Below are 57671 nucleotides of genomic sequence, written 5' to 3'. Positions count from 1 at the left end.
AGTCACAGCACTTAAAGCTCGACCTTGGTCGTCCGTTACATTTAAGAAGCTATACAGAAACCGTACAGCATTCCCTCCTTCATTCTTCAGGCTCACATTCAGCAACAAAGAACCTCCTTGCTGACGCGCTGAGCCTATCTCCAGCTTCACGCCCTTATCCTGACTGGTAATCGGGAAATTTTGCTGTTTACTGTCCTGCTCAGAGGTTTCCTCAGGAGTGTTAGGCTTGCTGTCGCTTGTGGTTTCCGCTTCCTTCTGTTCAGGCTTAATAACAGGTTTAGCCTTGCCGCTCATTTGTGCTTTGACACTTGCCAGGATATCAACCTCGCGCAAAATTGCTACTCCTTCTTTACCAGGAGTTGCCCGCTTAGTCCCAGCTAATTTATTGGTAGGGCGCACATCCGGCTGCGTTACTCCTTTAAGGGCTTCATGACCTACAGTAAACCCCCACATCGCACTTACAAAGCCAGCGCCTAACATCATAGCAAGCAAAATTAACGTAAGTGCGACAGTTGAATTTAGTTTCATTGGTTGCTCAAGCTACAAAAATTGCCGCGACACCGATCAACTGCTATACATAGCTTACGACTGACAGCAGTGGAACCTATGATAGCGAATTGGTTAATGTCACGCTGCTAATTTATCTCTATTTTAGAAAACAGCGCTTATAATTTATTATCAGGAATCATACTACGCATCCGCTTTCGAGTGGACTTAGCGTGCATAATTGTATAAAATAACAATCCAGCCAGCAATCTTGGCAACGAAATCAATCACGCGCCCTTGGCCGATTGGGGAGGCAGCGAACTCATAATTCGCCTTCAGACTGGTTCGATTCCGGTAGGGCGCATTCCTATAAATTCGGTATTCTTTGAGTAAATTCCCTAGAATTGCTCTATGGGGAAGTGCAATCCGCTCAGGATAAATGCAGTTTACTAGCGGCTCGCGCTCATCAAGAACCTAATTAATTTAAGTATCTTGGTAATTTAATTTGCTCAGAAATTTCAGCAAAACCTCTGAGAAACCAAAGGTTATCAAATGCTGGAAAGCAACTGAACAAAGTAAGTTGTAACCTCTATTTCAGTTCAAAAAATAGAGTCTATAAAAAACAAGCCCTAGTACCTTGTTTAAATCTCGCTCTGCGAACTTTAAAAAAAGTAGAAGGAAGAAAGACAAGCAAAAATTGTTTGTCTTTTCTTCTTTTTCAGATTTAGGGCTGTGGGGGATTCTCAAACACGAACTCGCTGCCTGTTACGGGTCTACCAGTACCAGTAACGTTTACATTGATAGCTGGGCTTTGCAGAATTGATGAGTTGAAAGGATTCGGGAGATCGGGAGTGCGAATAATAAAGTCACTGGAAGTTTGCTGCCAGAGTAGCTCCCGGTAAAGGTTATCTACTGTCTTAGTGTCTCGCTCGATTTCGTTTTCTGGAAAGCTAGGGCCAATGATGAAATTCAGATCTCGTCGGTAAGATTGGTTGCCGAAAAAGTCTCCAGAGGTTTCACTGATAGCTCGATTAAACAAGTCTGGAATCGAGTTAAAAGTTCCTGACTGGGAGTTAGAGAGTGTAGGCTGAGCGATCGCGCTAGAGGCAATGACAGTCGTAGCGGCACTGAGAACCAATACACTCATGAAATTAGTCAAGCGCATTCCCATCTCGTCCCTCAACTTTGGCTGAATACTATTCTTCAGTTTAAGTTTAGGATGATTGTTGGTCAAATTGTAATCGCTCTACTCTTTTTCTCTCCTAGTGATGACCTACGAAATCCAATCCCAGACTGATTTAACTGGCTCTTATGCTACTGCCGATCTCACAACGCTACGCCAGCAACTGCTAGATTTATTTTGCCATGTGGCTTATAAGGAGGGAGATTTTGTGCTGTCTTCGGGACAGCGCAGTTCTTACTACATTAATGGCAAGCCAGTCACACTGCATCCCCAAGGAGCTTTGGCAACAGGTCGAATTTTGTTATCGTTGCTGCCGATGAATACCCAGGCAGTGGCTGGATTGACGCTGGGTGCCGATCCGATTGTGACGGCGGTGAGTGTAGTTTCTGCTTATGAAAATCGACCGTTACCGGCGCTAATTATTCGCAAAGAAGCAAAGGGACACGGCACACAAGCTTATATAGAAGGCCCCATTCTCTCGGCGGGTGCGAAAGTGGTCGTTTTGGAAGATGTTGTCACGACAGGGCAATCTGCCATGAAAGCCGTTGAGCGGCTGCGAGATGCCGGATACAGCGTTGATGAAGTGATTTCGCTAGTAGACAGGCAGCAGGGGGGAGCGGAGTTTTATCAGTCAGTTGGGCTAAAATTTCAGGCAGTATTCTCGATTCCAGAGATTCAGGAGCGATCGCGTCAACTCAGATAAGGTTTTTCAACGCAAAGGAAGCAAAGGTTTTCGCAAAGTAACGCAAAGTAATTATGCTCTGCGTTACTTTGCGTTTAAAAGAACTAGCTTTGGGTTACTGGTTCTTTCGCCAAAAACTTCTCTAGTTCTGTCAAAGCATCGGCATCCACTTTTGTCTGCATCGGGCAGAACTTCGGACCGCACATTGAGCAGAATTCAGCAGTTTTGTATATATCTGCTGGCAGGGTTTCGTCGTGATATTCTTTAGCGCGTTCGGGGTCGAGGGACAATTCAAACTGGCGGTTCCAGTCGAAATTGTAACGGGCTTTAGAGAGTTCGTCATCTCTGTCCCTTGCCCCTGGACGATGCCGCGCGATATCGGCAGCATGAGCCGCAATCTTGTAGGCGATTAAGCCATTCCGCACGTCTTCAGCATCCGGCAGTCCCAAGTGTTCCTTGGGTGTCACATAGCACAGCATCGCGGTACCGTACCAACCAGCCATTGCTGCGCCAATCGCGGAGGTGATGTGGTCATAACCGGGGGCAATGTCTGTTACCAATGGCCCTAGCACGTAGAAGGGTGCTTCCGAACACTCTTCCATCTGCTTTTTGACATTAAACTCGATTTGATCCATTGGGACGTGTCCTGGCCCTTCCACCATTACCTGCACGTCATGTTCCCAGGCTTTGCGAGTCAATTTTCCTAACGTTTTGAGTTCGGCTAATTGAGCAGCATCTGAGGCGTCGTGCTGACAGCCGGGACGCAGGGAATCTCCCAGACTGAAGGAGACATCGTATTTTTTGAAAATTTCGATAATGTCTTGGAAGTGGGTATAAAGCGGATTTTGCTTGTGATGATGCAACATCCACCGTGCCAGAATGCCGCCACCACGCGAAACAATCCCGGTAATGCGATCGCGCACTAAAGGCAAATGCTCAATTAATATCCCGGCGTGAATAGTTTGATAATCTACTCCCTGCTGGGCGTGTTTCTCAATGATGTGGAGAAAGTCATCAGCAGTGAGGTTTTCAATCGTGCCGTGGACGCTTTCTAAGGCTTGGTAAACTGGCACGGTGCCAATGGGAACCGGCGAGGCGTTGATAATTGCCGTGCGAATTTGATCCAGGTTGCCGCCGCCGGTGGACAAGTCCATGACGGTATCAGCGCCATACTTTACAGCCAGCTTCAGCTTATCGACTTCTTCATCCAGATTGGAAGAGTTGGGAGAAGCGCCGATATTGGCGTTCACCTTACACTTCGAGGCGATGCCAATCGCCATCGGTTCTAGGTTGGTGTGATTGATGTTGGCGGGGATAATCATTCGTCCCCGCGCCACTTCATCCCGAATCAGCTCAACTGGGAGATTTTCCCGCTGTGCTACATACTGCATTTCTTCAGTAATCACACCCTGACGGGCGTAGTGCATTTGAGAGACATTGCTCTGTCCACGCCGCTTAGCGATCCATTCAGTCCGCATATTGAATTCCTCAATTAACAGCTTCCCTCCGCCGGTATTAGCCGGACTCAGGTTCTAAGGGTGTAATCTCAGCCTGTGAATCCAGGCACCCCTAGCTTGATTGACAATATTACCACCAAGCTCTGGTTAGGGCTGGAAGGTTTCAAAAACTTGATGTTTTGCATCACGCTGTGAAGTGGCTACAGAGCGATCGCGTTTCGGTGAGGTTTGGGGCATGAGAGCGATCGCACCACTCAGCCTCAACTTTTAGAATTTCAGTAGATTCGCTGAGAGGTTCAAAATTAGACCGCTTACATAATAGCTATAGTTATCCAGAGAATTTCAAATGGTCAACGCAGCATCTGATAGTTGGGATGAGAGAGACTTTTGGGAAAATGTAGAAACTCAATTCGAGGAGAAAGTCCAAGATTTCTCTAAAACTTTGAATATAGCTGTCATCGGCAAGGTTAGTTCAGGCAAAAGCTCATTAATCAATGCACTGCTAAAGCTAAGTCGTAAAAAGGCTATAGCTAATGTGGGCGCTGAGGCTGGTGTAACTACCAAACTAAAAATATTGCGCCTAGATGAACGAGTTAGATTAATAGATTCACCAGGACTTGATGATGTCCGTGCAGAGAATAGTGAGATTACACGAGAATTTTTAAAACATATTGATGTAGGTATACTCGTTGTAACTGGTGCTTCAGATGCCTCTCAGAAAAGATACTTAGATGACCTGCGATCGCACTGTGACTCTGTATTTGTAGTGCTGAATAAAATCGACGAGTGGGATCGGCTAGACCCCTCGGCTTTAGAAAAGGTTATTAATCAGTGGAAAGAGGCACTTCAAATCGAAAAAATTTATCCAGTGTGCGCCTTTGGGTACGATCCCGGAACTCGTCCTGACATTCCACTAGATATTCGTGGTGTGTACGGGCTTCGGGAGGACATTGAAAATTTTTTAGGTTCAAAGGGCAAGGATCTACTACTTGCCCGCCACATGGGTGAGAAAAAACCTTATGTGATAAGTATCATAACGGCGGCTTTAGTTGCAGTGGCTGGTCAAGCTTTCATCCCAGGCTCTGCCGCCTACATCACAGCTACACAAGCTGCCGCAATTGTTTCCTTGTACTATCTGTACACTGGTGAAATTCTTTCGCAAAAATCAGCTCTTGCCATACTACCTGCATTTGCAGCAGAAGCAGCGGGAACGAGTCTTTTCCTGTTCGTCACATCATTTTTACCACCAACAGGGGTTGTTAATATTGCAGCAGCAGGCGTTGCTATGAGTATTACGCTTGCAATATTAGCTACTATCAATCACATACTTGCAAATGGCGCAAAACTTGAGCAAGAGGAACTTCTTAAGTCAAAGTTCCGAACTTACCGCAAGCAAGCAGAAACAGCTTTAAAAGAATTAGCCTTGACAGATGTAAAGGTTTTGCCATCTTGGAAGGCGATTATCGAGAAATTTCTCTAGAAAAGGTTCATTGATTTCACAAACAGCGATCGCACTCACCTATCCCGATACCTATCCACAAGTTAAGAATTTTGGAAAGTGCGATCGCTTTCACGACTAATTACACTTCATCAGGGTTAAGCCCCACCTGGGGTAAGCGTTCTGCTAATCTTTCAGCACGTTTTTGTTCTTCGTTTAATTGGGATGATAATAAAGTGATCGCTCATTGCCAAGCAGCATTTATAAAGGCAGATTATAGGGAAAACTAACTTTTAAAAACTAACAACCAAAAAGAGCGGGTCAAATATTTGACCCGCTCTTTTTGGTGGAGTAAATTGTAATTGAGAACATTTCTTAAGTCTTCGCGGATGGGTCGGGAAAGTACCGACGCCCAATTGCTCTGACATGACTTTCTTGCTCCTCGCCGAATCATCAAGCCTTATGCAGTTTCCAACCAGTCATAGATTTGATCTAACTGTTCCAGCGTTACTAAACCGTATTGCCATAAGATCATTGGCAATGGGCCGGGATCTTGTTCCCGACGCCGCAAAGCGATCGCAATCGATGCCTTAGATATTGCTAAATCTTCTTGAAGAAAACGGAGAAATCGAGAAAAATTCGTAGGTGCCATGATGGCTTTTACCCCCTTTGTTGAATCTATTTTGTAATTTAAACCTTGGTTTGTTGAGTAACGGTAGTCAGTATTTTATCTGTCCACCTTTACTCGACTCCTTTTATACTATTTTGCCGCTACTCACTGTAACGCTAGTGTTTCAGATCACCAGCCTGGTGTGACAATTACGGCAGCCGGTATGGGTATTAACAGAAGAATGCTCATACTAGATTCAGGACTTTAGGCATCCCTTCCGGGCTGACCTAGAGAATAAGACTAAAAACTTAGGCTCACTCCCCTTTTTTCTGAAATCTTAGCCGACTGTTGCTAGTGAACTTTGCTTAATATTTTCTTTAGCAATTCACTGAAATCCCTCTGTATTAGGAGAGATTTGCTTGCCTAGAGCGTCTATGCCTCTCACCTCACACCAAATTCCAGGCAAAGCACTCTCATTCTTGGAAGAACCATGTCTCTGGAAGCGAGAATCTAGGTTTAAGCGTAACAATAATTGAAATTTGCAGTCTTAAACTCTCTCTTGGGAAAGAGTAGCTTATTTTTGCGACAAATAGGTTAAAAGAACGAGTAAATTTTTAAATCGTTTCGATAAGGACTATAAAAGACAGCCAGAAAGTCGGTCTGTCTTAGTATTGAGTTACTGAATGGTCACGCGATCGCCTGCCTTCAAACCGAGTTCCGCAGCGCGTCCTCCCCGGAGTTCAATCACCTGGTTAACGGGCGTATTGGGACCATAGGTGGGGCAAAGACTGGTTTTACAGGGAGGGACATCGGCAACGATTTCTTTCACCACTCCATCCAGCATAAAAACCATATCCAGCGGGATGAGGGTATTCTTCATCCAGAAATTGATCGGTTGCGGTGGATTGAAAAGAAAGAGCATCCCGCGATCGTCCGCCAAAGATGTTCTGTACATTAACCCCATTTGCTGTTGTTGGGGAGTCCGCGCTACTTCTAGCTGAATCACCTGACCTGCCATCGTTGCCTTGGCTGAAATTGGCAAAGTTTGACCCCTCTTATTCTGTGCGGGTGATGCTTCCGGTGATGAGTGCGCTTGTTGTGCAGGGGTCGTCGGTGCTGATGTCGGTGCTGATACTGGCGACGCCTGCTGCAATGGTTGCGCGGGTTCCCCACTCTGAGAGGAGGTTGATGGCACCGATGCCGAACATCCCATCAGCAAAACTGCCAGCATCATGACGACTAAACTTGCCTGCTTTTTCACATTGCGATCGCTTTTAGCAGATGTGCCTAAGCGCTGCTCTCTCCAGTCCAAATTCATCCTTAATCCTTGATATTTACGCAGATATTTACGCCCAAAACTCAAAACCTAAGCTTCTCGCAAAACATATCCGACACCTCGCACTGTCTGAATCAGGCGCTTCTCGCCCTCTTCTTCGATTTTGAGACGCAAATAACGGATATACACCTCAATCACATTCGACTCTCCCATAAAGTCGTATCCCCAAACATTTTCTAGAATCTGTTCGCGGGTTAAAACCTCACGGGGATGCGACATCATATATTTTAGAAGTTCGAATTCCTTCATTGTCAGGTCAATTACTCGCCCATTCCGCATCGCTCTGCGAGTAGACAAGTCTAAAACCAGTTCGCCAAACCGTAACTGTTCGCTAGCACCCGCTTCCGGCTGTAAGTAGAGGCGCACCAGTTGCAAAAAGGCATCGGTGCGATAGGGTTTGAGGAAGTAGTCATCGGCACCCGAATTTAGACACGCAACCCGATCTTCTACCGTATCGCGAGCCATCAACAGCAGTACTGGCACGCGAGAACCTGCATTCCTCAGCTGGTTGCACAACTTCAATCCTGAATCCCCTGTTAGCACTCGATCTACGACGACTAAAGCTGGCTGAAGTTCGCAAGCTTGATGAAAACCACTGGTGGTGTCTGGTGCAACCACAGTCGTATACCCAGCCTCTCGCAAATCCATGCTGACACGTTGGACAAGAATTTCGTCGGTTTCGACAAGTAAAACACAGGGAGTGCGGTCAAAAGTAACAGGAGACATAGGCTACATTGGGGCGCTTTTGCTGCGTTGTTATCTCAGTTTAACTACACTGGCAAGCGTTAGCTGCTTCCTTCAATGTAGGTAAGTATTCATGCTTAGTATAAAACACAGGATAGGGAGAGCGAGGGGCAAGTAGCGATCGCCTAAATAAGTTGCCAGACCTAAGATTCCCCTAATTCCCCGATAACTTGAGGAGAACCGGAAAAATCTTCCTTGAAAACAGGGATTTAGGGGGAAAACGATTGTTAGGGTAAATAACGACAGGAAACCCCCTTCCAGATGCAAAGTTAGCATAATTTAATTTTCATAAAAACTCTTGTTTTTACTAATAAAAAAAGCAGTTTAATCAGGAGCGATCGCTTTCTTCATCAATTCTTTATAAAAGTCTACTCAGGCTTTCTTCAACCTGACTGGAAGACGCGATCTCTCCCCTTCCTCGGAGCCGGGATTTTGCAAATTTTGTCTAAGTCTTGCCTTAAATAAATGCAAAGCAGGTTTCAGACTGATGGCTTAGCTTTGCTCAATTAAACTACTAATCTCGGTTAAAATAGATTCTGACTTCTTGAGGAAATGACTGCTATGGAACAAAAGACGTCGTTACAGTCTTGCACTTTCATAGTTTTAGTTACTTCCGAAAACGAGAAAGTCTGCAAAATAGATTAAGCTGATCGTTCAAAGCCTAACGCAACTACCTATTCTAAAGACGCCGCCATCTATGACCAGCCCCTTCTTGACTCGCCTCCACAGTCCTGAACGTCCTGTCATCGTCTTCGATGGCGCAATGGGAACTAACCTCCAAACCCAAAACCTCACCGCCGCTGATTTTGGAGGGCCAGAATACGAAGGTTGTAACGAGTATCTGGTACACACCAAACCAGAAGCGGTAGAGAAGGTGCATCGGGACTTTTTGGCAGTCGGTGCCGATGTGATTGAAACAGATACTTTTGGCGGTGCCTCGATTGTGCTTGCAGAGTACGACCTGGCGGATCAAGCCTACTATTTAAATAAGAAGGCGGCGGAACTGGCGAAGCGCGTGGCGGCGGAATTTTCGACCCCAGAGAAACCCCGGTTTGTAGCGGGTTCGATAGGGCCAACGACCAAGCTGCCAACGCTGGGACATATTGACTTTGACACACTGCAAGCTTCCTTTGAAGAGCAAGCTGAGGCGCTTTACGACGGCGGCGTCGATTTATTTCTTGTCGAGACTTGTCAGGATGTGCTGCAAATCAAGGCAGCACTGAATGCGGTTGAGGAAGTCTTTCAGCGTAAGGGGGAACGACGCCCGTTGATGGTGTCGGTGACGATGGAAGTCATGGGTACGATGCTAGTTGGTTCTGAGATTAGCGCCGTAGTGACGATTTTGGAACGTTACCCGATTGATATTCTCGGACTGAACTGTGCCACGGGGCCAGATCGGATGGCTGAGCATATCAAGTATCTTTGCCAGCACTCCCCGTTTGTGGTTTCCTGCGTTCCTAACGCTGGCTTACCCGAAAACATTGGCGGTCATGCTCACTATAAGCTGACGCCGATGGAATTGCGGATGGCGCTGATGCACTTTGTAGAAGATTGGGGCGTGCAGATAATTGGCGGCTGTTGCGGCACGCGCCCTGAGCATATTCAACAATTAGCAGAAATTGGCAAAACTCTGAAGCCAAAAGAGCGCCACTTTAGTTATGAGCCTGCGGCAGCGTCAATTTACAGCGCCCAGCCTTACGAGCAGGATAATTCATTCCTGATTGTGGGCGAGCGGTTGAATGCGAGTGGTTCTAAGAAGTGCCGCGACTTGCTGAATAGAGAAGATTGGGATGGGTTAGTGTCTTTAGCAAAGTCGCAGGTGCGGGAAGGCGCGCACATCCTCGATGTCAACGTGGATTATGTCGGGCGCGATGGCGTTCGGGATATGCATGAATTGGTGTCACGGCTAGTAACAAATGTCACAATACCCTTGATGCTCGACTCCACAGAATGGGAAAAGATGGAGGCGGGTTTAAAGGTTTCCGGAGGCAAGTGCCTGCTGAATTCGACTAACTATGAAGATGGAGAGGAGCGCTTCTTCAAGGTGTTGGAGTTGGCGAAGAAGTACGGTGCAGGCGTTGTAATTGGGACGATTGATGAGGAGGGGATGGCACGGACGGCTGAGAAAAAGTTTGCGATCGCGCAACGTGCCTATCGTGCCGCTGTCGAATATGGCATTCCCGCCCACGAAATATTTTTTGACACCCTCGCCCTGCCGATTTCTACGGGTATCGAAGAAGACCGAGCGAATGGAAAAGCGACCATTGAATCCATCCGCCGCATTCGAGAAGAACTCCCCGGTTGCCACGTTATCTTGGGGGTTTCTAACGTTTCCTTCGGTTTAAACCCAGCGGCGCGAGTCGTCCTGAATTCCATGTTTCTGCACGAAGCGATGGCGGTGGGGATGGATGCGGCAATTGTCAGTGCTAATAAAATTCTGCCCCTAGCGAAAATTGAGCCAGAGCATCAAGAAGTCTGCCGCAAGTTAATCTACGATGAGCGGCAATTTGATGGAGACATCTGCACCTACGATCCGCTGGGAGAATTGACAACGCTATTTGAAGGGAAAACGACGAAACGCGATCGCTCTGGTGATGAAAATCTCCCTGTAGAAGAACGTCTAAAGCGTCACATTATCGACGGCGAACGCATCGGCTTAGAGGAACAACTGACCAAAGCTTTAGAGAAATATGCGCCTCTGCATATCATTAACACCTTCTTGCTAGATGGCATGAAGGTAGTAGGGGAGTTGTTTGGTTCCGGACAAATGCAGTTGCCTTTCGTATTGCAATCGGCGGAAACCATGAAAGCAGCCGTGGCATATCTAGAGCCATTCATGGAAAAGAAAGATGCTGGAAATAATGCCAAAGGAACTGTAGTAATTGCTACCGTCAAAGGAGATGTCCACGACATCGGTAAAAACTTGGTGGATATCATCCTGTCAAATAACGGTTACAAGGTAGTTAATATTGGCATCAAACAGCCCGTTGATAATATCGTTGATGCTTTTGAGCAACACAAAGCTGATTGTATTGCGATGAGCGGCTTGCTGGTGAAGTCAACCGCTTTTATGAAAGAAAACTTGGAGGTTTTCAATCAAAAAGGAATTACGGTTCCAGTCATTTTAGGGGGTGCAGCGCTAACTCCTAAATTTGTCCATGAAGATTGCCAAAACACTTACAAGGGTAAGGTGATTTACGGCAAAGATGCTTTTTCAGATCTGCATTTTATGGATAAATTAATGCCTGCAAAATCTTCTGGAAATTGGGATGATTTGCAGGGATTTTTGGATGAAGTTGAGGAAAATGGTCATGCGCCTATTGTACAGGAGGCGTCTCGTGTGCCATTAGAAAATAGCACTCAAGAAGCTCAACCCGTACAAGTAGATACGCGGCGTTCTGAGGCTGTGGCAATTGAAATTGAGCGTCCGGTTCCGCCTTTCTGGGGTACGAAACTATTACAGTCTGAAGATATTCCATTAGAGGAGGTATTTGAGTATCTGGATTTGCAGGCTTTGATTGCTGGACAGTGGCAATTCCGCAAGCCGCAGGAACAGTCTCGCGAGGAGTACAATCAGTTTTTAGAGGAAAAGGTTTACCCAATTTTGAAGGAGTGGAAACAGCGGGTTGTAGAGGAGAATTTGCTATATCCGCAAGTTGTTTACGGGTATTTTCCGTGTCAGGCTAAAGGAAATTCTTTGCATTTGTACGATCCGGAATTTATGAATCGTAAAGATGCGAAAGAAGAGAGGGAGAAGAATGTTGTTGCGACGTTCAATTTCCCTCGTCAGAAGTCCATGCGTCGTCTGTGTATTTCTGATTTCTTTGCACCTGTGGAGTCGGGACACGTTGATGTGTTTGCGATGCAGGCGGTGACGGTGGGGGATATTGCGACGGAGTTCGCGCAAAAGTTGTTTTCAAATAATCAATACAGCGATTATTTGTATTTCCACGGCTTGGCGGTACAAACGGCGGAGGCTGTGGCGGAGTGGCTTCACGCCCGAATCCGCCGGGAGTTAGGCTTGGGTGCATCAGAACCGGATAAGATTCGGGATGTTCTGGCGCAGCGTTATCAAGGTTCTCGGTACAGTTTTGGATATCCGGCTTGTCCGAATATTCAGGATCAATATAAATTGCTGGAGTTACTAGGAAGCGATCGCATCAATCTCCACATGGATGAAAGCGAACAACTCTATCCTGAACAATCTACGACTGCGATTATCGCCTATCACCCCGCAGCTAAATACTTTAGCGCTTAAACAGTAAGGTGTAGGGTGGGCAACGCTCACCTTACATATCATTAATTATTCCAAAACAAATTAATTGGGCTGTCAAGATTATCTGCAATTACCCAGACTAGATAATCGAGGATCGTGCTGCGCTAGATTGCGATCGCGCGGCGACTGGGTATGAGAATCGCTTAAAAATAATATCCAGCGAACGGAAAATGAATCTAGGAATTTGTAGGTAAATATCAGTTATCTACAGAGGAGTTTCTGTATCGCTTTGAAAACGCTCGGATTCAACACAGGCTAGATATACAGTTTGATGAGCAAATTGGATAATCTCCGATGCTGAAACGGCTGTGCAAAAAGCCAAACAGTTTCAAAGGAGTCAAGTTTACGCAATGTACAGCTTTAGAGATTAGAACTCTTCTTTTTTAAGGAGAATCTAAATTGGTACAGTTTATACCATTTGAGATTTTAAATTTGAATTGTGAAAGCCTTGCCTCTAGGCAGTTTAAATAATTCAAATTTTGCATCGATCAAGCCTAATGGTATTACGTATGCGCTCCCTAAACTCTGCTTTTTAGGAGGGATAAGAAAAAGTTGCACATTGCGTAAGTTTGTTAATTGATTACTTTCAGCAACTTCTTGAGTATTGTACTTCCTTCGATAGAGACACAGACATCAATAACATGAAAGAGCCAATTTTTGACCCAATTCAAGCTGTACCAGGCTGTTGTCCGCCAGTTCCAGAGTCAATAATGACGGCAAATCGCTACGAACTCAGCAACATCAAAATGCAGATTCATGGAGAGCTACCAGATGATTTGCAGGGTCACGTCTTTATCGTTGCTCCAGTAGGCTCTGTCAACTCCGGAGATGCTCCAGATGCTGACGGAACTTCCCTCTTGGCTGGCGATGGGATGATTTATCGGCTTGACTTTGATCGCCAAGGTGAAGTGGGGTTGAAAACACGGCTGGTTAAGCCGCCCTGTTACTACGCCGATAAGGCGACCCGACCTGGCAGCGAGTATGTCAAGTATCAATTTCGCAATCATGGCATTTCGCGATTTTCTCTTTCTCTTGGCTTCCGCAACGAGTTGAATACAGCTTTTCTGCCCATTAAATTTCGAGACGATGCCAACGAGCGTCTGCTAGTAACCTATGATGCTGGTCGTCCCTACGAAATTGACACCGAAACGCTGGAGGTTGTAACTCCGATCGGAGCCAATACAGAGTGGCAATCCGAAACTTCCTTGAAGTTTCCCTTTCCACCCGTTTTGAGTACCGCACATCCGGTTTTTGACCCTGAAAAAAGCGAAATGTTTACGGTCAATTACGGTAAATCAGTAGCGAATATTCTCCAAACCATTCCCTTAATTTACGATCTGGATGAACTTCCAGAACAAATCGAGGAACTCCTCAAAGAACTTGCCCGGTTTATCGAAGCGCAAGACTTTGTGCAAGATTTTCTCAAGACATTCTCTACCATCTCTCAAAATCTCTTGGAATTTTATATGAGGTTGCTTGAGAGAACTACCAACATAGAATTTAAAGATTTCGTCTATTTGATCCGTTGGGATGGTGTAAATAACTTAGAGCGCTGGAAGCTGGTATTACCAGATAGAACCCCCGTCAAGATTAAGCAAACTATCCATCAGATTGGGTTGACAGAAGATTATCTGGTGCTGATGGACACAGCCTTCACGACTGGGGTAGAGCAGTTGCTCAGTAACCCTATCCCCAAAAGTAAGGCGACCAAAAGACTCATCAGAGACTTACTTACACTTCGAGAGTTAGCTGATTCTGTCGTGTACATCGTGCGCCGCGCTGACTTGAAAGCGGGACAGCGCCCAGCGTGCAGTCAGCAAGAAGTTGAAGTTGTCGCACGACGGGTTGTGATTCCCCTGGAAGCGGCTCATTTTCTGTTGGATTATGCGAATCCAGATGGAAACATTACCCTCCACGCATCTCATATTTGTGCTTGGGATGTATCTGAATGGCTCCGCGAGTATGATGTCTCTGCCTACAATCCTAAGATTTCTGTCCCGTCTCGCCTGTGTGGGATGCAACACGATGAGATGGACATCAGCCGGATGGGACGCTATGTAATTGATGGAGAAAGCGGTCAAATTTTGGAGTCGAAGGTAATCTCGGATGCTGAGTGTACCTGGGGCGTAGGACTGTATGCTTACCGTAGTCTCTTGCCTGATGGCAAGCCTCCGAAACATCTGGATAATCTTTACTGGATCTCTTTTGGGCTATGGAAGCAGTTGCTGACGCAGTTTGTCTTCGACCTGTACAAAGACTATAAGTACCGGGTAGTACCGCGGACGGAGATGCTTCGCCTTGCAGAGGCTGGTATACCCGCTTCTTTGTTCCGGTTAAACACGTCGTCGAAGGAGTCGCTGAAGATTGGCGATCGCTATCAGTTCCCTGCTGGCTATATTGTCAGTTCGCCGCAGTTTATGCCACGCCGCAACGGCGAAGAGAGTTCAGAAGACAGTTCAACCGATGGTTACATTGTTTGCACCGTTTTCACGCCAGACGGCAACGAAATTTGGATTTTCGATGCTCAAAATCTGGAGGATGGTCCCCGGTGTAGATTGAGCCATCCTTCACTGAAGTTTAGCTTGACGATTCACACAGCGTGGTTGGAAAAAATCGCCCCCCGCACAGCCACGTACAACATCCCTGTGCGTCAGGATTACAAGAACTTAGTGAAGCAAAAGTCTCAAGAAATCCAGGACCTATTTGAAACTGAGGTATATCCCCATTTTGAGCCAACTCCGCGATCTGCCTGTTGAGTGAAGCCCAGGATACGCATCACTGTGTATCGGAAAATCTTTTAAGGTAGTAACTTCTCATACAGACGCGACGTATCGCGTCTGTATCTATCTTGGGATAGATTTTTGATATATAAGATTAACAGTGAGGTATTTTTTTGTTTAAAAGCAGTTTTGCAAATACCATTTCACTGTATGTCTGCAATAGCGCTCTCTAGTGCCTCTACAGCGGCTCGTAAGGGCGGCGATTCGGGAACAGCCGAATCATCGCAGCATCCGAAGCGCGCATCCGCGCCGCTAGGCGATCGCAATAGTAGATGTAGCATTAAAAGAATGAATTAGTAGAAATTTTAGATTTCTTTGACTTTTTAAACAAGAAGGGTAAAAGTGATGGTCTTAATATCAGGATACGAAATTACAAATAAAATCTACGAAGGTACAAGAACTGTTGTTTATCAAGGAAAAAGGCATCAGGATAAAAAATCGCTTGTATTCAAATTAATTAAAAATAATTATCCAAGTCCAAAAGATATTGCCAGGATAAAAAATGAATATGAAATTATTAAAGCTTTAAATGCTAAGGGAGTTGTGAAAACCCTAGGGCTTGAGAATCATAAGAATGGATTTGCGCTAGTTTTAGAAGATTCTGGTGGAGAATCGCTTGATAAAGTTATTGCCGAAAAACCTATAAATTTTAAAATTGTTCTTAAGATAGCAGTTCAGATTTCGGAAATTCTTGGAGAACTTCATTCTCACAATATTCTTCATAAAGATATTAAGCCACACAATATCATTTTCAATCAAGAAACGGAAGAAGTTAACATTATTGATTTTAGCATTGCATCCCGTCTATCCCTAGAGAACCAAACAATCAGCAGTCCCAATTTGATCGAAGGCACGCTTGCCTATATGTCACCAGAGCAAACGGGTCGGATGAATCGTTCTATTGACTACCGTACCGACTTTTATTCTTTAGGTGTAACTCTTTATGAAATGCTCGTGGGGAAGCTGCCATTTGAAACAACCGACGCGATGGAATTAGTTCACTGTCATATTGCCAAACAACCAATCCCTCCTCATGTGTTGGTGCCAGAAATTCCTATCCCTGTTTCTGACATTGTGATGAAGTTACTTACCAAGACAGCTGAAGACAGATACCAAAGCGCTGCTGGTCTAAAATTTGACCTCGAAAATTGTTTAATTCAGCTTGAAACAACAGGAGAAATTGAAGATTTTATCTGCGGTCAGCGCGATCGCGCCAGCCTTCTGCTAATCCCGCAAAAACTCTACGGACGTGAAACAGAAGTAGCTACCTTAATGGATGCTTTTGGGCGAGTTAGCCTTGGAGCAGCTGAGATGATGCTGGTAAGTGGTTACTCAGGAATTGGTAAGACAAGTGTAGTGAATGAAGTCCATAAACCAATTGTGGGAGTACGAGGATATTTTATTAATGGCAAGTTTGACCAGTTCAAGCGAAACATTCCTTATGCTGCTTTAATTCAAGCTTTTTCTGAATTGATGCGACAACTGTTAACTGAAAGTTCGGAACAGATAGACACTTGGAAAGAAAAGCTTAAAGCGGCTTTGGGAGAAAATGGTCAGGTAATTATCGATGTCATTCCCGAAGTAGAACTGATTGTTGGCGAACAACCAGAACTAACACAATTAGGACCATCTGAAGCACAAAACCGATTTAATCGAGTGTTTCAACAATTTATCCGGGTTTTTTGCCAAAAAGAACACCCGCTAGTCTTATTCTTAGATGACTTACAGTGGGCTGATTCTGCATCGCTTAAGTTAATTGAACTGTTAGTAACTGACCCAGATAGCCAGCATCTGTTAACAATTGGAGCATTCCGCGATAACGAAGTTAGTCCAACGCATCCGTTAATCCAAGCGATTGAGAAAATACAGGTTATAGGCGCTGTAGTGAATAATATCACTCTGCGACCTTTAGATAGCGATTGCGTCAGCTTGTTAGTTGAAGATACTCTTCATGAAAATGTATGTACAGAGCGAGGAGAGGCACAAAATCTCGCGTCTCTCCTTTTTAATAAAACTCAAGGCAATCCTTTCTTCTTGACCCAATTAATAAAAACTTTATACGCCGAAAAACTGCTAATTTATAACTTCAGCCAAGGTAGATGGCAGTGGGATATAGAAGAAATTCAAGCAGTTGGAATTACAGACTATAACATTGTTGAATTGATCGCCAGAAATATTCAAAAGTTACCCGATGCAACACAGCAAGTCTTAAAACTGGCTGCTTGTATTGGCAACCAGTTTAATTTAGATGTTTTGGCGATCGTGAATGAAAAAACTCAATCAGCTACAGCAACAGACTTGTGGGATGCACTTCAAACAGGTTTGATTTTGCCTCTAAGCGATGCTTACAAAATTCCATTATCTTTTGACCAATTACAACAGGGAACTTTGGTTCTTGATGATATAAAGATTAGCTATAAGTTTTTACATGACCGGGTACAGCAAGCAGCCTATTCTCTTATACCCGACCTTGAGAAAAAAGCCACTCACCTAAAAATTGGTCAACTGCTGCTAGAAAATACTTCTCCTGAAGAAAGAGAAGAAAATATTTTTGCTCTGGTTAACCAATTAAATTTTGGTACTGAATTACTAAACTGTCAATCCCAAAGAGATGACCTGGCTCATTTTAATCTCATTGCTGGTCAGAAAGCTAGTACAGCGACCGCTTATCAAGCAGCCGTCAATTATCTCAACATCGGTTTGGGACTCTTGGCAGCAGACAGTTGGGTTTGCAACTACGAGCTGACAAATAAACTCTATGTATCAGCAGCAGAAGCAGAATACCTCAACACGAATTTTGAACAATCAAAAATACTAGCTGAAGTAGCGCTTCAAAATGCAAAAACTCTATTAGATAGAGTGAAGATTAATGAAATAAAAATTCAGTATTATATTGCCCAAAATCAGTTGCCAGCAGCCATAGAACTCGGTCAGCAAGTTTTGGAAATGTTGGAAGTGCCCTTAGAACAAGAACCTTCGCAACACCTAAATATTGAGGACTGTTATAACCTTCCAGAAATGACCGACCCTTATAAAATGGCAGCTATGAAGATTTTGATAACAATTTCTCCTCCTGCCTTTATTTCAAGTAGCGCGATCGCATTACCAATTGTCTACACAATGGTCAAGCTGTGTAGCCAATACGGGAATTCGTCCCTAGCTATCTATGGCTATAGCACTTATGGCTTGCTTTTGTGCGGGCCAATGGCAGATATTGATTCCGGATATAAATTTGGCAAACTAGCTTTTCATCTATTAGATAAGCTTTATGCCAAAGAAATTAAATCAAAAATCTACAGTAGCTATTGTGCTTGTATTATACATTGGAAGGAACATATTAAAGAAACAATAGAATTATTGCGACAATCAATTCAAAGTGGGCTAGAAGTCGGTGATATAGAATTTGCTTGTCATTCGGCTCTATTCTACTGCGAACATTCATTTCTAGCTGGCGAATACCTAGAAAATGTTACGCAAAAACAAGCTAACTATATTGAAATGATCGGCAAGTTTAAAAAAGAATTTCAGCTTTACTATGCCAGCATAGGTGGGCAAGTTGTTTCTAATTTAACTGACGACTCATCTAAAAAATCTTATCTATCTGGTAAATATTTTAATGAAACAGAAATGCTACCCCATTTATTGGAAACCAATAATTTACAATCTGTATTTGCTGTATATTTTTATAAATTGATGCTGGCTTATTTGTTTAAAGATTACGATAAAGCAATTGAAAATGCTAGAGCAGCATCGCAGCATACTCAACCTATCACAGCCCTAATAGTATTTGTTGAATATAATCTCTACTATTCTTTAGCCCTCCTTGCCCAGTACCCTAACCTTACAGCCACAGAGCAACAGGAATACATAGCTATTGTGGCGAATAATCAGGAAAAAATGCAGCAATGGGCAACTCATGCCCCGACAAATTCTCAACATAAGTATGAGTTAATACAGGCAGAGATTTACCGAGTTTCAGGTCAAACGCTCAAAGCAATGGAGTATTATGACCGAGCGATAAATGGAGCAAGAATTCAGGGATATATCCAAGAAGAAGCGCTAGCTTATGAGCGGGCGGCTGAATTCTATCTAACTCTGGGAAGAGAGAAAATCGCTAGAGATCATATGAGTGAAGCATATTATGGCTATGTTCGTTGGGGAGCAACCGCCAAAGTTAAAGAGTTGGAAATAGAGTATCCATACTTAATTTCCCAGATGCAATCAACAGAGCCGAATTCGAGTGAAGATACTGCCACAACCTCAAAAATGACTACTAGTGGTGAAGTTTCAGTGCTGGATTTAGCCACAGTGATGAAAGCATCTCTGGCGATTTCTGGAGAAATTGTGCTGGATAAGTTGCTCGCTTCCTTAATGAAAGTATCTATTGAAAATGCTGGGGCGATAAAAGGTTTTCTCGTCTTACCGAAAAATGGAAAATTGTTGATTGAAGCTGCTGCCTCAATAGATTCATTAGAAGTAGTTGTGCAGCAATGTGTCCCAATGGAAACTAGCCAAGATTTACCCGTAACGGTAATCAATTATGTAGCGAGAACTCGTTCTGATGTGGTTTTAGAAAATGCAGCTTGGGAGGGAAGATTTACAAATGATACCTATATTCAAAATCAGGAATTGAAATCAGTCTTATGTATTCCTATCATTAATAGCGGTAGGCTTATTGCTATTCTTTACTTGGAAAATAATTTAACGGTTGGGGCATTTACTCCTAATCGAATGGAAGTCCTAAAGCTGCTATCTTCTCAAGCAGCTATTTCTCTAGAAAATGCTCTACTTTACACTAATTTAGCTACAGCTAACGAGCAACTAGAAGATTATTCGCGTACTTTAGAACACCGAGTACAGGAGCGTACGCGAGAATTAAAACTAAAAGAAGCTAGGCTTGCAGAAGCTCAAAGACTGGCACATCTAGGTAGCTGGCAATTTGATATAGAAACGCAAGAAGTTAATTGGAGCGATGAACTATTCCGGATTTTTGGTCTCCACCCCGAACAACCTGAACCCACTTTCAGGGAACATGAAAACCTGATTCATCCAGATGACGTTGACTTATGGTTAAAATCAGTAGACCTAGCAATTGAAAGAGGGAAGGCTTATGAGTTGGAGTTGAGAATCTTTCGCCCAGATAGTTCTATTAGATATATTTTTGTCAAGGGGGAACCTACTTGCAATGCTTCTGGTAAGGTGACTAAGTTATTAGGGACAGCACTAGATATTACCGACCGCAAGCTAGCCGAGTTGGCACAACAACAATCAGAAGCACAATTGAGAGAACAAGCGAAAAAGTTAGAATTGACTTTACGCGAACTACAACAAACTCAATCCCAACTCATTCAAACTGAAAAGATGTCTAGTTTGGGACAGATGATTGCTGGAATTGCTCACGAAATTAATAACCCTGTCAACTTTATCTATGGCAATATTGACTATGCCAATAACTATATCCAAGACCTGCTTGCTTTGATTGGCGTCTATCAGCAGGAGTATCAAAATCCTACACCTGCGATTCAGAAGGCGATGTCAGAAATCGAGTTGGATTTTGTGGTAGAAGACTTGCAAAAACTTTTTGATTCCATGAAAGTAGGGGCAGAGCGCATCAGAGATATTGTCCTTAGCTTGCGGAATTTTTCACGGCTGGATCAAGCTGAAATGAAACCAGTTGATATCCATGAGGGCATCGAATCTACTTTGCTGATTTTGCAGCATCGGCTCAAGAAAGATAGTTTGCATTCTGGTATTGAAGTAATCAAAAATTACGGTCAACTGCCACGAATTTTTTGTTACGCTTCTGAGCTAAATCAGGTATTTATGAATCTTCTAAGTAATGCAATCGATGCTTTAGAGGAAATAAGAAACTCTGGAGAAGTATCTGATAAAAAGCCTACTATTAGTATTTACACAGAAATGGCTTCTTCTAATTCAGTCAGAATTAGAATTGCTGACAATGGATCGGGAATGACTGAGGATGTAAAAAAGAAAATATTTGACCCATTTTTTACGACCAAGCCTGTAGGTTCTGGTACTGGTTTGGGATTATCGATTAGCTACCAGATCGTGGTAGACAAACACAATGGAAAGCTCAGTTGTGTTTCTTCTTCAGGTCTTGGTACTGAATTTATCATTGAGATGCCGATAAGTCAGTAACCATTGCCAATGCAGTTTGTCGGAATATCCAGGATGCAATATCAACAGAGCGATCGCGCTTTACAACTCTTCGGGATTAATTTCTCGTTCTCGCAGCAGCGTTCCTCATTTGATAGCTGGCGCGGTATCGATTGCTAGTTTTTGTATCATATTGCGATGCCTGGAGCTTAGGGTGGTTTTAGTTGTAGCGATCGCATCTTTGACGATTTCAAAAATGCGATCGCATCTCACCACAAATTAGACAGAAGCGCTTAACTGTTCCTCAGAAACCCATGCACCGTGGAAACCGTAAGGCACCCGCTGGGGGATGAGGACACGCGCTACTGGTTCAGATGTCACGTCTTGGGCATTTACGACCACCAGTTCCGAAGTGTCTGCTTCATCGTCGTGGACAAAAGTCATTAGCCAACCGTCATCCTCAGCAGTCGCATCGGGACGAGGAACAAATACCGCTTCGCCACCATAGCGTCCCCGTCCGAATTCGTGAGTTTCGGACTTACCATTCTTAAAGTCATACTTGATGACCCCTTCAAACAGAGGCATAGGATTATTTGCCATCTTTGCGGTATAACCGTAGCGCATCGGTCGTCCCATTCGCTGTTCGTTCAGGCGGGGGAAATCTGATGGCGCATCGTCCAGCATTTCCTCTTTTACGGTACCCGTGCTGAGGTTAAAGCGCCATTGGTACAAACGACCCGCGTCTCCCTCATTTTCACCAGGGGTCATATCAGTCGTTAAAACACTGGTGGAACTCATGCGACAAGCGACAAGCACTACTTCATCTCCCTCCTCGTAGGCATTGAGAGTATGGAAGACGTAGCAGGGGGGACTTTCAAACCAGCGGATGTTGCTGTTATCGCCATGACGGGGGACAATCCCGAAACGACTAGGGCGATCGCGCTCAAACATCAATGGTGGTTTACCCTGCTGCATTCGTACCATGCTGAAGGTTAGCGGCAGATCCATAAAAATCGTGTAGTGTTCGGTGATGGCAAAATCGTGCATCATCACTCCCATCGGCAAGTCGATGGGAACGGTTCGCAACAGCTCACCCTTCGCTGAAACGACGCTGTATTTTAGGTACGGTGGGGCAAACGAGTAGCCAAAAAACATCATCTCCCCCGTTTCAGCGTCTACCTTGGGATGAGCGGTAAAGGCAGAAACCAGCTTGCTATTGTAAGTGTAAGCACCTGATGTCTCTAAACTGGGAACTTCGATCGCGTGAGGTTCGCCTCCTTCCCAAAGCGCTAGCAGCCGCCCATCGTGCCACACTAGAGCCGTGTTAGCGGTATTTTTAGGAAAATTGTAGGGATTGTTGCCTCGTGACGGTTCCATCAAACCCGTCCAAATCGCCTTACCTGCTTCCCGCTCAATATTAAATCCCCGCGTCCGGATATAACGGTTGCGATATTGAGCTTTGCCGTTATTTATTCGCACTCCATGCAACATTCCGTCCCCATCAAACCAGTGATAGTTGCCGATAGGTGGGAATTGAGGATTGGGGCCATTCCGCACAAACATCCCGGATAAATCGGGAGGTAGTTCGCCGATTACTTTCAGATTGGTGGGTGTGATTTCTTCCCGTACTGGCGCAAAGTTGCCATCTAGATAGGGATTGACTGCGGTTGTGGTCATGCGTTGTGCTGAATCGATTGTCTTATCTATATTTATTTTGATTGAGCGATCGCGATCGCGTCTCACACTATGGTTGTGGAAACAAGCCAGATGAAGTGGTTGGGGTGGATTCGCAAAGTTTAGAGGAGGATGCGATCGCATCCTCCTCTCGTTCTCTCTATATGGAATGGATGAATACGAACAACTTTTACCCTAAACCACTAAAGCCATCGTGATTGACTACCAGTAAATCGCAAAATATTTCTGTGGCTAAGCCTATTGGTTGAAGAATTACCCTGTGCCAAAACGCTAATCTACTGGCATTAGCAGGACTACCGCCAAGCGCTTAGAGTTCTGCAAGTAAGAACGATTCGCCAATCACCCCTATCAATCGTCAATCTCTGACACTAAAGACGATGAAACTTGAGAGTACGGCTTTTACTGAAAACAGTGTAATTCCGTCTAAGTACACCTGCGACGGCGCAAATATTTCTCCCTCTCTTAGCTGGAATTCCCCGCCAGAGGGTACTCAGAGCCTTGCTTTAATCGTTGACGATCCGGATGCGCCTGGAGACATTTTTGTCCATTGGGTTCTCTACGATCTCCCACCTGAAATTCGCCATCTACCTGGCGGCATTCCCAGCGAAGCAAACCTCGGTGAGGGGGGCGTCCAAGGTAAAAATGATTTTGGCAATTTAGGTTATGGTGGCCCTTGCCCGCCTAGTGGTACGCATCGGTACTTTTTCAAACTCTACGCACTCGATCGACTGTTAGATTTAGCAGCGGGTGCCACTAAAAACAAGGTAGAAGCGGCAATGAATGGTCATATTCTGGCAGCAGCAGAACTCATTGGACGCTACAGTCGCCAGAGATAATCTTGCGGCAGTTCACAATTAATCTACAAAAAAAACACCTTTTCAAAGGTGTTTTTACTGGTGGCTAAAATAAGCCTGCAAATTTGATTTTGAGTCATCAATTCTTATGTGTGATGCCGAGGAGTCCGGGCACCCATAGATGAGCCAATCAGCGATGCTGCTAAACCTAGCAGAGAACCAATTGTAAACGACCAACCTGCCTTCGCTGTGGCACCCGCAATATCACGAGTTTGTTGAGCCGTTACATTAGGCGCGTCGTTGGGTACGTTCACTGCACCTTGTTGCGCTTGATTGACGATTTCCCCAGCATTCGCACCTACAATACCGAATGCGCCTGAGATTCCACTTGCCAACAACCAGGAACTCAATGCCAAAGTTGTCGCCCAAAGAATGGCTCCATTTAACATTGCTGTATTCCGGTTCATCGGACCACTGGCACGGGCTGCTACCCAACTACCCACCAAAAGGGAAATAAACAAAGAGATAATAGACCAAATTCCGACCGCTCTGCCAACATCATCGGCATAGGTTCTAGGTGCGCCGGAACCGGAAATATTAGTAGCACCAATTGCGGCTCCTAAAGCACTCAGAATTAACTGAGTAGCTAAAGCAGTAACAATACCGGCAAAAATGGGACCCCACCTTACACGATCGTGGTACTCAACAATTTGATTGCCAGCAGTTGGCTCAATAACAACCCTGTCTTCTCGATTTGTGTATGACATTGCTCACCGCTCTTCCTGTTTCTATTTTTTATAGAGCTACTTTCTTCTAACTTTCACCCTTGAGTTATACTTTATACTGGTATTTTTCTGGGTATATCTATCAGTAGGAATAATCAGGATATCTATCGATAGAAATATGTGTTCTATTTAAGTGAAAAGCGCGATCGCAATTATTAATAAATTAGTAGAGCTTTACGGCTGTTTCAGTGACAGTAATGAGCAATAAAAAGCCAGGCTGGTCACTCTGCTATCACACCCCGTTCTGCTCAAAAACTACAGACATATAATTGCCATTCCGTCAGCCGATAATATCCCCAACCCCAGCCAAAAAAAACCACAGGTCACGACTAGCCGAGACGCCTTCAGCGGTGATAATTGCTAAATACGCTTTTAACACAGCTTTGTGAACGACATCAGTTGTTGTTACAATCATTAACTGTCCTCGTCAAAATTTCTTTTTAGACAAATTTGGGGTGTAGACGAGGTAAAGCTCATCCCTCTGCTGTGTTTAGCCATTCTGGATTCATGCTTCCGGAATAGAAACACTGAGCCATTGTAGAAACTCAAGATAAATCGACCGTGCAAAAACAGACTTTCTTAGTAGCCAGTCTCTTGTTGGTGCCAGCGATCGCTACCATCAAAATGCCAGTTGTCCAAGCGGCTCCACTGGTAGCTCAAGGCAACCAACAGCAGGTGAGCGAACTGCTGCGGCAGGGGCGTAAGTTGGTGGATACGGGAGATATTGCCAGAGCCTTGACAATTTATCAACAAGCTGCGGATCTCGATCGCGAAAATGCCCGTATTTTCTCCGCCATCGGCTATTTACAAGCAGTTCAGGGCAACTACCGAGAAGCCGCTAAAGCTTATCAACAGGCTGTCACTCTGGAACCGAAGAATGCTGATTTTCAGTATGCATTGGGGTACGCTCTCGCGAATCTTGGAGACAATGCCAGTGCCGCAGCCGCCTACCAGCGTGCTGCCCAGATCGACAACAAGAACCTGAATGCCTATCTAGGATTAGGGGTGGTATTACAGCGTCTAAAAGATTATCAAGGCGCAATGCAAGCCTATGAAACTGCCCTCCAGCTCGATCCGAAAAATCTACAAGCTTATGAATTTATCGGCTCCGCCTTCCTGAAGCAGGGGCGTCCCGCAGAAGCGATTCAAGCGCTCCAACAGGCTGTTGCTCTCGCCCCAAATGACAGCGGCGTGCAGTTGAACTTGGGAGACGCCTACATGAAGCAAGGCAACGTCACGGCTGGGATGGCGGCTTTAGAACGGGCAGCCAAGATTGAACCTCGCAATGCTCAGATTAGCCTCCAAATTGGCAAAATTTTGCAAACCGGGAATAATCTGGATGATGCCTTAAAGGCTTATCAACAGGCAGTGAAGATCAAACCCGATCTCGTGGAAGCTCAGACAGCGATCGCTGATATTTTGCTGAAGCAGCAGGACTACCTAATGGCAATTGTTGCGTATCGGCGGCTGGTAGAAATGTCGCCGGAAAATGCCCAAGCTTACTACAATCTGGGAGTGGCGTTGAGAAAGCGAGAAAGGGTACCGGAAGCGATCGCAGCTTTTGAGCAAGCCCGCGACCTTTACCAGCGTCAAGGTCAGAAGGAAGGCTCTCAGAGAGCGACTTCCGCCCTTAGAGAGCTTCAAAAAGACAAAGGCTAAGGGCAAATGGCGAATAACTGATGGATAGTTTCTTAAAAACTTATTAAGAGTCTCGGCTTGTGGAAATTTCTGCGGATAAGTTGGACTGCAAGATACCTCCTAACTGCGTCCTCAGCCCCATTGATGTTAGAACAATTTAGAACATCTAATGGGGCTTCCGTATTTTCAATTTTGATTTTCGACTTTAGATTTTGGATGATTAGGCTGGGGTTGAGCAACGGATAGATTTTGGTTGTTCGCTCGTAGAACTTGCGCTTAAATCTAAAATTTTGACCAAAGCATCAACACTCGCATCCGATAAATCCGCCAGGGAAACCACCCGCTCTAAATTAGGAAAGCAGCGACGGATAGCATGGTTGTAGCTCGGATCGTAGTGGCACTCTAGCAAATCTCTCACCAATCTTTCCCACTGTTGGGTATCAATGAGCTGGTACCATTCTTGGAGTTTTTCCCAGCCATAGCGAGATTTCAGTCTGTGCAGCTTCGCTTTCAAAACCTCTGGATGGGCCATTAAGTGAGGATATTCCTGCAAAAGCCACTGAATTCTAGCTTCTACAGGCATCTCAATTTCTACACAGCTTGCTTGTTTCATTTGCTGCCAAAGAGATGGGGGCACATAAATCCGCCCAATTTTATTACTCTCCGCTTCCACCCACACGGGAAAGTTGGGATCGAGGCTTTGCAACTGTTGCAGTAGCAGGGATTCAAAGTGTTTTTGGGATGGTTGAGGCTGGGGATGGGTTATCGGTAATTTCCTCTCAGCTCCAGATGCGATCGCCCTTGTTTCTAGAAGCTGCTCCTCAACGCCACTCCCACTCTCCCACTCTTCACCCAGGAGAGAACCGCGATGGTTTGCCAAACCTTCCAGATCCAGCACCTGAATGCCAAACTCAGCCAGACGGCGCAAAATGTGGGTTTTACCGCTACCAGTCATTCCAGATAATATCCGGAAGTTAAAGCGTTCTGGAAGGGCTTGCAGTTGCTCGCGTACCAAGGAACGATAGGTTTTGTAGCCACCTTCGAGGACAGTGACTTGCCAACCAATTTGACTCAAAACGGTTGCCAAACTGTTAGAACGTTGTCCTCCCCGCCAGCAGTACACGAGGGGATGATAGTCTTTGTCTTTTTCAGCAAAGTGATGGGTGAGGTGACGGGAAATATTTTGAGCAACTAAGGTCGCTCCTAGTTTACGGGCAGTGAAAGGACAAACTTGTTTATAGAGCGTTCCGACTTTAGCGCGTTCCTCGTCATCCAAAACGGGCAGGTTAATGGCACCGGGTATCCGATCTTCAGCGAATTCGCTGGGTGAGCGGACATCAATAATTTCGCTGTAAGTTTCTGTCCCAGATAGCTGAGTATAATTGGGCGATCGCGGCATTGTTAAATATGAATGGCTAATTGCTGATGGCTAATTGAAGGATTGTTCAAGAGCCACTTTTCGATTAGCCACTCTTTGATTAGCCATTACCCCAACTCATACCATTTTAGGTTTGGGATAAGCGTTTGAGGGTTTGACCGCCTAGCAGTCGGTCAGTTTCTTCCAGCAATGCGGGAATTTTGTCGGCGTGGGGACTATGGGTAAGACATTGGCGGAGGTCTAGTTCTCGAACCCGATCCGCTTTGGCTCCAGGAAACCAGTGGCTGGCGTTGCCCAGCAGGTTGTAGCGCATTTTAGCGTACTCGATCATATCGTAGGCGATCGCTAAATTTCTTAGCCACAAAATCACCTGTATATTTAGTCCCCCCGGCGTTGCTTCTGGCTTTGGTAAACCAACGTGCCAAGTTTTTACCCAGTCTTCCCCTAAGGTAGCGATCGCTTCTTTCTCCAGGCGATGCAGAATTGGCAACAAAACCGCCTCTGCATTCTCCAACAGCGGCAAGGTCTTCAAGTGTTCGTCAAAGTCCTCTGGTCGTGACGCCCCCACACTAAGAGTATGCACCTGCGGATGACTCAGGCAGAACAAATCGTTAAACACGATTGGGCTGAGGGGATAGCACAAATCCACCAATTTTTGTGGCGGTTTAAACAGCATTCCTCCTTTCTCTGAAGGACTGATAATAAAAACGCCCATATCGTGCCGAGAAGCTGCCTCAATGGCAGACCAGTTGAATTGATTGATGTAGTACCAGTGCAGGTTAACGTAGTCAAACTGGTTCGTCTCAATCGCCTTCACAATTACATCACTTGGCCCGTGCGTCGAGAAGCCAATAAACCGAACTTTGCCTCGATCTTGTAGCTGTCGCGCTACTTCCAAACAGCCGCCCGGTTTAATGCTGTCGTGCAGCAACTCATCGGTATTGACACCGTGTAGCGACAGCAAATCAACGTAATCTAGCTTTAAGTAAGCTAGGGACTTCTCAAATTCTTGGCGAAATTCTTTAGCGTCCGCTTTAGGGCTGATTTTCGTCTGGACAATCAGTTTTTCGCGGGGAAAAGTCGGCAAAATTCGCCCTAACTGCATCTCAGAGGTGCCGTAGCCACGAGCAGTTTCAATATGATTGATTCCGACTTCTAAGGCTCGGCGAATCGTTGCTTCTACATTCCGTTGATTATCGCGAGGAATTCTCCATCCGGGGACATCCTGCCACTTAAACTGATAGCGCATCCCCCCACAAGAAAACACGGGCATTTGTAATTCTGTACGCCCAAATCGCCGATACTGCATCTTTCTAAATACATAAGAAAACTGCTGAATTGTGCTTGTAGTTAAGCACAACTATTTTTAGGGTAATTGACGATGCTTGCAAACGTTGTTCGTGCTACCTTGCTATCTTTTTTACCAGCTACCTTGCTTCTGACATCGAGTTCTGCGATTCTGGCTCAGAATAACTCTGGTTCTGAAGCCTTAAATTGGGTAGGTGCATCGAATGGAGACATCCCCCCCAATGCCGTGGTTGGTGGATCTGAATCGGGGCGTCGTTTGTACATCTGTCGCGCCGAATATAACGGTGGCGTGCATCCGGGAAAAGTTGTTGCCAACAATTGTAATTTTGGTTGGGGTGGAGAGGAAATTCTCGCCCCTTTCTATGAAGTTTTAACCGCGCCGCGAAACGCTCGGATTGCTTGGATAGAAGCATCGAACGGACGGGTGCCAGCAGGTGCGATCGCGGGTGGGATAGAAGCAGATCGAGATCTATTTATCTGTCGGGCTTCTCACAATAAAGGCGTTCATCCCGGAAAAATTGTCGCTAGCAATTGCAATATCAGTTGGGGAGGACAGGAAATTCTCAAGCGCAACTATCAGGTAGCCGTGCTGAGAAATCGTTAAAAATCTGAGTTTAAGCTGGTGCGATCGCTACAGTTGCACGTAAACCCAAAAACCCCGGAAACCAGGATAGGGTCGGATTTTGTCTCGCACGGAAAAAGAGACAAAATCCAGGTAGAGAGCAGATTAGTAATTTTGCTTGGAGAATCGCAAACGAAGATTAAGCTTCTCGCACAATGGGCTTCCCATCTACCACTTCGCCCACTAAAACTAAATCTGTGACGCCCACAAATAAACCATTTTCCAAAACGCCAGGAATATTATTAAGCGTCTTTTCCAGTTCTCCAGGATTATCGAGGGTGTCAAACTTTACATCAATGACCAGATTGCCTTGATCGGTAACAACGGGACCCGCTTTTTTGACGCCCATCCGTAGTTCTGGCTTCCCGCCTAGCTTTTCGATCGCCCGCATCACGGGTGTTATCGCCATCGGAATTACCTCTACTGGCACGCGGAAGGTGGAACCCAGTTTGTCAACGAGCTTGGAACTATCGACCACGACAATAAACTGCTCTGCCAAACAATCTACTATCTTTTCCTGGGTGTGGGCAGCACCGCCCCCTTTAATCAAATTGTGCTGCGGATCGACTTCATCGGCTCCATCAATGGCAATATCAATCCGATCGGCTTCATCCAAGGTGGTTAAGGGAATTCCGTACTGTTTAGCTAGCACGGATGCCTGAAATGAGGTGGGGATGCCTTTGATGTCTTTGAGGTCGCCGGACTTCAAGCGATCGCCCAAAGATTCAATTGCATAAGCAGTCGTCGATCCGGTGCCCAGTCCCACTATCATCCCCGACTGGACGCGGGCGGCGGCGGCTTTCCCGACTTCCTGCTTCATCACCTTAACGGGATCTTGTTCTGCACTCATTCTTAAAACTCCTGGCGATATTGACAACTTAGCTCTGTAGGCTAGGATCGCTTAGCAATACTACTCGGTTCACTTCTCTCCATTGCCTCTCTACCTCTGCCTAAACCACTTCTAAAAGACGAGTGTTTTTAGCGATGAGGAGAGTCCAACCCCCCTTCTCTCCGCGGGAAGGGGGGTGTGAGGGGTTTGCTCCGCTCCGAAAAGTATGCGATCGCGTAAACCTAAACCAACTCAGCTGCAACAGTCAGTCTACTATCTGGAGTTCCCTTCCTATGACTCAGGGTGAAAATTTTTCTCAGGAAGATTATCAACACGACTCAAATCTGACTCCAGAAGCACACCATCAAAAAATTCAGGATGAGCAAACAAGCACTACACGCAAAGCCTTATTGCTGTTTGAAGAAGGATTAAAATTAGCTGAAGCAGGAAAGTATAAAGAGGCTGTTGCTCATTATCAAGAGGCTTTAGGTCTTCAACCCGATTCTGATAAAATTTTATACAACTATGGACTTTCTTTATTTCATTTAAGCCGCTACAACGAAGCTGTTAGTTGCTACGACAAAGCTATAAAGTTAAATCTAGATTATTCCGAAGCTTGGAGCGATCGCGCCCATGCACTGATCATGTTAAATCGTGGGAAAGAAGCACTAGCGAGTTGCGAACAGGCTTTGCAAATTCAACCAGAATCTTATCAAGCCTGGTACAAGCGAGGCTGGGTGCTGAGTAAGTTAAATCGCCGCAAAGAAGCGATCGCTAGCTGCGATAAAGCTTTAGAGATTAATCCAAACGGCTATGAAGCCTGGTGTACCCGTGGGGCTGTGCTACCTTTACCAAAACGCCGCCAAGAAGCTCTTTGCAATTTTGAAAAATCTTTGGAAATCAATCCAGCCTATCAGCGAGCTTGGTACAATCGGGGTTCATTACTGGTAAATTTAGGGCGGAATGAAGAAGCACTGGCTAGCTTTGAAAAAGCTACTATAATTCAACCAGATTGTCAAGAATTTTGGTTTCCTCAAGCCTGGTATGGTCGAGGCTTTATCCTGGCAAAATTACATCGCTATCAAGAAGCGATCGCTAGCTTTGAAAAAGCCTTACAGCTTAAGCCAGAATATGCATCGGCTGCGTTTTATAAACTCATCTGCTTGCTCATAACAGGTAAGATTTTTCAGCATTTATTAAATTCCGAAAAAAGAAATTACCTATTTAACGACCTAAAAAATATTGTCAATGCATTTAAGTATCAGTTTTTATTTGTTGCAACATTTATTTTTATCATCAGTTCTGCTCAATCGCCTTGGGCAACAAATTTTAAGCAGATGTTTTCTACTTTATTTTCAGTTGCAATTATTTGGTTTATCTTAGGGGATATTTGGAAAAACAAGTCCCAATTAAGTTGGGTATTAGCAATTTATTTTAAAAGTGGGATTTTAAGTTATGTCCGAGCAGCTTTTATTCTTTTTGTTACCTTAACGACATTTGCAGTAATAAACCCATACGTCCCTCAATTTATGCAATGGGGATGGGCTAGTGCAGTTTTCGGAAATTCTGGAAATATTATATTTCAACCGTTTGATACTATTAAAAGTATTCAACCTCCACCATCAGAGGATATTAATTCTCAACTTCCCAATCCCAGTGAAAGCTTACCACCCGATGAAAAAGTTGTAACTCAACCCAAGCAATCACCCGATGAAAAAGTTGGAACCGATGAAAAAGTTGTAACTCAACCCAAGCAATCACCCAATGCAAATGTTGCAACTCAACCTCGCCCGATACCCAATGAAAAGGCTGCAAATAAGACTTATAAAGCAGTACCGACAAACAGTACGACTCAGAAACCCCCTTTTGATTACACAAAAGTTTTGATGGTTGTTTTTTGGATATGTTTAATTTTAATGGTTCCGTTTTGGGCTGGATTGGAGGAAAAGATTTTTCGTCAAGGTGCTAACACCTGGAAGCAGATAATCGGGAATTCTACAGCTTTTGGTTTAGTCCATATCACCGTAGGAATTCCTATTTATGCAGGTTTTCTGCTGATTATTCCAGGTTTCTTATTTGCTTGTCGCTATAAATTTGTACATGACCAGTCTTTCAAAAAAAATAATAATGAAGAAATAGCTCAGGAAGCAGGAGTTCAGGCAAGTACAGCCGATCATGCAATCTACAATGCAATCCTGATCACTTTCTTGGTTTTCGTAATGTTAACTACATAATTCAGATAAGGATGCGATCGCATCCTCTCTTCTCCTGTCACTCACCTAATACCGCGCCAGCACTATTCCCTTCATGGAAGCGATGCACTAAGCTAGCACTTCCAGCAGTAGGGGCGAAGGTTGTATCCGTCTGTCCACAACAGACTTCTTGACTTACAACGCATAGCCGACGACTGTAAGCGCAGCCAAATAACCTTTGCCTGTCCTTCAAACAAAGTCCGCGCAGGCAGACGATATAGCAGTTCTCATTAAGAGTGCAATCCACTCGGAACCTTACCCCATGCCTGTTTCCGCTTTTCGGTGAAAGGCAGCAGGATCAAACTTTACTGCATCCAAACAAGAATCCCTATATATAAAGATTCACTGAAGCAGGCTTAGTTTGTATAGCTCTAAGCTTGAGTCTGTTAGCATGAGCGAAGCATCTGGGAAAGAGCGACACGTTAGCGATTCCCTGTCGTGATAGCTTCGCTTCACGCGCAGCATGAAGCGAACTTATGGCGGTTCTCTCTCCTAGTGTGCCGATTTACAAGAAACCTCCCTGTACTAAATGAAACTTTTGAGTGCCTATATCAAGGTATTGCCCGATTACGGCATGATTTTGTAGGAACATCTCCTGTGGGTTCGCAGAGGATGGCAAAGTTTTGCCTAAAACGGCTCATGGCAATTTGAGCGCAGCCTATAAGCACATAATGTTTACTACGAGCTTCCCATTTTTTGAAAACTAACCTATAGTACCGTTGGGAATACCTCTTACGCCCTCAGGCAGAAGACAGTTTCAATGGATACAGGGTATTTCCTGGTTTGATATATCTTTATTCCTTAGAAAAAAATATTGGTAGTCTCTGCTGTAATGTCACAGATTCATCCGCTTAATCTGGTTATCCAACCTGATGACAAGGAAACTAGCTGCTGTCTTTCCAGCATTGGGTTTCAGGAGCTTCCTGCCATGCCTCAGCTTCTCTATCAAACTGTAAATAATCGTGAACTGGTTAGTATTTTCGTCAAGATCAGCCAAGTCCTTTCAGAAACCAGTCAAGCTTCCTCACGCTTTTTTCTGACGCGAACCGAGCAAAGGGATTCTTCTATAGAGACATCGTCACGCGATTATCAAAATTTACTAGAAGATTTTTTAAAAGCGCAACCGATTAGTACGATTACCCAGGCGGTTAAATATGCTTGGTTTTTTCAGATTTTAGCGAAGCAGCAAATATTTTTTCACTATCAGCCTATTTTCAATTTATCAACCGGCGAAATAATTGCTTATGAATGTTTGGCACGCGCCAAAGACGAACACGAAGCACACTTCAGCGGTTATCAATTAATTGAAGCAGCCCTTTCGACAAAATTGGCTTACGAGTTTGATGAACTGGCTCGGACAATTTGTTTACAATCAATTGCTAACACCAAGAGTCATCAAACATTTTTTATTAATATCTTACCCAATGTAATCAGCAAAGATCCTGCATCCTTAGAGCAGAACATCAAGTTAATTCTCGACCTAGGATTACAGCCCGAACAAATTGTATTTGAATTAACCGAAGTAGAAGCGCTGGTCAGCTGTCCAAAACTCTTGAAAACCATTAATCGCCTGCGAGAACGGGGGTTTGGAGTTGCTGTAGATGATTTGTGCGCCTGTGTTTCGCCTGACAACTACTTCATGGAGTTTTGCCCCGATTTGATCAAGATAGATCGGCGATTGGTACATGGTTGCAGCCAGCATTCTCTCAAGCAGGTGATGCTCAAAAGTTTAGTGAATTCTGCTCATAACTTGGGAATTCGAGTTGTCGCTGAGGGACTTGAAGACAGGGAAGATGTTGAATTTTGCCGCGATTTAGGGGCAGATTACGGGCAGGGATTTGGCTTAGCAATGCCACAGGTAACTTTGCAGCAGCAACGGCTCGATTTTGTGAAGTCGTCGCTCAGGATTTTGTCTTACACAGATCCCTGCACCTGTTAAAACTAGATGCTGTAACCAGATGCTGTAAGATGCTTTCCTGGTACAACTGACTCTTATCTATGCAGCTTGAATTTATCCCAGTCGAAGAATTTTATTTCGCACTAACCTTAGCCGTTAAAACTTTGGAGGAAGTGGAGCAACCGGGTTTAATAGAACAAGTGCGATCGCGCCTCAACCTCAAATACGGTCAGCCTTCGACCGTTGCCGCAGCCACCCAGAATACGTTTAATTATGTATTTCGGGTTTTAGAGCTAGACAACAGCCCTGCAAGTCAACTGATTGTCTCAGTAGCAGACTGGCAAGGCAAATTGCGTCTAAGCAGTGATTATGGCTGGACTCTCGATGAAGATCGCAAGCCCGTTCGCACCGAACGATTTAACCAACGACCAGAATTTACCAAGCAGCTACGCAGCTACCTGCAAGACTGGTTGCAACTCCCTCTGAGTAATTAGCTTTTAGTTGCTTAGTCATTAGTCATTAGCCTTTGACTAATGACTAACGACTAATTGCTTTGAGCAGCCAACAGTTCCTTCAGCTTCGCCAATTCGCCAGCCCAGCGGGGGTCGGGTTGAAAGGTATCTGATTCATTATTAGATGTTGTCCCTTCAGAGCGTCGCGACTTCTTGTTGCTGCCACCACGACGACCACCGCCGCCTGTGGGAGCGGGAGCGGGAGCGCCACCGCCGCCGCTAGCAGCTTTGTTGGGGTCCTTAATAGGAGCTGGAGCTGCTGGGCGAGGTTCTTCTTCCCCTTCACCCTTAGCTCGTGGCAATGCCTTTTCTATTTTCAGGGGGCTTTCTTGGAACATCTGACCGTTGAACTTTTCAATAATTTCATCAGCCAATTCATCCGTCTTCACGGTTACAAACGCAAAACCCCGACATTTGCCGGTTTTCCGGTCTTTAATCACCTTGGTGGAAACAGAATCGCTCATGTCCCCAAAAAGAGCTTGTAACTCCTGACGGTCTACTTCTTCTTTGGGCAGATTGCCTACATACAAACGGATAGACATGGAAAAATACCTCCAGACTCAATATCTTTAGACAAAAATTGCGATCGCGCGCAAAGCGTATACTCGATTGGGCTGCTCGCACTAAACCCGATCTTCGGTGACAGCTTCTCCCAATCAACCTTACGGCTTATTTGGAGATTTCTCGTTTCAGCGAGAGCCTTTTGATCTACCCCAACTCCACAGCCTGATGGGATGACCGCCGCCTTTTTCTTCATTTTCCTGAAAACGTTTTCATCTCGATTAAGAGCCAATCCGTCATCAGAATAGAAAAACCATCTATCAGCCTGTGTCTTGAAAAATTCCGCCTCACAGCTAGAATCTTCTTGAATCGTGCCAGATGGATGTACTAGCCCATAGAAACGCCTTCCTGCAATCAACCCCTTAAACGCCGAATAGCGCTTCTTCCCGGCACCGATGAGCGCCAAGATAGACACGAATTTTTCCCATCCAGCACCCGTAACAAACTTTGCCAATTTGCTCCCGGCGAGTTTTTTGTTGATCAAGTCTCGATCGGCAACCACCATTAATTGCTTCAATAGCCAGTTGGCAACTTGTTGGTAAAAATTTTGACGCTGGTTTGCAACATTTAACGGTGACAATTCAATCGGCTGGACAGCTTTAACTCGATGCTTACTGCCCTGTTTCTGGCGAGACAACTGACGCTGTAACCGCTCAATCCGCTTCTGGGCTTTCCTATTGTATCGAGGGATTGCCACCTGCTCAACGCAGTTTTGTAATCGTTGAAAAAAAAGTCTTTTATCGGCTGGAAATAAAGAGTTTATTTTTTTAAAATTGCGCTTTTGGCTGCAAGAATCTAGCTTATCTCTAATTGATGCGATTGAACAACTGCTTTGGCAATAGCAGTTAGTATTACAACCTTTTTGTTTCCACCATTTAAAGCGTTCAGCCAACCGATAATTGTACTGCCATCTGAGCGCTTCTATCCATTCCTCCATTGTAACTAACTGCTGCTGACTTGGGCGCAATCGATACTCATGGGCGATTCTCATTAGAGAATTGTATCCTAAATTACTGTAATCTTTGCACTCGACCTTTATGGATATCGAGTGGTTTACAGCAGTATCGAGGCGAGACGTTTGCGATCGCTCCTAATTATTGCAAGATATTAACATTATTTTTAAAGGTATCACGGTCTCTGCTATGGGGCTAGTTTAAACAGCAGATTTCCGTCTTTAGCAGTATCTTCAGGCGTGAAGCACTCAACCTCCACCCCCAAGTGGATCGGTTCTCAAGATACTGCTTTGTGTTTTCGCCGGAACGGTTAAATAACTTCAAAGGTAATCGACATCGCCGCCATCTGAGTTGTATCTACGTTACTCACGCCTTGGGGAGAGTTTCCAGTGCCGCGCGTGCCTTCCGCGAGGTCATCCAGCAAATCGCCGACCACTTGAGTTGGCTCCGAAAGAGCTACGGGGCCTCTTGTATCCCGTGGTGCTAGGTTTCGCAACGCTTGCAGGGCTTTTCGCAGGGGCGTGCTACTGGCAACAATCAGGACTTCTGCGACTCCTTTGGGTTCTTGGGTGACAAGGTTAAATTGATCGTCAGTCCCAGGAATTTGTAGTGTTTGCCCAGCCTTCACCTGCGTAACATCATCGGTCGCCGTCCACTGATTCGGGAAGATTGCCGATATTTCTCCAGTTGGGTCAATGACTAGGACGCTGAAATAGAGGTCGCGCGGCTCGTTATTTGTAATCTGGAACTGCACCGACGTTCCGATCGGTAACTTTCGGGCATCTGAGGGAAGATTTCCTGAAGGATTATTGGAAGAAGTTTTTTGACCGAGACTGCGATCGCTACCGCGAACGGTGAAAGCACTAGCCAAAATTTCATTTTGACCGGCTCGATTCATCGAAGCATTGACGTTTAGGCGCGATGAATTGGTATTCAGAGTGAGTTTGACAATCCTGGCTGCTAGTAAAGATTTCAGTTTGGCTTGCAGGCGACTGACCGCATTGGCTACGGTTTCACCAGCACTGCCAAAGGAGCCAGGAATCGGCTCCATCGCTGGCGAAAATAGACCTAAACTGCCCTCATTCTTCATCCTTCCAAAGATGTATTGCACCTCTTGCTGTTGTAAAGGTACAGCTTCAAGGCGCTTGATCGCTTGCAAAGCTTGCTTCGCCTGCGCGGTGTCGTTGCCTAAAGAGGGATCAAGACCAATTTTTAAAGTTACATCACTGGGAATCCCGCGAGTGCGTTCCTGCAACAGCGATCCGGGTTTGGCAGTTTTTAACAATTTGCCGCGTCCGATTAAGCCTTGACGAGATTCTAACTGCACGACTCCTTGTTCGCGCCCTTGGGAGTCTACTACGGTGAGAAGGGCATCTTGCTCGAAAGCAACTAGACTTTCGGGGTTGAGTCCCCCCAGCCATAATTGAGCTTGGTTGCCCTCTATTTTAGTGATGACAGCTTCTGCTGGAGGCGTTTGTTGACCGATAAAGTACATCGGTTGCTTAAGATTATTGCTGCCTGGTTTTGCCTCAAATTCAGGGTTTTGACGAGATGACATCCGTGTAGTGTCACGACCAATATTGGGGAGGGCGCTGGCAAAAGATTCGCTGCCAGTTTGTTGCCACAGATATTGAGTCATTAAATAAGTAAAAGCACCGGCATAAAAGTCGCTAAAGGGGGCATCTGCGGCATACTGTTCCCGCTTGGCGGAGGCGATGACGACACCTTTGGCGACACCCTCGCGACGGCGACGCACAAATTCAGCGGGTGAGAGATTCAGGCGAGAGAGCCATTGTTCCTGATATTCTATTTCGGCAGGAACTGGTTGAAGTTGGGAACCCCCATCACGCGATCGCACGACTAAATTCCCCCGTTTGCCGCCACCTGAGTGACAGCTATCCAGCACTGCGGTAACGTTCTCTGTCTTCAGGGCATCCATCAATAAAAATAAGGTGTGCCCCATGATGTCCTCGACAACGCCTCTTTCATTGGGAAATCCGGTAGGCAGCGCACTATCGATGGGCACAAAGGTACTATTAAGACACTTCCCTGTCGGGTCTTTGAAGTCGCAGTCGGGATCGGTTACTTGGGAACCATGCCCTGAGAAGTGAAAGACCACGACATCCCCGCCTTTAGCTTGTTTAATCAGGTGTTCTTCAAAGGCATTTAAGATGCCCTTGCGGGTCGCTTGCCCATCAGTCAAGAGCAGAATGTCTTTCGGATTAAAGCCAAATCGGTGAATCAGCAGTTGTTGCTGCAACTCGACATCAGTGACACATCCTCGCAACGGTGCTGTTGGATAGGCATTAATCCCCACCAGCAAGGCAAGTTTCCGAGGCGTTCCTTGAGCGATCGCACGACTAAAGCGATCTCCTTGCTGCATAATCTCCAGCTGGCTCAAACCCAGCGTTGCCAAAGTCGATCCAGCAAACTGCAAAAACTGACGACGCTTAATGTAAGGCATAATTACTTCTAACTAGATTGGTGTTACTGTCTTAACTCAAAACTCAAAATTTTTTAAAGTCCATTTCCAATCAAAATGAACGGTGCCCAATAGTAAGGATGGTCAAATTTTGACTCAGCACCGAGAGGATTTTTGCTTCTAGAATTGGGTATTGCTTCAACATTAATACTGCCGCGACTATCAACATTATTAAGCGCTGGGCTTGAGAAATCACCGTGCAGCAAGCCCAGTTGAGATTGGCGAAGGGCTGTAGCTTTTGTCATTGGTGCCTGCTGTGTACTTTGAGCTAAATAGCCGTAGAATTTTTGCATCAGTTGACTGGTGCTGCGATCGTCCACCAGCCACAAGGAAGCGATTACTGCCTTGGTTCCAGCATTGAGGAAATAGTAGCTGATGCCAGCAATCTCTACACCATCTTGGTCTGGCCCACCCAGTGCCGTTTCGCAAGCTGATAGCACAACCAAATGAACATTGCCCAAATCTTGTAAAGTTTGAATCTGAGAAATTGTTAATTTCTCACCCGTACCTAATAGCAGAAATGAATCATCTGGGCGTCCTGGCACAAATTGACCGTGGGTAGCAATATGCAAAATCTGATGACCTGTAAGATTATCTCGCAAGGTAGGAAAATCAAAAGCATTGTTGAGAAATTCATTTCCCGGATAAATTCCAGTTGTGTCGTTCGGTTTCTTTTGCACGATCGCATCTAATTCTGCGGGGACATTGGGCAGGGAATTAAAGCCAGCCACTGCATGAGATAGCCCTAGCGCTAGAACGGAGGTATTTTCAATGCCAGGAGGAAGGCGATCGCGTACATCTGTTAAGTCAGCAGATAGCACTGTAGAAACGGAGTAGTTCTCAATTAAATATTTTTCACCATCAAACAATGCACTGATGGGAATGTAACGAGTAACCCGATCCATCGAAAAAACTAAATTTTTAATTTTATTCGCTTTGAGTTCGGGTTCAATCGGTTTAATTAGCCAGTCGTAGAGTTGTTTACCCGTCATCTTGACTTCGGAAATATCAGACCGGGAATCTTCTACTAACTGACGGAATTTTAAAACAGATTCGCCTAATTGCCGCTGCGTTACGGGAACTTCCAAGCTTTTAACAATGCCTCCTTTCGATGCCCATAGCAGCCAAATTTTGTCCTTTAGTACGAAGGGATAAATCAGCACGGTACCTGGTTGAGATTCGACGATCTCTTTAGCTTTACTAAGTTTATTGGGGTCAAAAAAGGCATCATCTTGAGCGCGACGGCTGCGGATTTCTTTTTGAATAGTTTCAATTGTCTGATTATATTGTTCGGTCAAAGCCTGAAGCCGATCGTTGAATTGGCTCAATTGGCTGCACCGATTCTGCTTGCACTGTTCAACTTGTTGCCCAAAAGCGATTAACGTTCCATTTTCTTTGAGAATCTTTTCTTCAATGGGATTTAAGGCGATTCCTGAAGTTTTATCTCCAGTTCTCACATTTTTTGTATAGTTGGGTAATTCCTGAATCTTCAACAGTTCTAACACCTGTTGAGCTTCTAAAATTCGTCCTTGCGACAGCAACAAGTTAGTGAAGGCGCGATAGGTGTCGGCAATGGTTTGAGTATATGATTCCTGTTGATCTCGTGGCAGCACTCGTAAATCTTGCCGAATTACTTCGGTGACATTCACGGCTTGCTTATAGAAAGCGATCGCTAATTCTGGCTGATTCTGTTTCTCTAACAGAAAACCCATATTGCCAAGCGCAATTCTTTCTCCCGTCTTATCGCGAATTTCTCTAGCAATTCCCAATGCTTGCTGAAAAAACTCTAACGCTTGGGGATACTGTTCTAACTGGTTGTAAACTCCCCCAATGTTATTCAGAGTAGCTCCAACGCCAGCCCGATCGCCGACGGTTTGACGAATTGCTAAAGCTTGCTGAAAGAACTCCAGCGCCTGGGGATACTGTCCCAACTGGTTAGAAACAACTCCGATATTGTTGAGGGTGACTCCCTCACCCGCCTTGTCGCCAATTTCTTTAAGAATCCCCACCGCCTGCTGATAGAATTTCAACGCTTCGGGATATTGACCTAAATTGCGGTAAGCTTCGCCAAGATTGTTGAGAGTCGTTCCCTCTCCTGCTTTATCGCCGATTTCTCGACGAATCTCCAAAGCTTGCTCGAAGAATGCTAGCGCCTGAGAGTACTGCCCTAAGTTCTCGTATACTCCTCCAATGCTGTTGAGGGTATTTCCTTCACCCGCGCGGTTGCCGATAGTTCTGCGGTTAGCTAACGCTTGTTGATAGAATTCCAGTGCTTGGGGATACTGACCTAAACTATCGTAAACTCCCCCAATGTTGCTGAGCGTGCGCCCCTCACCAGCTTTGTCACCGATGGTTCTAGCAATCTCTAATGCCTGCTGATAGAATTCCAGTGCTTGGGAATACTCGCCCATACTGTAGTACACGCCCCCAATGTTATTGAGAGTCGCCCCCACACCAGCTTTGTCGCCGATAGTTTTAAGAATTCCCGACGCTTGCTGGTAAGACTCCAGCGCTTTTGGATACTGCCCTAGGCTGTCATAAACTGCCCCGATACCAATGAGGGTGCGCCCTTCACCTGTCTTGTCCCCGATCTCTTGGCTAATTGCTAAAGCTTGCTGATAATATTCCAGAGCTTGAGGATAGTTGCCTAAGCTGCGATAAACGACCCCAATGTTGTAAAGGTTACGCCCTTCATTGGCGGGATTGCCGATATCCCGGCTGATTGCTAAAGCTTGTTGATGGACTTCTAGAGCTTGAGGACACCTGCCTAGCTTGCGATAAGTGATGCCCAAGTTATTTAGAGTGCGGACTTCACCCAAGCGATCGCCAATATCCCTAAGAATTTTTAAAGCTTGTTGTTGAAACTCTATCGCCTTTTGATACTGTCCCTGACTGTCATAAACTCCACCAATCGTGTTCAGAGTTCTACCTTCGCCTAGCTTGTCATCTGCTGCTTTCGCCGTTTCCAAAGCTTGCTGGAGGAACTCTAGTGCTTGCGGATATTGTCCCTGACCGCTATAAACAATGCCAATATTATAGAGAGCGTTTCCTTCGCCTACCTTGTCGTCTTTTGTTTTTAGAATTCCCAACGCTTGTTGTAAAATCTCTATTGCTTTAGGAAACTGTCCTAACTCGCGGTAAGTAGCACCAATTTCTGTCAACGTCCGTCCTTCGCCCACCTTGTCGCGCACTTCTTTTCGGAGAGGCAGTGCTTGCTGTAAGGTTTCTAAAGCTTTGGCGTATTGACTCAAGCCGTTGTAAACTTCCCCCAGGCTAGTAAGTGCTTCCCCAACCCCTGGTTTATCGCCAATTCTTTGGCGAATTTCCAGAACTCTTTCTAGGGTTTGCAGAGCTTCTTTAAACTGGCTGTTACGAAATTGCTGAATGCCTAGTTGAAACAGCCGATCTGCCTCAGTTTTTTGCTCTTGTCGAGAGGCGATAAACCGCATTTTTTTTGCCGGTTCCGCCAAAAATCCCGGTAAGGCTAAGGAGTTCGCTGCCACTGGGGAGAAGCAACCGAAAGATAAAAGTAAGGCTGTAGCAAAGCTAAGTTTCTGAACAGGGGGACGCATAAAAATACTGCTACACAAGCGGATTAGCTTTAATATCCTTCATCGCGTTTCTTTTGTAGTAAGTAATTGATATCTGTCAGTCTTCCTAGTAAAAGGTTTATCCACTCGTCAGCGCGATCCTCCTCCTTGCGTCCCGCCAGGAACTGCAATTTCCGCAGGATTGTAAGCGCCACCCCTAAGCTGGGTTCCGCTTCCCGCCTGCCCTCCAGGTGCATTTAAAGTACCAGCAGGTTTAGAGATTGGTGGAGTGCTTCCCTGTGTTTGCTGCGGAAGCAAGGGTGCGGTAGCGATCGCCTCAAGTCCCACTGACTTCAACAAATCTTCCCAGGCGGCTGCTAGCGTAGAATCGTTAGGGCGATCGCGACGTAGCTCAGCCAGAGTAGTCAGAGTTTCATACCAGATGCCAGCTTTTGCATAGATAACTGGACGCTCTTGGGGAGATGCTTGCTGTAATTGACTGGCAAGAGAGGCGCTTAATTCGTTGCGTCGAATCCAGCCTTCAACCGAAATATTACTCCCCCGGTCTTCAGGGTCGCAAAGCAGTGCTAAGGAAAAACGGTATGTTTTTCCAACTTGCAGCGATCGCGCATTTGCTTTTTCAGGGAGGCTAACGCTAACAACACCAGGATTTTGAGAAATCTTGAAAGTGGTCTCGTAAACAACCTGTTTTCCCTCTACATCCCATACCATCAACTCTGCTGCCTGCGGGGCATTTTTAGGAATATAAAAGAAGAAGGTTGGGTATCCTGTAACCGTCACCCCAAAATTCTTACCAGGATTCTTGCCTGGTACCAATGCAGTTAGACGCTTTGCATCAACAATACAGGCGCTACTACCACGCGAGGCTCCTGGTTCTCGAATATTTGGAACTTCTTGCTCTGGAGGATTGTAAACGATACCCCTCAAAGGGAATCCTCCACCTTCCTGTCTATTCTGTGTTCTTGGCTCAAAAGAGACGAGATTGTTAGGAAGTCCTATAACACCCGTCAATTTGGCATTATTCAAATTCACCCTGGTTAAGTTGGCATTGGTCAAGTTAGCACCAGACAAGTCAGCGCCACTTAAGTTGGCACCACTCAGGTTAGCTCCTCTCAAGTCGGCTGCAACCAATTTGGCACCAATCAGGTTGGCATCACTAAGATCGCAATTCAAGCATTTATTGGTTTCCAGCAACCGTTTAAGGTGTTCGGGATTTTCCGCTCTCACTGGCGTAGCGAACCAGAGGACAGATAACAGCCCAGCGGCGGCTAGAATTCTTTGTTTCATTGCATTTGTTGCCTCTCCTGAGCGTTAAGCGCCTCTAGTATAGCCAATCGCCAAAGCATCAACTATCTGAGTTGGGCGTGTTATTATCCATTTCTAATCAGCATCAGAGGTGCCATTTCTAATCAGCATCAGAGGTGCCATTTCTAATCAGCATCAGAGGTGCCCAATCGTAAGCAAGAAGGTGAGAAATTTTTTCCATCTCTTTTACCTTTACCAAGTACCTGAATTTTGATAGTTTTTTAAAGTCCATTTCCTATCAAAATAAACGGTGCCCAATAATACGGATGAGAAAATTTTGAGCCGTTGCTGGGGGTTATCGGCGGTCTAGAACCAGGTATTTGTTCGACAATAATGCCACCGCGAGGATTGGTATTGGCTGCTGTTGAGACATTGCCTTGTAACAGATTGAGTTGAGCTTGGCGCAACGCTTCCGCTTTAGTCATCGCCTTTTCAGAGGTGCCGTTAGCTAAATTTTTATAAAATTGCTGCATCAAAAGACTGGTGCTGCTATCGTCCACGAGCCACAGGGAAGCCATCACCGCCTTCGCTCCCCGGTTTAAGAAGTGGTAAGCCATACTAGCAATTTCTATGCCGTCTTGACGGGGACCAGCCAAGGCGGTTTGGCAAGCTGACAGCACAACCAAATGAATGTTATTTAACCCGGTTAAGGTTTTTATCTGAGGAATCGTGAGTTGTTCGCCGGTTCCTAATAAGATGTAGGATTTATCTGCGCTATCAGGAACAAATACCCCATGAGTCGCTAGGTGTAAAATTCGATAACTTTTCAAATTGTCTTGCAGAGTAGCAAAGTCAAAAGAACGGTTTAAGAACTTTTGACCAGGATAAATTCCCTGATTATTTTTAGTTTCTTGACGCACAATCGCATCGATTTCAGCAGGCACATTTGGTAGAGAACCAAAACCAGGGACAGCATCAGATAATCCCATTGCCAAAACAGGGCTATTTTGAGTGCCGACAGGTAGTTTATCGCGGGTGTCAGTATCTTCTGTCAATACATTGTAGATGGTGTATTTTTCGATTAGGTATTGTTTCCCGTCATAAAGGGCGCTCATCGGAACATAGCGCGTCACTCTATCAAGAGCAAAGACCAAGTTTTTCACCTGGTTATTCTTATTCTGAAGTTCCGCCTCTAAGTCTTTGATTAGCCAGTTATAAAGTTTTAGACTAACTGCTTGTATTTTAGTAGCTTCATCAGAACCGCAATGAGCAACCTTCTCACACTCCTTCATTAAATCGCGAAACTCTTTGACTACCTTTCCTAATTCATCTCTTCCAACGTTAACCTTAACGGTTTTGACTGCACCCCCTTGAGCATATAGTTGTAACCACAGTTCGTTTTCTAGAACCAAGGGATAAATCATCACCGTGCCTGGTTGTGCTTCGACAATCTCTTGAGCTTTTGCTAGTTTGTTTGGGTCAAAGAAAGCGTCATCTTTGGCACGGTTAGCGCGAATTTCTTGGTCAATCTTCTGCAATTGTTGGTCAAATTCAACAATCAGAGAGGTACGACGAGTAGTAAGCTCTTTAAGTTGACTACAGTTGGTACTTTCGCACTCATTAATTTGCCTTGCTAAGGCAATAATAGACTCGCTTTGAGCAGGAATCTTTGTCTCCGTTGGAGAGAGTGGAATATTAAGCTTATCCCCCGTAGTACCTCTAGGACTGATGGCTTCGCGAATTTCCTGCTCTCTCAATAGTTGCTGCACTTGTAGGGCTTCTTTATCCCGTCCTTGGGAGAGCAACAAGGCTGCTAACTGACGATAAATATCAGATACCCTCACCTTGTCGAAATCAACTGTTGCATCTAAGAAAGAGTTTTGTAACTCTTGTGGTAAGCCTTCGATACCGCGTCTGACTTCCTCAATTTTGTTAACCGATTGCTTATAGTAAGTAATGGCAACACTTGACTGATTCAAATCGTGGTATATACGAGCTAATCCTGAATAAATGAAAGCATCAGCGCCAGGAGCTTGATTATCGGTTGCGATCGCAAGTGCTTGTTGATATATCTCAATGGCTTCTTCTTGGCGTCTAAATTTGCGATGGATATGTCCAACCAGAGTAAGAGCTTGTTTTTCCCAAACTTTATTTTGGACTTTTCTAGTAAAATTCAACCAAGTTTGAGCGGCTTCCATTGCTTGTTTGTCATTACCCAATTGCCCGTAGCCAAGACTCAGCAATATATTAGCAAATGCTTGGATTTGCGGCTCTTTAATTTCTCCAGCAATTGCTAATCCTTCTTGAGCGGATTCAATAGTTTTTTGTGGATTTCCTTGGGCAAAATAGTTTTGGGCGATAAAAAGCAGCACAAGGCTTTCGTCAAAGCGATTTTTGAGTTGACGTAGTATGGGCAGTGCTTGTTGATAGAATTCGTTACTTTTTTGGTAATCCCCAAGCTCAGCATAAACAATCCCCAGAGAAGTTAGCGGTAAGGTCTGTGCTGCTGGAATATTAGTTTCACGGGCAATTTTCAAACTTTGTTGAAGTGAATCCCATGTTTTCTGATATTCACCTAAATCTTTGTAGCGGTTACTCAACCGAGCTAAAGCATGGGATTCTAGCCTACGATTTTTTAATTCTCGCGCAATTGCTAATCCTTGCTCTACTAACTGTTTGCCTTCTGTGTATTTGCCAATAATTCCGTAAGAGTTTCCTAACTTGATTAGTAACTCTGCTTCTTGTTCGCGATTATTTATTTTCCTTGCCTGTGCTAAACTTGGCTCTGCAACTGCAATTACTTTTTGATATTCTCCCAAAGCCTCATACATTCCACTAAGAATAGTCGCCGCCGCTACTTCTCCAATGAAATCTTTGTTTTTGCGCGATATCTCCAAAGACGTTTGTCCTACTGCTATCCCCTGTTCGTATTCTCCTTGAACTCTGTAGGCGTCGCTGAGAGCATTTAAAGCTAGGGCTTCACGAGAAGTATTTTGCCTTTGTCGTGCTAAAGTTAAAGCTTGCTTGGCTGTTTCCACGGCTTTGGTAGTATCACCTAACAAGCCATAACTCTGGCTTAGGGACGTTAAAGCACTGATTTCATAGTTGTTCAGTTCTGCCTTTTGCACTACTGCCAACCTAGCTTGAGCAAACTCCACCGCTTTTTGATAGTTACCTTGGTTGGAGTAAATTTCTTCAATAATATCCAAAGCATTCTGCTCTAGTTGGGGGTTTTCTAGCTGCTTGGCAATTGCTAAACATTGCTCAGCCGACTGCAACGCTAAGGGATAGTTTCCCTGTTTGTTGTAAGCGCTGCTCAAGCTTGCCAGTGCCTTTGCTTCAAGGGAGGATTCTTTGATTTTCCGCGCAATGGTTAAGGCTTGCTGACTGACTTCAATGGCTTTCGGAACATTTTTGAGAGGTACATTGTATAAGAAAGCCAACCGCAGCAGCGCGTCTACTTCTAATGCAGGTTTACCAAGGGTTTGTGCACGCTTTAATAGCTGTTGCGCCCAATCAATAGCTTTGTCATATTCCCCAAGATTGCTGTAACTCAGGCTTAAGCCATCTAGGGCACTCGACTCTGTGCTTAACGCACTATCTTGTAAATTTGGCAATAGTTTAGCGATTTCGATTTGTCGCGCTGCGGCTAATGCTTGCTGGTAGGTTTCGACTGCCTTTTGATTTTCTCCAAGTACGTTATAGGTGCTGGCTAAAGTGAGTAAAACATCTGCCTCACCCCGTTTATTATTTTGCTGTCGTGCAATTTCGACTTGTCGCAACCTGATTTCAATATATTTGCGAGAGTCGTCCTGAGTATTGTAAATGCTAGCAAGCTGAGTCAGAGCTGAGTCTTCAATACCTAAATCCTTGGTTTCTCGCGCAATGCTCATCGCTTGTTGTAACACTTCAATCGCTTTTCGCTCGTCTTGAAAGAAGCTGTAAGCTGCTCCCAGATGAATTAAAGCACTTGCTTCTGATTTTGTTTTTTTCAATTCTCTGGCAAGGTTTAAAGCTTCCTGTGCCAACTCTATCACGCGAGAATACTCTGCTTTTGCTTGAGGATACACCCCTCTGTTGACAAATGATATGGCTGTTGAGCTATATATTCCACTTAACAAGATTAGGGTTTCTAGTTGAGCGGGTTTATCCTCGATTTCTCGGCGAATAGCTAATGATTTTTGAAGGAATTCAATGGCTTGCTCGTCTTTACCTTGCAAATAGTAAGAACTTCCGATTAGAGATAGAAAGTTAGACTCTTGGGGCTTATCTTGGGTTTCTCGTGTAATCGCCAGTCCTTGTTGATAGAATACGATCGCTTGCTCATATTGATTTTGACTAAAGTAAATATAGGCTATTCCAGAGAGAACATTGGCTTCTTGCGCTTTATTGGGAATGGCTTGCGCGATTGCCAGAGCTTGTTGCTTAAAGGCGATCGCTTGCTCGTATTGCTTAAGACTGCTGTAAGCCTTCCCTATGAATAGAAGAATGCCAACTTCTTGGGACTTATTCTTTACTTCTCTAACAACAGGGAGGGATTGTTGGTAAAAAGCGATCGCTTGCTCATATTGTTTTTGATTAAAGTAAGAATCTCCCATTCCTTCGAGAATGCCAGCTTCTACTAGGTGAATTCCTACGGCTTGAATAAGAGGCAATGCTTGCTGATAAAATTGCAAAGCCTGGTCATACTTGTCTTGATTAAAGTAAGTTAAGCCGATCTGATAGAGAGTTTCCCCTTCACCTACACGGTTTTGTACTTCGCGGCTGAGGGCTAACGATTTCTCCAACCACTCCAAAGTACGAGGATACTCTTTCATGCCTCGATAGACTGTCCCCATTCGGCGCATAGTAATTCCTAGTAGAAATTTATCCCCTAATTCTTGTTGGATTGCCAGCGCTTGCTGTAAGCTTTCTAAGGCTTTGGGATATTGCTGAAGACCACCCGCGTAAAGCGTGCCAAGACTACTGAGGGTTTTACTTTCTCCTGCTTTGTCTTGTACTTCCCGACGAATCGCCAAAGCTTGTTGCAAGGTTTCTAAAGCTTTGTCATTTTGGTCATTCCAGAAATAACTCAAGCCAATATTATCTAGGGTTTCTCCTTCCCCTGTACGATCTTTTAATTCTCTGCGAATAGCCAAAGCTTGCTGCAAAACATCTAAAGCTTTGTCAGGTTGCCGCAACCAGTAGTAAACCTCGCCGATGTTGTTCAGGGTTTGCCCAATTCCGGCTTTGTCATTCAGTTGTTGCTGTATTTCTAGCACCCGTTGATAGGTGGCGAGTGCCTTTGGGTATTGCCCTTGACGATACTGCTGTACGCCTTGTTGGAAAAGTCGGTCTGCTTCAGTTTTCCGGTCTGTAGAGGTTGGTGCCTGTGCTAAAGCGCTTTCAGAAGGATCAAGGATCAAGGATGAAGGGTGAAGGGTGAGAAGCAGGGTAATCGTGAGAAGACTGAGGTGATAGACGCGACGATGCATGAGACGACTCCTCTACAAGCGGTTTAGCAGATGGCTGGCTTAGAAATTGGTTATTTCATCAGTAGGGAATCGGCAAAAACCCGATGCTTTCTGAGGAAATTACGGTTGGCAAGCAGAAAATTTCTATGCTACTGGAAGAGATCCACGCTTGCGATCGCTCGTTACGGAAGGATCGCACTGAGAATAGCCCTCGCGCAGGAAGAAGAGTCATCTAACGATCTCAGGAGGCGATCGCGCTCAGTCTAGAGGTACAATCCTCTAGGTGTACTGAGGACGATAGGCAACGTGTCAGAAGAACCACAAACCTCGCCATCACTGCCACCTACGGGCGCGATTGAAAGCGTCTCTCTAACAGCTACGACAGAGAACTGGTTTGAATACCCAGTCAAGGCGCATCCTCACCATACTGACTATGCAGGGATTGTCTGGCATGGCTCCTATATTACCTGGATGGAAGAGGCGCGGGTGGAATGCCTGCGCTCAATTGGCATCGAATTTGCAGATTTAGTCGCTTTGGGATGCGATATGCCGGTTGTGGATCTTTCGGTGCGCTACCACCGCCCTCTGCGGATGGGAATGAGTGCGGTGCTGAAGACGCGCATGGCAGATACCGAGGGCGTCCGCATCAATTGGGATTATCAGATTCAATCTACGGATGGGCGAGAGTTGTACGTCACTGCCAAAGTCACATTAGTGGTAGTGGATCGAGAGAAGGGTAAGATTATGCGCCAGTTACCACCGACCATGAAAGATGCGTTAGCACGACTTTCGGCGGTTTAATCTAAATGGGTAAGCTTTTGTACCTAATGCTCCCTAAAATGTTAAGTCAATAGTTTTGATTGCAGGTAAAACCTTAATTGTGAAGTTATTTGTATACCACACGCCCGAACTGACGCCCTCCGACAGCGTACCAGAGTGCGCGATCGCCATCGATGTACTCCGCGCTACGACTACTATCGCCACCGCCCTGAATGCGGGTGCTGAGGCTGTCCAAGTCTTTAGCGATATGGGAACCTTGATGCAAGTCAGCGAACAGTGGCAAGCCGATCTCCGGTTGCGCGCTGGTGAACGAGGCGGTGCTAAAGTGTCTGGCTGCGATTTGGGCAATTCTCCCCTGGATTGTACGCCAGAGCGCGTACAGGGACGACGATTATTTATCAGTACTACGAATGGCACTCGCGCCCTAACGCGAGTACAGAAGGCTCCAGTGGTTCTGGCAGCAGCGTTAGTGAATCGTCAAGCGGTGGTAGAATACGTTCTCAGCAAGCAGCCAGAGACGGTTTGGCTGCTGGGATCGGGTTGGGAAGGTAGTTTTTCTCTGGAGGATACGGTGTGTGCAGGTGCGATCGCTCATTCTTTGCAAGAGAAAGGTTCGCTAGAAATAGGTAACGATGAAGGATGTGCCGCGATCGCTCTTTACCAGCAGTGGCAAAATAATTTACTAGAGTTGTTCCACCACGCTAGTCACGGTCAACGGCTGTTACGCCTCGATTGTCAAGAAGACCTGAAATATTGCTCCCAAACCGATATTTTAGATGTGCTGCCGATTCAACGAGACATTGGAGTGTTGGTTAAGAATATCTAAGCACGCCTTATTACTTTTCTCCGTCTGTAGAATGCAGTTTACTAAGCGAATACCAAGGGGAAATGTATTACTTATAAAGTCATGAAGCATCTAACTGGGTGGATTTGCGATCGCTCGATTAGATGCATCACTATCTTTAGAATTCAGCAGTCGTTTGATTTCATTCAAAATGATGTCTAACCCTGCATCTTTCGCTAAAAAAGCATCGGCTTCCGGACAGATTTCTCTGCCAAATTCTAATTCATTGGCACTAATAAAGCCGGTTGCTAAAACTAATAAGGGAGGATTTATAAAATCATTTTTGATATGATTGATGATCTCGCAACCATCCATGCCTTTTTCATAAGGAGCGGGGGGAATAGAGAAATCTATAATCAGTAAATCGTAACTTTCTATTTCTTGTAAAAAAGTAAAGACTGTTTTATAAATATGAACTTCAAAATCTTTTCGTAAAAATCGCTCGATAATCAAACACCAATTTTCATCATCATCCAATACACCTATCTTGTACATGGATTTTGATCCCTCTCTAATCAATAGCTGGGCGAAGCCCAAACCTAAAATGTATTCGCTCAGCTCAAAGCAATCTACTCTCAACGAAACTCATTCTTTATTCTCTATTATAGTTGGGACATCAACTCAATTAAATAAACGGGGTGGGCATGAGTTGGGCAATCATTTCTTTCAACAAGGCTACGCCATCAGAGTAGGGGAAGAACAACTTTGCTCCCCTACTGTCAGTGGCAATTAGCAATGGGTTGAGCCTAAATTGAAAAGTAAAAACCCAACAAGCGTTCCATCACACAAGCCGCAATCCGCTCGGCGGCTCCCGCTTCTCCCATGCGGCGGCGTCCATTTTCAGCAATCAGTTGCAGCCGATCGGGGTCGCGTAATAAATATTGCACAACCCCGGCGACTTTAGCGGGTTGTTCTACCAAAATCAGGGAGGGTCCTAGCAGGCGAGATTGAGCTTCGGCAAAGGCGCTCGTAAACTGAGGGCCTTCTCCGGGGATCGCGATCGCGGGTTTCCCCAATCCGACAAACTGCTCCGTTGCCGTACCAGCCATTGCGATCGCTAAATCGGCTTGATTTAAGCAATCGTTATAAGCGTGCTGAGTCAGAATTAGAGTGCCATTTTCTTTCGTAAAAGTCAGTGCTTCTGGGTCAGAAATCGGTGAGGGAGAGAATTTCTCACTTTCTCCCGGTGCATTAGATTCTCGCCAATCCTGAGCTATAAGGGTTTGGCGCAAAGGATCTAAATTTAACCCCAGTGCGATCGCTCCCAGGAATAGGACGGGTCGAGGTGCAAACCCCTGCATTAACCCCACACAAGCTTGCATAATTTGCTGCCAATTGGCATAAGCTTCGGGAGGTCTAGAACCGGGGAGAAGAGCCACAATTAGCGATCGCCTCATCTCTTCCTGTTCAGCATTTGACGAATAAAATATTGCCCTGGATCTCGGCGGTTCCAGACCGTCCATCATCGGGTTCCCTAAATCAAACGCCGGGATAGACCACTTTTGTAACATCTGAGTTGTCAGCCCATCTCTGGGAAACACCGCCTTACAACGCCGCCGACTCATCAGCCACCGTTCCCAAGGCAAGTAAACAGACCCAGACCAACCTTCCCAGCGCCCTCGTTGATCGCGCCGTGGCAATGGCCCCGCTTCATCTCGCAAATAATATTCCGATTTAGCCGTACCCACAAAAGCATAGGGAACGCCGCTTAACCAGCCAAACAACAGCGGGACAATATCCCCCACCGCCAGGATTACCCCTCTACCTCGCTCCTTGGGTCTGCCTGGGGACGCCCACTTTCGGATTGCGCGGTGCTGGGCGAGGGTGAGCTGTAATAAACCGCCCTGTACATCTCGCACCAGTTGACGCCCATCCATATAGATAAAGCCACCGGAGGGCATCGTCTGCACGGGGCCAATGATCGGGATATCTAGCTCAGCATAAGCTCGCCCATCGCCTACCAATGGCAAGGCTGCTAGTTCCAAAGAATGAGACTGTTGCTGAAGTTGTTGCAAAATCCGGACGGCAATGATGTCCTCCCCATGACCATTGCTGAGGCACAGTACCCTCATCCCAGACCTCCACAGATTTTAGATTTTCGATTGTTTGTCCATCGCCAATCCAAAATCCAACCTTCCTGACTCCAGAGAAGCCAGGGAAAAATTTCCAAATTCAAAATCGACGAATGGAACCAGACGGCAATAGCGAGTGTCAAATTTAACAAAACCTCGTAAGCGATAAGCAATTAGCGATTTTACACTAGCTACCGTCTTATACCATTTCGCTGGATATCTGTATGCAATCTCCTTCTCCTCCTCTCTCTCCCTGGTTTTCTATAATGCGCGTTCCTTCTTTGGCTATTTGCACTTTAGCGGTTTTGGCTGCGAGCGATCTCAGTTCTCTGGCTAGCGCCAGTACAACTTCTTCCTCTCCAACCCAGACACCAAACGCTGAAGAAGTTGTCGTTGTCCCGGTCACTTCCGATGTGCCCTCCTCAACAGCCGCAACTCAAAAAATAGCAGATGCTCAGGTCGTTGTCCCCGTTAGTTCGGGTACGCGCCAGCCATCCGCGCCAGCTCAACAACCCGTCAATCCTGAGGTAGTTGTTCCCGTTAATTCTGCCACCACCCGCCCCGCGAGAGCCATTGCGGCACCGGAAACCCGGACACTGCCTCAATTTACTCAGACGACTCGCGTTCCCCAAAAAGCGCCTGCTAGCTCTCTCAATTCACCAGATTTGGTCGTGACCGCGACAGGTATTGAGGTAGCGGGAGCGACACCAGAGTTGCAGCAAATTGTCCGTCAAACGATTAAAACTCGTCCGGGTGGAGATACCAGTCAAAGCCAGCTGCAAAAGGATGTAACGGCGATTTTAGCGACCGGACTATTTACTGATGCCAACGTAACCAGTTATACCGAGCCAAATGGACTGAGAACAGTCTTCGAGGTGAAACCCTTGGTGGTGCGATCGCTCAAACTTTCCGGTGCCCAAGCCCTGACCCCAGCGGTTGCCAACGATATTTTTAAATCCCAACTGGGGGCAAAAATTAGCCCCAATGCCCTCAACCAAAGTGCCGAACAAATTAACCAGTGGTACAAGCAAAATGGTTATGTGGCAGCACAAGTGCTAGCCGTGCAACCCAGCCGCGATGGGGTAGTCACCATTGAAGTCGCTGAGGGTACCGTTGGGAATGTGAAAATCCGCTTTTTAGACAGCGAGGGCAAGCCAACCAAAGGACGCACCCAAGAAAATTTCGTCCGTCAGGAGTTAAAACTGAAGCCGGGTCAACCCTTCCGGGTCGATGCGGCACGGACAGACTTGCAACGGCTGTATCAGTTAGGGCTGTTTGACAACGCGGATGTTTCCCTCAGTGGTGATTCTCGAAAAGTTGACGTGAGCTACGACCTGACCGAACGCACTTCCCGCGCCATCAACGTTGGGGGTGGTTACAGCGAGAACAGTGGCATCTTCGGCAGCATTAATTATAAAGACCAGAATTTTGGGGGCATTAACCAGCAGGTGGGTTTGAATGTCCAAGCAAGCCGCAGCGACTTACAGTTTAATGGGAATATTACCAGTCCCTATCGCGCCAGCAATCCAGACCGCCCTGGATATAGTATCGAGGCATCTCGACAGCGGCAACTTTCCGAAACCTTCAATGAAGATGTTAAGTTGCCGAATGGGGACAAAGTTCGGGAAGGGCAGTTTGGCGGCGGCGTCACCTTCACGAAACCTGTAGGCGATGTGCAGGCATCGGTAGGCGTGAACTACACCCGCACTAGCATCCGCGATAGCAAAGGCAATCTCTCACCCGTAGATGAATTAGGAAATCGCCTTTCCTATAGCCAAAACGGTATCGACGACAAAGTTTCCGTGTCTGCTGGGATCGCACAAGACAAACGAGACAATCCAATTAACCCAACCAAAGGCTCGGTCGTCAGCCTCAGTACAGAACAATCGATCCCGGTTGGGAACGGCAGTATCTTGATGAACCGGGTTAAGGCAAACTACAGCCAGTACATACCCTTTAATTTAACCAACGGTGCAACTCCAGATGTATTAGCCTTCAACGTGCAGGGAGGCACAACCATCGGCAATCTCCCTCCCTATGAAGCCTTTAATCTAGGTGGCATCAATTCTGTACGGGGCTACGGAAGTGGTGATGTTGCCAGCGGTCGCAGCTATGTGTTAGCCTCTGCCGAGTATCGCTTCCCAGTTTTTAAGCCGGTAGGTGGCGTTTTATTCGCTGACTTTGGCTCCGACTTAGGCTCTGGCGATACGGTGCCGGGAGAACCTGGAACTGTCCGTGGCAAACAAGGAACTGGCTTTGGCTACGGCGCTGGTGTGCGCGTCCAATCCCCGATTGGCTTGCTCAGGGCTGACTTTGGTATCAACGACCACGGTGAAAGCCGACTCCAATTCGGCATCGGTCAAAGGTTCTAACATCGGAAGGAAGAGAAATTTAAAATGAGTTCAAATTAGCTCATCCTTCATTCTTGGTGATTGCATGGACACGCTAGTTGGCAAAACTTTGCAGGGTGGCAAATACACTCTCGATCGAGAACTGGGACGGGGTGGCTTTGGCGTTACCTTTCAAGCCACCCACCACTACTTGGGTCAACCTGTAGTCATTAAAACGCTTAACGATTCCCTCTGTCGGCATCCTGACTTTGCCAGATTTGGGCGTCAGTTTCAGGATGAAGCAAGACGTTTGGCGTTGTGCGTCCATCCCAATATCGTTCGGGTTAACGATTTCTTTTTGGAAGCTGGGTTGCCCTACCTGGTAATGGACTATATTGCGGGTCAAACTTTGCAAGAGGTCGTGTTTCCGGACAAGCCGCTGCCAGAGTCCGCTGCTATCCACTTCATGCAGCAGATTGGGGCAGCAGTCAAAGTGGTGCATCAAAATAATCTGCTGCATCGGGATATCAAGCCCCAGAACATCATTCTGCGCCAAGGAACTCAAGAGGTGGTGCTGATTGACTTTGGGATTTCGCGGGAGTTTACGCCAGACTCAACCCAAACTCACACAAGTATTGTTTCCGAAGGGTATGCTCCCATTGAGCAGTACCTGCCCCAAGCAAAGCGCACCTCAGCGACGGATGTTTATGGGTTAGCCTCCACACTTTACGCGCTGTTAACGGCAACAGTACCAACGCCTGCGGTACTCAGAGACAGGCAACCGATGCCAGCGCCCCGCGACTTAAAACACTACCTAAGTCCGGCGGTAAATCAGGCGGTGATGCGCGGGATGGCTGTTGATGCTCAATATCGACCTGGCAGTGTAGATGAGTGGCTGTCTCTGTTGCCAGATCTTCAGTTTGGAGGTTCCACTGCCGAAACAATGCCGCCAACTCGTACAGTGGCAACTATCCCAGCGATCTCTCCATCACCGCCTAGAGGCGAAGCTTTGGTGGGAAAAAATTCGGGTTCAAGAAATGGAGGCGCGATCGCTTCGCCCGTACCAGAAGAGAGAAACCATCAATCCAGTTCTTCCTTCTTCCGAAATCCCCGCAGTCTTTTCATTGCTACAGGAATCGCGATCGCATCCGGTTTAGCGATCGCGTTGAGTTCTGTCTGGCGTCAGCCTCAACCGCCTGACGCTTCCCCTGTTGCCCAACCGGAATCCCAGCCGCAAAATCAGCCACAAGAGGCCCAAACTGTCACTCCCGAATCCGTAGAGAAAGTTAATAGCACCCCTACTGAGTCTGAACGGCAACCCGTTGAAGTTCAAAAATCCTTCCGCAGAAAATCTCAGCAGCGGGTTAAGCGCGATGTTCCTGCAAACACTTCATCGAAATCCCCGAACTCAAACAAGCCGCAATCTAATCGTGAGGCGAACAAGAACGCCGGACAGGCAGAAATAGAACGCAGGGAGCAAAAACAGCCGGTTCCTACATCCGAACAAACTCTGCCACCGGCTGCTAACAATCCACAACCTTCTCCCGCTTCGGAACAGCCGCCACCATCCCCGGTTGCCAATCCGCAGCCTCCCGCCGCTTCGGAAGCGACGCCGCCATTCCCTCGCAGCGAGCGCAAGCCAACTAATCCTGCTCCCTCATCTGCACCAGAGACTTCCGCACCGCCAGGTTCAGTTGTCGTGCCAGTTGTTAAACCAGAAACTCAATCCCAACCGGAATCGGAAAAAAAATCTAAGCCGGACAAGCCGGAAAACCCGGACAAGCCGGAGAAATCGGACAAACAGAAGGATAATTAGCTACTGCTTGTATCGACGTTTGCACAATTGGGAGCGATCGCTTTTCCCTCTATATTTAGGATGCCAACCGCCGATTAAACCGAACTGAATCGTTCGGCTATTACTCCCGAAAACTGTCTCTGGAAACCTTGTTAAATTCAGTCATTCCTTCAACAAATAACTATAATAGAATATGTGAGACAGGGGGCCTTAATGGTTTCGACAGGTTGGCGAACGCTGCCCCGTGATTCAGGTCGAGAGTGAGTCTTCTCTCGTTAATACTGGACTCAAAAAAAAGTAACTGCGAAAAACAACATCGTAGCATTCGCTCGTCAGGCAGCTGTCGTTGCCTAAAAACCTCATCTTAGGTTTCTGAGCGTCTGTAGTCTGACTCCGTTAAGGGCTACAGAACAACCCCAACGGATGCGATAGCAAGTCGTCTCTGGTAGATTTGCTAGCTAAGACCTCATCAGAGAATCCTGTCATCCGGGATAATGGATGGTTCCCGCCTTGAGGGTTAGATAGGCTAAACCTGTGAATGAGCGATAGGTTAATACCCAATTTGGACACGGGTTCGATTCCCGTAGGCTCCACTTCTAATTACTTTTTAAAACCACCTTCTACCCAAAAGTACAAGGTGGTTTTTGCTTTTAATAAGTTTAGTTTTAATTAATAGACCTCTTGCAAAAGTCGTCGCTGGGGTAATATGAGGTCTGAAATTATGCGCTCGCTCACCTGTCTTCTACGCTCACCCCGGGTAATTCATAAGTAAAACTAATGAAATAC

The 57671-nt window shown here is 45.7% G+C and carries 35 protein-coding genes, 1 tRNA gene, 1 other RNA gene, 1 pseudogene and 1 riboswitch (1 of these 39 running past the window's edge); of the genes and pseudogenes, 17 read left to right on the top strand and 21 right to left on the bottom strand.

The genetic code is table 11. The features are described from left to right. Positions 1-528 carry the 5' portion of a hypothetical protein gene (locus tag H6F52_RS02015; protein WP_190411926.1) on the bottom strand. It extends 165 nt beyond the left edge of the window, so 528 of the gene's 693 nt are visible here — the first part of the coding sequence; its start codon is at positions 526-528; the stop codon falls past the left edge of the window. A 249-nt stretch (positions 529-777) separates the two neighbouring features. Between H6F52_RS02015 and H6F52_RS02010 the strand changes: the two genes are divergently transcribed. Continuing rightward, positions 778-850 (top strand) — tRNA-Met (locus H6F52_RS02010). A 360-nt stretch (positions 851-1210) separates the two neighbouring features. On the opposite strand, the gene H6F52_RS02005 is transcribed toward H6F52_RS02010, so the two are convergent. Continuing rightward, positions 1211-1651: a hypothetical protein gene (locus H6F52_RS02005; protein ID WP_190433184.1), complete on the bottom strand. Its 441-nt coding sequence runs from the start codon at positions 1649-1651 to the stop codon at positions 1211-1213. 103 nt (positions 1652-1754) lie between these two features. Between H6F52_RS02005 and pyrE the strand changes: the two genes are divergently transcribed. Next, positions 1755-2372 (top strand): orotate phosphoribosyltransferase, encoded by a 618-nt coding sequence (gene pyrE, locus H6F52_RS02000; protein ID WP_190531597.1) that lies wholly within the window; start codon positions 1755-1757, stop codon positions 2370-2372. 83 nt (positions 2373-2455) lie between these two features. Here the strand turns inward: pyrE and thiC are convergent, their stop codons facing one another. Continuing rightward, on the bottom strand, positions 2456-3829 hold the full coding sequence (gene thiC / locus H6F52_RS01995; RefSeq protein WP_190411929.1) for a phosphomethylpyrimidine synthase: 1374 nt from the start codon (positions 3827-3829) through the stop codon (positions 2456-2458). Positions 3830-3835: 6 nt separating this feature from the next. After that, positions 3836-3932: riboswitch (TPP riboswitch) on the bottom strand. A gap of 222 nt (positions 3933-4154) precedes the next feature. Between thiC and H6F52_RS01990 the strand changes: the two genes are divergently transcribed. Beyond that, positions 4155-5288 (top strand): GTPase, encoded by a 1134-nt coding sequence (locus tag H6F52_RS01990; protein WP_190531595.1) that lies wholly within the window; start codon positions 4155-4157, stop codon positions 5286-5288. A gap of 418 nt (positions 5289-5706) precedes the next feature. Here the strand turns inward: H6F52_RS01990 and H6F52_RS01985 are convergent, their stop codons facing one another. The 3 genes from H6F52_RS01985 to nblR form a co-directional block, all read right to left on the bottom strand. Then, entirely contained in the window at positions 5707-5898 is a 192-nt protein-coding gene (locus H6F52_RS01985) for a DUF2949 domain-containing protein (RefSeq protein ID WP_190411931.1), read from the bottom strand. A gap of 634 nt (positions 5899-6532) precedes the next feature. Further along, positions 6533-7069, bottom strand: a complete 537-nt coding sequence (locus tag H6F52_RS01980; protein WP_190531620.1) for a DUF192 domain-containing protein — start codon at positions 7067-7069, stop codon at positions 6533-6535. Positions 7070-7222: 153 nt separating this feature from the next. After that, on the bottom strand, positions 7223-7918 hold the full coding sequence (nblR, locus tag H6F52_RS01975; protein WP_190411932.1) for a response regulator transcription factor NblR: 696 nt from the start codon (positions 7916-7918) through the stop codon (positions 7223-7225). A 715-nt stretch (positions 7919-8633) separates the two neighbouring features. Between nblR and metH the strand changes: the two genes are divergently transcribed. From metH to H6F52_RS01960, 3 genes are all read left to right on the top strand, one after another. Then, complete coding sequence (gene metH / locus H6F52_RS01970; protein WP_190531593.1) at positions 8634-12194, top strand: methionine synthase; 3561 nt, start codon at positions 8634-8636, stop codon at positions 12192-12194. Positions 12195-12853: 659 nt separating this feature from the next. Beyond that, positions 12854-14968, top strand: a complete 2115-nt coding sequence (locus H6F52_RS01965; RefSeq protein ID WP_199300316.1) for a carotenoid oxygenase family protein — start codon at positions 12854-12856, stop codon at positions 14966-14968. A gap of 369 nt (positions 14969-15337) precedes the next feature. Beyond that, positions 15338-21151, top strand: coding sequence for an AAA family ATPase (locus H6F52_RS01960; protein WP_242033822.1), 5814 nt, complete (start codon positions 15338-15340; stop codon positions 21149-21151). A 237-nt stretch (positions 21152-21388) separates the two neighbouring features. Here the strand turns inward: H6F52_RS01960 and H6F52_RS01955 are convergent, their stop codons facing one another. After that, positions 21389-22786, bottom strand: coding sequence for a carotenoid oxygenase family protein (locus tag H6F52_RS01955; protein ID WP_190531617.1), 1398 nt, complete (start codon positions 22784-22786; stop codon positions 21389-21391). Positions 22787-23181: 395 nt separating this feature from the next. On the opposite strand from H6F52_RS01955, the gene H6F52_RS01950 reads away from it, so the two are divergent. Then, the gene (locus tag H6F52_RS01950) at positions 23182-23640 is read left to right on the top strand and encodes a YbhB/YbcL family Raf kinase inhibitor-like protein (protein ID WP_190531588.1); all 459 of its coding nucleotides are present in this window, start codon (positions 23182-23184) and stop codon (positions 23638-23640) included. 104 nt (positions 23641-23744) lie between these two features. Here H6F52_RS01950 and H6F52_RS01945 read toward each other — a convergent pair whose 3' ends face one another. Both H6F52_RS01945 and H6F52_RS26295 read right to left on the bottom strand, forming a co-directional pair. Beyond that, complete coding sequence (locus H6F52_RS01945) at positions 23745-24365, bottom strand: hypothetical protein (protein ID WP_190415090.1); 621 nt, start codon at positions 24363-24365, stop codon at positions 23745-23747. 181 nt (positions 24366-24546) lie between these two features. After that, positions 24547-24798, bottom strand: a pseudogene (locus H6F52_RS26295) (hypothetical protein). A gap of 146 nt (positions 24799-24944) precedes the next feature. Between H6F52_RS26295 and H6F52_RS01935 the strand changes: the two are divergent. Further along, entirely contained in the window at positions 24945-26042 is a 1098-nt protein-coding gene (locus H6F52_RS01935) for a tetratricopeptide repeat protein (protein WP_347276177.1), read from the top strand. A 199-nt stretch (positions 26043-26241) separates the two neighbouring features. Here H6F52_RS01935 and mnmH read toward each other — a convergent pair whose 3' ends face one another. Both mnmH and H6F52_RS01925 read right to left on the bottom strand, forming a co-directional pair. Beyond that, on the bottom strand, positions 26242-27420 hold the full coding sequence (gene mnmH, locus H6F52_RS01930) for a tRNA 2-selenouridine(34) synthase MnmH (RefSeq protein ID WP_190531586.1): 1179 nt from the start codon (positions 27418-27420) through the stop codon (positions 26242-26244). A 106-nt stretch (positions 27421-27526) separates the two neighbouring features. After that, positions 27527-28708, bottom strand: a complete 1182-nt coding sequence (locus H6F52_RS01925) for an aldo/keto reductase (protein ID WP_190531584.1) — start codon at positions 28706-28708, stop codon at positions 27527-27529. Between the two features lie 72 nt (positions 28709-28780). On the opposite strand from H6F52_RS01925, the gene H6F52_RS01920 reads away from it, so the two are divergent. Further along, complete coding sequence (locus H6F52_RS01920) at positions 28781-29311, top strand: DUF3421 domain-containing protein (protein ID WP_190531581.1); 531 nt, start codon at positions 28781-28783, stop codon at positions 29309-29311. 157 nt (positions 29312-29468) lie between these two features. Here the strand turns inward: H6F52_RS01920 and rpiA are convergent, their stop codons facing one another. Continuing rightward, positions 29469-30179: a ribose-5-phosphate isomerase RpiA gene (gene rpiA, locus H6F52_RS01915; protein ID WP_190415094.1), complete on the bottom strand. Its 711-nt coding sequence runs from the start codon at positions 30177-30179 to the stop codon at positions 29469-29471. A gap of 389 nt (positions 30180-30568) precedes the next feature. On the opposite strand from rpiA, the gene H6F52_RS01910 reads away from it, so the two are divergent. From H6F52_RS01910 to H6F52_RS01900, 3 genes are all read left to right on the top strand, one after another. Beyond that, positions 30569-32392 (top strand): tetratricopeptide repeat protein, encoded by a 1824-nt coding sequence (locus tag H6F52_RS01910; protein ID WP_206754020.1) that lies wholly within the window; start codon positions 30569-30571, stop codon positions 32390-32392. Positions 32393-33338: 946 nt separating this feature from the next. Next, on the top strand, positions 33339-34349 hold the full coding sequence (locus tag H6F52_RS01905; protein WP_242032504.1) for an EAL domain-containing protein: 1011 nt from the start codon (positions 33339-33341) through the stop codon (positions 34347-34349). A 59-nt stretch (positions 34350-34408) separates the two neighbouring features. Beyond that, positions 34409-34801, top strand: coding sequence for a hypothetical protein (locus H6F52_RS01900; protein WP_190429815.1), 393 nt, complete (start codon positions 34409-34411; stop codon positions 34799-34801). A 50-nt stretch (positions 34802-34851) separates the two neighbouring features. Here H6F52_RS01900 and H6F52_RS01895 read toward each other — a convergent pair whose 3' ends face one another. From H6F52_RS01895 to H6F52_RS01865, 7 genes are all read right to left on the bottom strand, one after another. Next, positions 34852-35361 carry an RNA-binding protein gene (locus H6F52_RS01895; RefSeq protein ID WP_190429814.1) on the bottom strand — a complete coding sequence of 170 codons (510 nt, stop codon included), beginning with the start codon at positions 35359-35361 and terminating at the stop codon, positions 34852-34854. Continuing rightward, the gene (locus H6F52_RS01890) at positions 35340-36077 is read right to left on the bottom strand and encodes a transposase (RefSeq protein ID WP_242033817.1); all 738 of its coding nucleotides are present in this window, start codon (positions 36075-36077) and stop codon (positions 35340-35342) included. Before H6F52_RS01890 ends, H6F52_RS01895 begins: the two co-directional genes overlap by 22 nt. A gap of 566 nt (positions 36078-36643) precedes the next feature. Beyond that, a complete protein-coding gene (locus H6F52_RS01885) occupies positions 36644-38797 on the bottom strand; it encodes a caspase family protein (protein ID WP_190531575.1) in 2154 nt (717 codons plus the stop codon). A 53-nt stretch (positions 38798-38850) separates the two neighbouring features. Beyond that, positions 38851-42387: a tetratricopeptide repeat protein gene (locus H6F52_RS01880; RefSeq protein ID WP_190531573.1), complete on the bottom strand. Its 3537-nt coding sequence runs from the start codon at positions 42385-42387 to the stop codon at positions 38851-38853. 108 nt (positions 42388-42495) lie between these two features. After that, positions 42496-43653 carry a DUF928 domain-containing protein gene (locus H6F52_RS25955; protein WP_190531571.1) on the bottom strand — a complete coding sequence of 386 codons (1158 nt, stop codon included), beginning with the start codon at positions 43651-43653 and terminating at the stop codon, positions 42496-42498. Between the two features lie 239 nt (positions 43654-43892). Then, complete coding sequence (locus H6F52_RS01870; RefSeq protein ID WP_190531569.1) at positions 43893-49085, bottom strand: tetratricopeptide repeat protein; 5193 nt, start codon at positions 49083-49085, stop codon at positions 43893-43895. A gap of 58 nt (positions 49086-49143) precedes the next feature. Next, positions 49144-49296, bottom strand: a complete 153-nt coding sequence (locus H6F52_RS01865; protein ID WP_190415104.1) for a hypothetical protein — start codon at positions 49294-49296, stop codon at positions 49144-49146. Positions 49297-49370: 74 nt separating this feature from the next. Between H6F52_RS01865 and H6F52_RS01860 the strand changes: the two genes are divergently transcribed. Beyond that, positions 49371-49865, top strand: a complete 495-nt coding sequence (locus H6F52_RS01860; RefSeq protein ID WP_190531567.1) for a thioesterase family protein — start codon at positions 49371-49373, stop codon at positions 49863-49865. Positions 49866-49944: 79 nt separating this feature from the next. Further along, on the top strand, positions 49945-50670 hold the full coding sequence (locus H6F52_RS01855; protein ID WP_190415674.1) for a 2-phosphosulfolactate phosphatase family protein: 726 nt from the start codon (positions 49945-49947) through the stop codon (positions 50668-50670). Positions 50671-50760: 90 nt separating this feature from the next. Here H6F52_RS01855 and H6F52_RS01850 read toward each other — a convergent pair whose 3' ends face one another. Next, positions 50761-51183 (bottom strand): response regulator, encoded by a 423-nt coding sequence (locus H6F52_RS01850; RefSeq protein WP_190531565.1) that lies wholly within the window; start codon positions 51181-51183, stop codon positions 50761-50763. A 251-nt stretch (positions 51184-51434) separates the two neighbouring features. Beyond that, on the bottom strand, positions 51435-52760 hold the full coding sequence (locus H6F52_RS01845; protein ID WP_190531563.1) for a lipid-A-disaccharide synthase-related protein: 1326 nt from the start codon (positions 52758-52760) through the stop codon (positions 51435-51437). A 224-nt stretch (positions 52761-52984) separates the two neighbouring features. On the opposite strand from H6F52_RS01845, the gene H6F52_RS01840 reads away from it, so the two are divergent. From H6F52_RS01840 to ssrA, 3 genes are all read left to right on the top strand, one after another. After that, entirely contained in the window at positions 52985-55132 is a 2148-nt protein-coding gene (locus H6F52_RS01840) for a BamA/TamA family outer membrane protein (protein WP_242033816.1), read from the top strand. A 64-nt stretch (positions 55133-55196) separates the two neighbouring features. Further along, positions 55197-56906 (top strand): serine/threonine-protein kinase, encoded by a 1710-nt coding sequence (locus tag H6F52_RS01835; protein WP_190531561.1) that lies wholly within the window; start codon positions 55197-55199, stop codon positions 56904-56906. 183 nt (positions 56907-57089) lie between these two features. Beyond that, positions 57090-57481: a transfer-messenger RNA gene (ssrA, locus tag H6F52_RS01830) on the top strand. The last annotated feature ends 190 nt before the right edge of the window (positions 57482-57671 follow it).

The organism is Coleofasciculus sp. FACHB-542 (assembly GCF_014695825.1).
Classification (GTDB): Bacteria; Cyanobacteriota; Cyanobacteriia; order Cyanobacteriales; family FACHB-T130; genus FACHB-T130.
The sequence above is the reverse complement of the archived record's forward strand: the minus strand, read 5'-3'. Positions and strand labels throughout refer to the sequence as shown.

Coding starts and splice junctions, on each gene's coding strand:
- H6F52_RS02005 (WP_190433184.1), bottom strand. CDS start 1,651: ATGCGCTTGACTAATTTCATGAGTGTATTGGTTCTCAGTGCCGCTACG.
- pyrE (WP_190531597.1), top strand. CDS start 1,755: ATGACCTACGAAATCCAATCCCAGACTGATTTAACTGGCTCTTATGCT.
- thiC (WP_190411929.1), bottom strand. CDS start 3,829: ATGCGGACTGAATGGATCGCTAAGCGGCGTGGACAGAGCAATGTCTCT.
- H6F52_RS01990 (WP_190531595.1), top strand. CDS start 4,155: ATGGTCAACGCAGCATCTGATAGTTGGGATGAGAGAGACTTTTGGGAA.
- H6F52_RS01985 (WP_190411931.1), bottom strand. CDS start 5,898: ATGGCACCTACGAATTTTTCTCGATTTCTCCGTTTTCTTCAAGAAGAT.
- H6F52_RS01980 (WP_190531620.1), bottom strand. CDS start 7,069: ATGGGATGTTCGGCATCGGTGCCATCAACCTCCTCTCAGAGTGGGGAA.
- nblR (WP_190411932.1), bottom strand. CDS start 7,918: ATGTCTCCTGTTACTTTTGACCGCACTCCCTGTGTTTTACTTGTCGAA.
- metH (WP_190531593.1), top strand. CDS start 8,634: ATGACCAGCCCCTTCTTGACTCGCCTCCACAGTCCTGAACGTCCTGTC.
- H6F52_RS01965 (WP_199300316.1), top strand. CDS start 12,854: ATGAAAGAGCCAATTTTTGACCCAATTCAAGCTGTACCAGGCTGTTGT.
- H6F52_RS01960 (WP_242033822.1), top strand. CDS start 15,338: ATGGTCTTAATATCAGGATACGAAATTACAAATAAAATCTACGAAGGT.
- H6F52_RS01955 (WP_190531617.1), bottom strand. CDS start 22,786: ATGACCACAACCGCAGTCAATCCCTATCTAGATGGCAACTTTGCGCCA.
- H6F52_RS01950 (WP_190531588.1), top strand. CDS start 23,182: ATGAAACTTGAGAGTACGGCTTTTACTGAAAACAGTGTAATTCCGTCT.
- H6F52_RS01945 (WP_190415090.1), bottom strand. CDS start 24,365: ATGTCATACACAAATCGAGAAGACAGGGTTGTTATTGAGCCAACTGCT.
- mnmH (WP_190531586.1), bottom strand. CDS start 27,420: ATGCCGCGATCGCCCAATTATACTCAGCTATCTGGGACAGAAACTTAC.
- H6F52_RS01925 (WP_190531584.1), bottom strand. CDS start 28,708: ATGCAGTATCGGCGATTTGGGCGTACAGAATTACAAATGCCCGTGTTT.
- H6F52_RS01920 (WP_190531581.1), top strand. CDS start 28,781: ATGCTTGCAAACGTTGTTCGTGCTACCTTGCTATCTTTTTTACCAGCT.
- rpiA (WP_190415094.1), bottom strand. CDS start 30,179: ATGAGTGCAGAACAAGATCCCGTTAAGGTGATGAAGCAGGAAGTCGGG.
- H6F52_RS01905 (WP_242032504.1), top strand. CDS start 33,339: ATGCCTCAGCTTCTCTATCAAACTGTAAATAATCGTGAACTGGTTAGT.
- H6F52_RS01900 (WP_190429815.1), top strand. CDS start 34,409: ATGCAGCTTGAATTTATCCCAGTCGAAGAATTTTATTTCGCACTAACC.
- H6F52_RS01895 (WP_190429814.1), bottom strand. CDS start 35,361: ATGTCTATCCGTTTGTATGTAGGCAATCTGCCCAAAGAAGAAGTAGAC.
- H6F52_RS01885 (WP_190531575.1), bottom strand. CDS start 38,797: ATGCCTTACATTAAGCGTCGTCAGTTTTTGCAGTTTGCTGGATCGACT.
- H6F52_RS01880 (WP_190531573.1), bottom strand. CDS start 42,387: ATGCGTCCCCCTGTTCAGAAACTTAGCTTTGCTACAGCCTTACTTTTA.
- H6F52_RS25955 (WP_190531571.1), bottom strand. CDS start 43,653: ATGAAACAAAGAATTCTAGCCGCCGCTGGGCTGTTATCTGTCCTCTGG.
- H6F52_RS01870 (WP_190531569.1), bottom strand. CDS start 49,085: ATGCATCGTCGCGTCTATCACCTCAGTCTTCTCACGATTACCCTGCTT.
- H6F52_RS01865 (WP_190415104.1), bottom strand. CDS start 49,296: ATGACTCTTCTTCCTGCGCGAGGGCTATTCTCAGTGCGATCCTTCCGT.
- H6F52_RS01850 (WP_190531565.1), bottom strand. CDS start 51,183: ATGTACAAGATAGGTGTATTGGATGATGATGAAAATTGGTGTTTGATT.
- H6F52_RS01845 (WP_190531563.1), bottom strand. CDS start 52,760: ATGAGGGTACTGTGCCTCAGCAATGGTCATGGGGAGGACATCATTGCC.
- H6F52_RS01840 (WP_242033816.1), top strand. CDS start 52,985: ATGCAATCTCCTTCTCCTCCTCTCTCTCCCTGGTTTTCTATAATGCGC.
- H6F52_RS01835 (WP_190531561.1), top strand. CDS start 55,197: ATGGACACGCTAGTTGGCAAAACTTTGCAGGGTGGCAAATACACTCTC.